Below are 56,868 nucleotides of genomic sequence, written 5' to 3' on the forward strand. Positions count from 1 at the left end.
CCGCCGGCCACGAACGGCCACAGGCGCCGCCACGACAGCCCGCGCCGCACCGATGCGGCGGCCAGCAACTGGCCGGTCAGCGCGCCGAACACCGTCATCGCCGCGGCCAGCCGCGGCTCGATCGCCCACGCCCAGAACGACATCGCCACCATGCCGAAGGCGAAGCCGGACAAGCCCTGGACGAAGCCGGCCACGGCGGCGCCGGCAATGACGATCAGCAAGGTGGAATCGAGTGGCACAGTGAGGGGGCGAACGGTATAGGGCGGATAACTATGCACTTTGCCAGCGGCGTTGTCAGCTTTCAGTCCTGTTGCAGCGCGCAAATCTGATACGGTGTTTTTCCGCGAAGTTGATGCTGTTTCGCGGGCCGATCCTCCGCTAGGATCTGCCGCATGAGCAAAGGCCTGCGCGGCGAAACACCGGTGGCGACGCCCCGCGGGTGCGGCGATATGTCGCCCGGCTGCCGTCGGGTGGGACGCTGCCCTTTGGGACCCGCGCGGCGTACACTACGCTTACCGCACGCGCCTACGCCCCCGCGCCCCCGGCGCGCCCTGTTACGTGTCGAACCTGCCCGGCCTCTGCCAGCGTAGTCCGCACGCGTCCAAGGCATGCGCCAGGCCAGCGCCACGGAGAACACGACATGTTTGGTTTGACCGCGCTAGACCTCGCCCGCATCCAGTTTGGCTTCACCATTTCCTTCCACATTGTCTTTCCCGCGATCACCATCGGCCTGGCCGCCTACCTGGCGGTGCTCGAAGGCTGCTGGCTGCGCACGCAACGCCCGCTGTACCGCGACCTGTACCACTTCTGGTCCAAGATCTTTGCCGTCAACTTCGGCATGGGCGTGGTCTCGGGCCTGGTCATGGCCTACCAGTTCGGCACCAACTGGAGCTTCTTCTCCGAGTTTGCGGGCAGCATCACAGGGCCGCTGCTGACCTATGAAGTACTGACCGCCTTCTTCCTGGAAGCCGGCTTCCTGGGCGTGATGCTGTTCGGCTGGAACCGCGTCGGCCCGGGGCTGCATTTCTTTGCCACGGTGATGGTGGCGCTGGGTACGCTGATCTCGGCGACGTGGATCCTGGCCTCCAATAGCTGGATGCAGACGCCGGCGGGCTTCGAGATCATCAACGGCCGCGTGGTGCCGACCGACTGGTTCAAGGTCATCTTCAATCCGTCGTTCCCCTACCGCCTGGTGCACATGAGCGTGGCGGCGTTCCTGGCCACGGCGCTGTTTGTCGGCGCGTCCGCTGCCTGGCACCTGCTGCGCGGACGCGACAATCCCGCCATCCGCAAGATGCTGTCGATGGCGATGTGGATGCTGCTGATCGTGGCGCCGATCCAGGCGGTGATCGGCGACCTGCACGGCCTCAATACGCTCAAGCACCAGCCCGCCAAGATCGCCGCGCTGGAGGGCCATTGGGAGAACAAGGGCAACGAGGCCCTGCCGCTGCTGCTGTTCGGCTGGCCCGACATGGCGCGGGAGGAAACCCGCTTCGCGGTCGAGGTGCCGCACCTGGGCAGCCTGATCCTGACCCACAGCTGGGACGGGCAGATCCAGGGGCTGAAGGAATTCCCGCCACAGGACCGGCCCAATTCCACCATCCTGTTCTGGTCGTTCCGCGTGATGGTGGGCCTGGGGCTGCTGATGATCCTGCTGGGGGTCTGGAGCTTGCTGTTGCGGCGCCGGGACCGGATGTACCGCGTCCGACCCTTCCTGCATATGGCATTGTGGATGGGGCCGGCCGGCTTGATCGCCATCCTGGCCGGCTGGTACACCACCGAGATCGGCCGCCAGCCGTGGGTGGTGTACGGGCTGCAGCGCACCGCGGATGCGGTGTCGCCGCACGGCGTGCCGGAGCTGGCGACGACGCTGGCGATCTTCGTGGTCGCGTACTTCTTCGTGTTCGGCGTAGGCATCGCCTACATGATGCGGCTGGTGCGCAAGGGCCCGGCCATGGAAGAGCCCAAGCCACACGGCGGCCCCGGCCGCGAGCACACGCCGGCGCGGCCATTGTCGGCGGTGGACGACGATGAAGTGCTCGCCCCCACCACCATTGCACGCACGCGGAGCTGACACCATGGGCATCGATCTCTCGCTTCTCTGGATCGTCATCATCTTCTTCGGCGTGATGATGTACGTGGTGATGGACGGCTTCGACCTGGGCATCGGCATGCTGTACCCCTTCGTGCCAGACCGGCATGACCGCGACGTGATGATGAACACGGTGGCGCCGGTCTGGGACGGCAACGAGACCTGGCTGGTGCTCGGCGGCGCCGGGCTGCTGGCCGCGTTCCCGCTGGCGTATTCGGTGGTGCTGAGCGCGCTCTACCTGCCGCTGATGCTGATGCTGCTGGGCCTGATCTTCCGCGGCGTGGCGTTCGAGTTCCGCTTCAAGGCCAACGACCGCGAGCGCCCGGTGTGGGATGCCGCCTTCATCCTGGGCTCGGCCACGGCCACGTTCTTCCAGGGCGTGGCGCTGGGCGCCTATATCGACGGCATCAAGCTGGAAGGCCACCGCTTTGCCGGCGGTCCGCTGGACTGGCTGGCGCCATTCCCGCTGTTCTGCGGCGTGGGCCTCATCGTCGCCTACACGGTGCTGGGCAGCACCTGGCTGATCATGAAGACCGAGGGCGACCTGCAGCGGCGCATGATCAAGCTGACCGGCACACTGGCATGGCTGCTGCTGGCGGTGATCGCGGTGATCAGCCTGTGGACGCCGCTGACGCACCCGGAGATTGCCGAGCGCTGGTTCAGCCTGCCCAACCTGTTCTGGTTCTCGCCGGTGCCGATCCTGGTGGCGCTGTGCATGTTCATGCTGATGCGCGCGCTGCGGCACGAGCCCGATCTCTCGCCCTTCATGTATGCGCTGGGGCTGGTGTTCCTGGGCTACAGCGGGCTGGCGATCAGCGTCTGGCCCAATATCATCCCGCCCGGGATCTCGATCTGGGAGGCTGCGGGGCCGCCGCAAAGCCAGGGCTTTGCGCTGGTGGGGGCGCTGTTCATCGTCCCCTTCATCCTGATGTACACGGTGTGGGCCTATTACGTGTTCCGCGGCAAGGTCCGCCACGGCGAGGGCTATCACTGATGAGCGCGCCGCACACGGAAACCGCCACCCGCTCCGGCACCAGGCTGCGCCGCGTCGGCTGGCTGGTGCTGATCTGGGCTGCCAGCGTGGCGGCGCTGGGCGTGGCTGCGTGGCTGCTGCGGCTGATCATGCGGGGCGTGGGCTTCCACAGCTGACGCCCCGCTGCGAGCCGCTTCAGAGCTGTACCGAAGCCTCGCCGATGCCATCGAACGCGACCCTCACCAGGTCGCCCGCGGATGCATCCAGGATGCCGACCCAGGTACCGGTGGTGACCACCGTGCCGGCCTCTACGCGTGCCCCATCGCGCGTGGCATGGCGCAGCCAGGCAACCAGTCCATAGGCGGGGTCACCCAGCGCATGGGTGCCCCGGCGCTCGATCGTCTGCGCGCCGATCTGCACGCGGCAAGCCTGGGCGGACCAGTCGCGCGGGGCATAATCCCGCCACGCTCCCAGCACCAGTGCCCCATGGGCCTGCAGGTCGGCCAGCTTCAGCAGCGCGGGCGCGGCCACATACTGCTGCCAGCGTGAGTCGACGACTTCGATCGACACCGCCATCGCCTCGACCAGCGCTGCCGCGCCGGCGTAGTCAAGGCTGGCGGCTTGCGCGGCGTCCACGCCCTGCCCCAGGCGCAGCGCAATCTCCGCCTCGATGCCGCGCCACGTGAAGGGCCAGTCGCCGGCCTGCGCGGGACTGGTCCAGACCCCGGCCGATGGCAACCGCGCATGGGTCAGCGTGGCCCCGCGCGAAGGGCCGCCGGATTTCCAGTACGCGGCGCCCGGCGCTTGCCAGCCCAGCGAATGCGCGACGATGGCTTGCACGGCATAAGCCTGTTCGGCGCTCTCGAGCGCGGTGGCAAACGGCTGCGCATCGGCGCAACGGCGCTCGCGCCTTGCGCTGAGCAGGGCCTGGGCGACCTGGTCGATCTGGTCGATCTGGGTGGATGTCATGCCTTGTGTCATTCCTTGTGAAGGGTTGGATCATGGCCTGGCAAGCCGCGCCCGGCAGGCACGCACCACGCTGCCGGGCGCCGCATGGCTCAGGACGCGCTGGCGTTGGCGGCCTGGCCACCGACCGCGCGCTGGCCGTCATCGTCCCCGTCCGCCTCGCCCATGGCGCGGCCGAAGGTTTCCGGGGCAAATTGCACCGCCAGCGCAAACACGCCATACATGGCCGCCAGCATGCTGAACATGCCGCCGACGCCGTAGGTTTCGAACACGCGGCCGCTGACCAGCGGCGTCAGCGCCCCGGCCAGCGTGCCAAGCGCCAGGATCAGCGAGGTGCCGAACGCGCGCACATGGGTAGGATACTGTTCCGGCGCGAAGATCCAGATCGAGGTATTCAGCAACACCACGCAGAAGGTAAAGGCCGCGCCGAACAGCAGCACCAGCGCGACGTTATACGTCAGGAAGCCGAAGCACAGCCCTGCCGCGCAGGCCAGGCCCGCACCGACGGTCAGCACCCGCTTGCGCGGAATGTGATAGCCGCAATACGAGGCCGCCAGCGCGCCGAACAGGCTGCCGCTCTGCATCACCATGGTGAAGAGAAAGCTCTTGGAGATGGTATAGCCCTGCGACATCAGGATGGTCGGCATCAGCGTGAGCACCGAGATCTGCGCGCCGTAGGTCATCGACACCGCAATGCCCAGCGCGATGGTGCGGCGTCCCAGCCGGCCCTTGAAGATATCGCTCAGCCGCACCTTGGCACGCGGCGCTTCGTCCTGCAGCGCCGCCTTGATATAAGGCGTCGGCTCGCCGTCGAGCTTGCCCAGCCGGCCCGATGCGAGCACCGACAGCACCCGGTTGGCCTCGTCCACGCGGCCCTTGGACAGCAGGAAGCGCGGCGTCTCGGGGATAAAGCGCCGGTAGAACACCACGAAGAACGCCGGCAGCACCAGGCAGCCAAACAGCCAGCGCCAGGCGTCCGGCCCCGGGAACATGGCGAAGACCGCGAGGCCGAAGGCCGGCGCCAGCATGTTGCCAAAGCCGCCGCTACCGACGCTGACGAGGCCTACCGCGGTGCCGCGGAAGCGGGTCGAGCACAGTTCGGCCAGCATGGTCACGGCGATCGAGATCTCCCCGCCCAGGCCGATGCCGACGATAAAGCGGCCCGCGGCCAGCACCCCATAGTTCGGGGCCAGCGCGCAGATGATGGCGCCGAGCGTGAACAGCAGCAGGTTGGCGCTCAGCATGGTGCGCCTGCCGTAGCGGTCCGCGATATAGCCGGAGCCGATGCGTCCTAGCGCGGCCGCACTGAACGTCAGCGTGTTGAGAAAGCCGATCTGCGCCACCGAAATGCCCCACTGCTCGCGCAACATCGGGCCGATCAGGCCGACGGCATTCTGCTCGAACACATCGAACATCACGCCCAGCATGATCATGAAAATGATCTTCTTGTGCGAGGCCGTCACGCCGATGCCATCCATGGCACGGTCCAGCTCATGCTGCTGCGGCGAATTCGGCGATTGAACCACGGTTTCTGCGCCCATCTTTGTCTCCTCCTCGGATCGAGGTTGTCGCGGTGCGGCCGCGACCTTGTCGCCGCCAGCGAGCGAGCGGGCGGCATTTGTAGAGCAGCGATAAAACGTCGGTCCGGTGCGCGCCTATTCCAGCGCAGGCGTCGAATGCGGCGGCCGGCGCGCGCGCAAGGCCTGCTCGGCCGCAAAGGCCAGGCGGATCAGCACGGGTTCCGTAAAGGGCAGGCCAAACAACTCCAGCCCGACCGGCACGCCCTGGGGTGCATTGCGCTCCGGCGCCGAGAATCCGGCCGGGATGACGATGGCCGGGAAGCCGCTGGCCGATGCGAGCACACCGTTGCGCTCGGCCTGGGTCTCGCCGATCGGCATCACCAGGCGCCGCTGGTGCGGAAACGCCAGCGCGTCGAGACCATGCCGTGCCATCAGGTCCTGCAGCCAATGGCGCAACGCCTGCTGGCGCTGCAGACGCTCGCGGTATTCGTCGTCTTTTCCGCTGAGCGTGGCCGCGGTGGCCAGCGTGCCGGCCACGCTGGGATGCACGGTGCCCGCGGCGATGATGTCCTGCAGGGATCGCACCCGCACGCCCGGTGCCAGCCGCGCCAGGTAGGCGTCGAGATCGCGCTCCATCTCGTAGTGGTGCACGAGCGTGGAGGCGAGCAGCTCGTCCGGGCTGATCGCGTCTTCGATGGCGACCAGTTCGGCGCCTTGCGCAGCGATGACCGCCAGCGCCTGCTCCATCACCGCGTTGACGGGACGGTGCACATCCTGGCGGCCGAAAAAGTGGTGCAGCACGCCGATGCGCGCGCCGCTGAGCCCGTCGCGGTCGAGGCTGGCGGCATAGCTGGCGGGAATGTGGGGCACCCCTTGGCTGGTGACCGGGTCCGCCGGGTCATGGCCGGCGATCACGTCGAGCAGCCGCGCCGTATCGGCGACCGTGCGCGTGATCGGACCGATGGTGTCCTGAGTCAGCCCGCAAGGGACCAGCCCCGCGCGGCTGACCAGCCCCATGGTGGGCCGCAGGCCGACCAGGCTGTTTGCCGAGGCCGGCGAGCGGATCGAATTGATGCCGTCGGTGCCAATGCCAAGCACGCCGAAGCTGGCCGCGATGCCTACCGCGGTGCCGCCGCTGGAACCGCCGGGCGTACGGGCCAGGTCATAGGGGTTCAGGGTCTGCCCGCCCAGGGTGCTGACGGTCTCGCCGCCAGAGGCTAGTTCGTGCAGGTTGGTCTTGGCCAGCACGATGGCGCCGGCCGCGCGCAGGCGGCGGATGACGAAGGCGTCGTCGGTGGACAGGTTGCCGCGCAGGCATTCGGCGCCCGCCGTGGTGGCCATGCCGGCGCATTCGATGTTGTCCTTGACCAGCACCGGGATGCCGTGCAGCGGCGCAAGCGATGGAGGGTGCGCCGCCATGGCGTCGATGCGGGCGGCCTGTTCCACGGCCTGCGGGGCGATCTGCAGGATGCTGCGCAGCGCGGGGCCACGCTGGTCATAGGCGGCGATGCGGTCCAGGCAGGCACCGGTCAGCTGGCGCGCCGTCAGCGTGCCGTCGCGCATCGCGGCATGTGCACCGGCAACCGTGGCTTCCACGACGCTGAACGGCGCGTGCTGGCCCGGCTTGTCCGGCGCCGGTTCATAAGGAGTTTTCATGAGAAGGTCCATGCGCCGGCAAGGGCGCGAAGGTTTGGCGAAGGAATGGGGAAGCGCGGCTGCGGCGCCGCGCCCCCTTTGTCCCGCTAGCGGTTGACCAGCCGCGCAGGGATGGTCCAGATGCAGAAGGCGCCCAGCATCAGCATCCCCGCGATCATGTAGTAAGCGCTGTTGCCGCTCTGGGTCATGTCGCGCAGGTAGCCGATCATGTAGCCGCTGGTAAAGCCGGCAAGATTGCCGATCGAGTTGCTCATGGCGATCGCCGTGGCCGCCGCCGCGCCGCTCAGGAATGCCGTCGGCAGGGACCAGAACAGCGGCGTGCAGGTCAGGATGCCGGCCGCGGCGAGCGACAGGAAGACCAGCGACAGCGCGGTGTTGTGCATGACCCAGGGCAGCGCCAGGAAGCCGATCGCGCCCATCATGCACGGGATGATCAGGTGCCAGCGCCGCTCGCGATGCTTGTCGGCACTACGCCCGAAACAGTACATCGCGACAATGGCGGCCATATACGGAATCGCGCTCAGCAGGCCGATATGGAACGGGTCGCTGACGCCGGTCGACTTGATGAACGTCGGCAGCCAGAGCGTGATGCCGTACTGGCCCGTGACATAGCAGAAGCAGATCAGGCTGATCAGCCACACGCGTGGATCGGTAAACACCTTGCCGACGCGCGCCTGCGGGTCCGCCGCCTTGACGTCCTCCGCCTTGGCCTGCTCGAGCACCTGCTTCTCGTCGCTGGTCAGCCACCTGGCCTTCGCAATCGAGTTGTCCAGGTAGTAGAAGCAGAAGCAACCAAGCAGCACCGCCGGCACCGCCTCGACGATGAACATCCACTGCCAGCCGCCCCAGCCCCCTACCCCGGCCATGCTGCCCATCAGGTAGCCAGACAGCGGGTTGCCGATGATGCCGGACAGCGGCGAGCCCATGCAGTAGATCGCCATGATCTTGGCGCGCCGGTGCGACGGATACCAGCACGACAGGTAGTACACGATGCCCGGCGTGAAGCCGGCCTCGGCCAGGCCCAGCAGGAACCGCAGCGTGTAGAACTGGGTTGGCGTCTGCACGAACGCAAAGCACGCGGAGAGTATCCCCCAGGTGATCATGATCCGGCCGATCCAGATCTTGGCGCCAAACTTGTGCAAGGCCAGGTTGCTCGGCACCTCGAACAGGAAGTAGCCGATGAAGAAAATCCCGGCGCCCAGCCCGTACACGGTTTCGCTGAAGCCCAGTTGCTGCGACATCTGCAGCTTGGCAAAACCTACGTTGACCCGATCGAGATAGGCAATCAGGAAGCAGACCATCAGGAATGGCACCAGCCTCCAGCTCACCTTGCGATAGGTCGCATCCTCGAACGTCCTGATCTTTGTTCCCGCCTGCAGGGTCGTATCCACAGCGTCTCCTCTCTTTTTTGTCAGGTACGGCAGTGCTGCGCTGATCGGTTGAGATCAGTCCGGCCGGGCGCGGCCATCAGCCAGCCCGGTTCCGGATCGGAATGGCCGTGTCAGGCGGCGGCCTTGAGCGACAACGGCACGGTATGCGCGGCCAGATAGTCCATGGCGGCAACGGTGCCGCTGGCGGCGACCGGTACCCCCGCGATCTTCAGGCCCATCTCGCAGCCGGCCAGCGTGGCCATCAGGGTCAGGTCATTGCAGTCGCCCAGATGGCCAATGCGGAACATGCGACCTTTGACCTTGCCCAGGCCGGCGCCCAGCGACATGTTGAAGCGCTCGTAGATATGCCGGCGGACCACGTCCGCATCGACGCCCTCGGGCATCATCACGCCGGTCAGCACCGGGCTATAGACCGCGGGATCGGCGCATTGGATTTCCAGGCCCCACGCTTTGACGGCGCGGCGGCACGCTTCGGCCAGGCGCTGGTGGCGGGCAAACACGTTGTCCAGTCCTTCCTCCAGGATCATGTCGAGGGCTTCGGACAGGCCATAGAGCAGGTTCGTGCTGGGGGTATAGGGCCAGTAGCCGGTCCGGTTCATCTCGATGATCTCGTGCCAGCCCCAGAAACTGCGCGGCAGCCGGGCCGAGCGGGAAGCCTCGATGGCCTTGGGCGAGACCGCGTTGAAGCTGATCCCCGGCGGCAGCATCAGCCCCTTCTGCGAGCCGGATACGGTCACGTCCACGCCCCACTCGTCATGGCGGTAGTCGGCAGAGGCCAGCCCGGAGATGGTGTCGACCAGCAGCAGCGCGGGGTGTCCGGCCGCGTCGATGGCGCGGCGCACCGCGGCGATATCCGAAGTCACGCCGGTCGAGGTTTCGTTGTGCACCACGCACACCGCCTTGATCGCATGCCCCGCATCGGCGCGCAGGCGGGCCTCGATCATGTCGGCCCGGACGCCGTGGCGCCAGCCCTCCACGCCCGGCAAGCCAAGGAATTCAGGTTGGACGCCCAGGCTCTCGGCCATCTTCTTCCACAGCGTGGCGAAGTGGCCGGTTTCGAACATCAGCACGGTGTCACCGGGGCTCAGCGTGTTGGACAACGCCGCTTCCCAGGCACCCGTGCCGGAAGCCGGATAGATCACCACCGGATGGGCGGTCTTGAAGATCTTCTTGATCCCGTCCAGAACCTTCAGCCCCAGCGCGCCGAATTCCGGGCCGCGATGGTCAATGGTCGGGTAGCTGATGGCGCGCAGGATGCGGTCAGGGACGGGACTCGGCCCGGGGATCTGCAGGAAGTGGCGGCCGGCGGGGTGGAAGTTGAGTTTCAGCATGGATCTCCCTCAATTGAGTTTTGAATTCAAAATACTCTATCAAAGGAATGCAGAAAAAACAGGTGGAATCTGACGAACTTCCCATAGTGTTTACCCGGTCGCACAAAGGTTCCAGCGCAGTCTTGCGCTCTATTAAGCGTCTGCTAAAATTGAATTCAATTTCGTAAGAGGCAGTTTTGAATGCAAACTGATGCCAATTCCACAGCGGCTGTCCCCGCCCGGGTTCTGCCCCAGGTCGAACGGCAACGCCTGCACGACACCGTGGTCGCCCACCTGCGCACCTTGATCGTCGAGGGCGCGCTGGCGTCGGGGCGCAAGCTCAACGAACGCGAGCTGTCCGAGACCCTGGGCATCTCGCGCACCCCGCTGCGCGAAGCCCTGAAGGTGCTGGCGGCGGAAGGCCTGATCGATATCTCGCCCAACCGCGGCGCGAGCGTCGCGCGCCTGTCCGCCACGGAAATCCGGGACACCTTCGAGCTGTTGAGCAACCTGGAAGCCTTTTCTGGCGAACTGGCCTGCGAGCGCATCACGGCCGTCGAACTGGCCGAGCTCAAGGCGCTGCACTATGCAATGCTGGCCTGCCGTGCCAACGAAGACCTGCCGGGCTACTACCGACTGAACCACCAGATCCACGACCGCATCAACCTGGCGGCCCGCAATGCGGCGCTGCGCCAGACTTACCTGTCGGTGAACCGGCGGCTGCAGGCGCTGCGCTTCCGCTCCAACTACCGGAAGCCGAAGTGGGACAGCGCCATCCATGACCATGAAGAGATGCTGACCGCACTCGAAGCCCGCGACGGCAAACGGCTTGCCGCGATCCTGCGCCAGCACCTGCTGGACAAGCGCGACGCGGTGCTGTTGATGCAGGCGGGCGCGAGCGCCGAGGCCATCGAGGCCGGAGAGGCCCACGACACGCCGCAGGCGTAGCATGCCATCGCGTTGGTCTTCTCAAGAATCCGAATAGCCCCATCAGCATTCTTTGCCCCGCTGTCACCACGGTGACAACCCCGCTTCTTACTCTGCGAGCGCATTGCGGCAAACGCAATCCGCCAGGCGGCCCTCGCCGGCGCACAACAACGCAGATGAACAGGGGAATGAAAGATGGCAGGGAACCTTGCACCCGGCGGGCTGGCGGGAATGGCACGCGCCCGCGTGCTGGCCGGCACCGCGGTCGTCATGCTGGCCGCGACGCTGGCGGCCTGCGGCGGCGATGACAGCGCGCCGGCCGCCGTACCCAATGACGCCAACACCAGCAAGCCAGGCCCCGAGCCCGACCGCGCCAGCGGCCCGCGCGTACTGCTGGTCGGCGTGGACGGCGCCACCTACGCGCAGGTGCAAGGCGCGGTGCTGCGGCGCGAGCTGCCCAACCTGGCCAGCCTGAACCTGGTGCCGACCGCCACCGGCGGCATGCCCGGCACCATCACCGCCCAGCCGCCGCTCGACGCCCCCAGCTGGGCCACGGTACTGACCGGCGCCTGGGCCAACCGCCATGGTATCGACGACGATACCGGCAGCACCGCGCTGCGGGCGCCCACCGTGTTCCAGTATCTGCGCGCGGCCGGCAAGCCAGGGCTGCAGCAAGGCGCGTCGACCAGTTCGCCAACGCTGCCAGGCCTGCTCAAGACCGGGCAGGAAACGGGCATGCTCGATACGCTGGTTGACTGCGCCGGCGTGGATAGCTGTGTCACGCAGAATGCCATCCAACAAGTGCGGTCAGGCTACGGCGTGGTGTTCGCGCAGTACAGCGCTCCGGCCCGGGCGGCGCAAGACAGCGGCTTCGGCAACGGCGCCTATGCCACGGCGCTCGGCGCGATGGACCAGGCGCTGGGCGAACTGCTTGCCGCCGTGGCGGCGCGCCGCCAGGCGCACCCAGGCGAAGACTGGCTGGTGATGGTCACCACCAGCCACGGACTCGATGCCACCGGCGCCACCACTACGGTGCCCACCGTGGAAAACCGCACCGCGTTCCTGGCCACCAACAAGACCCTGAACGGCGCCCTCGCCAAGCCCGGCGCCGCGGCGCCGGATACGCCGGCAGACCTGTCCGCACTGCCGACCGAGGCCGATATCGTCCCCACCGTGCTGGCCCACGCCGGCGTGGCGCTCGACCCCGCGGCCATGCGGCTGGACGGCTCCGCGCTGACCACCACCACCGCCGGCGTGCGCGCCATCGGCGCCACCATCGGCCAGTACAACGACGCCATCACGCTGGCGTGGCAGAACCCGAGCGCCGCCTTCGGCGTCACGCGCGTGCTGCGTGACGGCGTGCAGATCGCCGCGCTGGGGCCCGAGGTGCGGCAGTTCACCGACAAGGCCTTCGACATGCCCACCGGCCTGTACCAGTTCAACTACACGCTGGTGCGCAATGACGTGCCGGTGTCGTACCTGGCGCAGATCCACTATGTCAGGCCGGTCACGCTGGCGCCTTCGCTGCTCAATGGCCTGGCCACGTACTTCAGCCTCGACAGCAAGCCGTTCGCCGACGCGAAGCACACGGCCACGCTGGGCCCGTGGGCGGCAGGCGTCGACGGCGGCACGCTCGCTGCCGACAACTTCAGCGGCCAGTCGCTGCGGCTGGACTCGCGTATCGACAGCTACCAGCTGGCGCACAACGGTGCCGATATTGCGCACAGCCCGCAGTTCACCATCGGCCTGTGGTTCCGCACCGACTGCACCCAGGGCAATGGCACGGGCGAGCCCATCCTGTCGAACAAGAACTACATCTCGGGCGGAAACGCGGGCATCGCCATCGCCCTGTTCGGCAGCTGCGAGATCCGCTTCAACCTGGGCAGCGGCGGCGGCAAGCGCGACGACATCAACGGCATGAAGGTGTCGGCCAACCAGTGGGCCTACCTGGCGCTGTCGGTGGACGCGGCGGCGAAGCGCTTCAGCGCCTACGTCATCGATCCGGTGCTGGGCCTGCAGAAGACCGAGAACAAGGCGATCGCCAACACCGACGTCACCAAACTCGCCGGGCTCGGCACCGGCTGGGGCGTGAACGACGATGCCACCCACAACTACGTCGGCAACAACCCGGGCGCGCTCAAGGGCGTGATGGGCCTGAACGACCTGGCGATGTGGACCCGCGTGCTGACGCTGGACGAGCTGAAGGCCATCACCGGCGCACGCCAGCCGCTGTCGACCCTGAATCCCTGACTTCCTGAATCCGGCGGGGCACCCGTTTCACGAGGGAACGGGCTCCCCGCCGGCCTTACCCCTCCCCGCACCGATCCTCCTGCAGGAGATTGACACCATGACCTTCCGACCCTCCACCCTGGCGCGGCCGCACTGGCTGGCCGCCGTGCTGCTGAGCGCGGCGCTCGCTGGCTGCGGCGGCGATTCCGGCGAAAGCGCCAGCGGCGCCCCGACCGCGGCGCCGATCACGCCCGGCGCCCCCGGCACCGGCGGCAACCCCGGCCAGGGGAACGGCAGCGACCGGCCTGGCGAGACCCCCGCGGTCAAGCCGCAGCTGCGCTGCGCGCCCTGAACCCGGCCCGGCCTGTCACCCCTCCCCGCAACCATCCGGCACCCGAATCCAATGAACCCCCAAAGCAGACGCAACTTCCTCAAGCTCGCCGGCGGCAGTGCCGCCGCCACCGCTGCGCTGGCGGCCTTCCCGCCATCGATCCGCCGCGCGCTGGCGATCCCGGCCAACAACGCCACCGGCACCATCCGCGATGTCGAGCACGTGGTCATCCTGATGCAGGAGAACCGTTCGTTCGACAACTACTTCGGCACGCTGCGTGGCGTGCGCGGCTTTGGCGACCGCTTCCCGATCCCGCTGGCGGGCGGCCTGAACGTCTGGCAGCAGACCTATACCAACGGCAGCACCACCCGCACCGTGCTGCCCTACCACCTGGACAGCGGCGCCGGCAACGCGCAGCGCGTCAGCGGCACCCCGCACTCCTACCCGGATGCGCAGAATGCCTGGGACCTGGGCCGCATGAACAAGTGGCCCACCTACAAGCAGACCCAGTCGATGGGCTACTACACCGAGGCCGAGCTGGATTTCCAGATGGCGCTGGCCAATGCCTTCACCTTGTGCGACGCGTACCACTGCAGCTTCCATGGCGGCACCAACCCCAACCGACTGTTCCACTGGACCGGCACCAATGATCCCGGCGGCGACTTTGGCGGTCCGGTGATCGACAACAGCGGCGACTCCTTCACGGGCTCGAACACCCCCTATACCTGGAAGACCTACCCGGAGCGCCTGGAAAGCGCCGGCGTGAGCTGGAAGGTCTACCAGAACATGCCGGACAACTTCACCGACAACCCGCTCGCGGGTTTCAAGCAATATCGCGACGCCAATGCGGCACGCGGCAACCAGGCCAACGGCAGCCCCTATCCGCCGTACACCAGCGCCGACGACGCGTTCAGCCCGCTGCTCAAGGGCGTGGCCAACACCATGCCCGATGGTGGCTTCCTGCAGGCGTTGCGCGACGACATTGCCGCCGGCAAGCTGCCGCAGGTGTCGTGGATCGTGGCGCCGGCCACGTACTCGGAGCACCCCGGGCCGTCCAGCCCGGTGCAGGGCGCCTGGTACACGCAGGAAGTGCTCGATGCCCTGACCGCCAATCCCGCGGTCTGGAGCAAGACCGTGCTGCTGATCAACTTCGACGAGAACGACGGCTATTTCGACCACGTGCCGCCGCCATGCGCGCCCGCCTATGACGGCGACACGCTGGCTGGCGCCACCACGCTCGACCCGGAACAGGTCAGGCCGGAGTACCACGTCGACAAGCACCCCTACGGCCCCGGCCCGCGCGTGCCGATGTACGTGGTCTCGCCGTGGAGCCGCGGCGGCTGGGTCAACTCGCAGGTGTTCGACCACACCTCGGTGCTGCGTTTCCTGGAAGCCCGCTTCGGCGTGGCGGAAACCAATATCAGCGGCTTCCGCCGCGCGGTGGCGGGCGACCTGACCTCGGCCTTCAATTTCGTCAGCCCGAACACCAACCCGCTGCCGGCACTGCCCAGCCGCGACAAGGCCAGCGCCGATGCCATCCGCACCGCGCAAGGCGTGCTGCCCCAAGTGCCGCTGCCCCCGGCTGGCAGCCAGCAAATGCCGCAGCAAGACTCCGGCACGCGCCCGTCCCGCGCCCTGCCCTATGAACTGCACGTCAGCGCCCGCGAAGACGCGCGAGACCAGCGCGCGGTGTGGCTGCTGTTCAGCAACACCGGCACCGCGGCGGCCGTGTTCCACGTCTACGACCGGCTGCACCTGGACCGCGTGCCGCGCCGCTATATGGTCGAGCCGGGCAAGGAACTGCATGGCAGCTGGGACGTCTTTGCCACCGACAGCGGCAAGTACGACCTGTGGGTGCTGGGCCCCAACGGCTTCCACCGCGCCTTCCGCGGCGACGTGGCGGCGGTGGCGGCGGCGGGCGCCAGCGCGCCGGAGATCCGGGTCTGCTATGACATCGCCAACGCCGCGGTGTACGTGGACATGATCAATACCGGCAGCGCGCCCTGCACCTTCACCGTCCAGCCCAACGCCTACCGCACCGACGGCCCCTGGACCTACGAAGTGCCCGCCGGCATGCAGCTGCAGCAGCACTGGCCGGTGGCGCGCCAGGGCAACTGGTACGACTTCACCGTGACCACCGCGCAGGGCGGCTTTACGCGCCGCTTTGCCGGGCGCATAGAAACCGGCCAGGACGGCGTGTCCGATCCGGCGATGGGCGTGGCCGGCTGACGCGACCGCCGGCCTGGCGCAACCCCAGTCCCGCCCCGGCCGATCCAAGGCGGATCCGGCCCGGGCGGGCGTAGCCGTTTTGTCATATTGGGCCGCTAGACTGCGCGGTCGTCCGGGCCGGTCCGGACGTTCCCCCCCAACTCCGTGCGGATAACCATGCTAGGCGACCTGCTGATGACCTTTTTCGAAGTGGCGCGCCAGGGCAGCATCACCATGGCGGCCCGGCAGCTACGCGTGAGCCAGCCCACCGTCACCGGGCGCATCCGCCAGCTGGAGGAAAGCTACGGCGTGGAGCTGTTCCACCGCCGCGCCAGCCGCGTCGACCTGAGCGACGTGGGCGTGGCACTGATGCCGGTGGTCGAGCAGCTGATGCAGCAGGAAGGCAATGCCGACTACCTGCTGCGCAACGCGGGCAACCTGCGCTTTGGCAACCTGCGCATCGGCGCCACCGGGCCGTATTACATCCTGCGCGCAGTGGCGGCGTTCCGGCAGCGTTACCCCGCGATCGACGTGAGCCTGGATATCGGCAATTCGCAGCAAATGCTCGAAGCACTGTTCGAATACCGTATCGATGCCGCAGTGTCTTCACATCCGGTGGACGATGACCGTCTCGCCTGCATCCGGCTGGCGAGCGACCCGATGGTGCTGGTGGCGCATCCCGACCATGCGCTGGCGCGCCTTGCGCAGATCGACCTGCCGCAGTTGCGCGGCTGCCACCTGCTGGTGCGCGAGCATGGCTCGATGACGCGCAAGACCACCGAAACCGCGCTGGCGGCGTGCGGGCTGGAGTTGCCGCCGCATACCGTGATCGGCAGCCGCGAGGCCATCTACGAGGCGATCCGCCAGGGCCTGGGCGCCAGCGTGGTGCCGCTGGGCGAGGTGCCGCGCGACCCGCTGCTGCGCGTGGTACCGTTTGCGTCGGGCGCGCCGGTCTTGCACGAATACCTGTACTGCCTGCGCAGCCGGCGGCAAACGCGGCTGGTCGGCGCCTTCCTGGACTGCGTGGCGCGGGATGACCCGGCCACCACGGCCCATGCTGCCTGAAGCGCGCGCTGGTGAAAGAGCGCGCGGGCTTGCGGCCATGATGGCGCCGATGCCGGCATCGGAAAACTTCAGTCCTTCATCACTGCGCGGTCACCGCGCCGCGCCAAGCTTGGCGGTTTCGCCTTCGGAGCCCTCCTGCATGCCTGCCGCACCTCGCCTTGCCCTGTTCGACCTGGACCACACCCTGCTGCCGTTGGACAGCGAGTATGAATGGGCGCGATACCTCGTCGCCGTGGGCGGCGCCGATGCCGCGGAGATCGACGCGCACAACGCGCGCTGGCTGGCCGCCTACCAGGCCGGACGCCTGGACTTCGCCGCCCATGCGCGCTTTGCGCTGGGGCTGCTGGCGCGCCATCCGCGCCAGCGCCTCACGCAATGGCGCGCGGAGTTCATGCGCGACGTGATCGTGCCCGCCATCCCGACCGCCACGCGCGACCTGCTGGCCCGCCATCTCGGCGCCGGCGAGCTGTGCTGCATCGTGACCGCCACCTGCCGCTTCATCACCGAGCCAATTGCGCGGGAACTGGGCGTGCCGCACCTGCTGGCGGTAGAGGCAGAGCATGACGTGCACGGCGAGTTCACCGGGGCGCTGGCCGGGGTGCCCGCCTATGGACCGGGCAAGGTACTGCGCGTGCTGGCCTGGCTCGATACGCTTGGCCTGGCGCACACCGCGCTGGCCCACGCCACGTTCTACAGCGACTCGCGCAACGACCTGCCCCTGCTGGAAAGCGTCGGCCACCCCGTCGCCGTCAATCCGGACCCGACCTTGCGCGACGCGGCCGGGGCGCGCGGCTGGCCGGTCATGCAGCTGTTCGCTGCGCCCGGCATGCCGGCCGCCTGAACCCATGCACCCGCGCGCCGGCTTTCCTGAATATGACCAGTTGCTGACCTTGCTGGATGCCGGCAGCCACGTGCTCGATACGCGGGTGGTGTGCGAGACCACGGTGCAGGGCCGCCGCTTCGGCGTGCATGTCGCCACGCTCGGCTGCCGCGACCCGGGCGCGCCGGCCATCGGCATCTTCGGCGGCATTCACGGGCTGGAGCGCATCGGCACGCAACTGGTGCTGGATTACCTGCGCGCCGTGCTGTGCCGCCTCGCGTGGGATGAACTGCTGCACCGCGAACTGCAATCGGTGCGGCTGGTATTCATGCCCATCGTCAACCCCGGCGGCATGTGGGCCGGCACGCGTGCCAATCCCAACGGCGTCGACCTGATGCGCAACGGCCCGCAGGATGCCGACGCACCCGTGCCCTTCCTGGCCGGCGGGCAGCGCATCGGCGCCTGGCTGCCGTGGTACCGCGGCGCCGCCGGCGCGCCGATGGAGGCCGAAAGCAGCGCCTTGCTGCGCGTGGTCCAGCAGGAACTGCTGCCGCGCCCGCTCAGCTTTGCGGTGGACTGCCATTCCGGCTACGGCTGGCGCGACAGCATCTGGTTTCCGTACGCGCGCACGCGCCGCCCGATGGCCCACCTGCCCGAGATGTATCTGCTCAAGACCCTGTTCGAGCAGGCCCACCCGCACCATGGCTACACCTTTGAGCCGCAGAGCCACCAGTACCTGCTGCACGGCGACCTGTGGGACCATGCCTATGACCTGGCCCCGCGCGGCAACCTGTTCCTGCCGATGACGCTGGAGCTGGGCTCGTGGCTGTGGATCAAGAAAAACCCGCGCCAGCTGTTCTCGCGCGACGGCATCTTCAACCCGATCAAGGCGCACCGCACCGCGCGCGTGCTGCGGCGACACGTCAGCCTGTTCGACTTTCTCGGCCGCATCGCCTATGCGCCGGAACGGTGGCTGCCACGCGGCGTGCAGCGCGACGAACTGCTGCAACAGGCACGCGCGCACTGGCACACGGAGCCGCCATGAGCCGATGGGTGTTCTTGCGGGGACTGACGCGCGAATCGCGCCACTGGGGAACGTTGCCGGCGCAGTGGGAAGCAGCCGGGCTGGGACGCCCGCTGTTGCCTGACCTGCCTGGCAATGGCGCGCTGTCGGCGCAGCCCGCGCCGTGGAGCGTTCGGGAGATGGTGACGGCGGTGCGGCGCCAGCTGACCGCCGCCGGCGTGCCGGGACCGTACCGCGTGCTGGCCATGTCGCTGGGGGCGATGACCGCGGCCGAGTGGGCCAGCGCGTATCCGGAGGAAGTCGGCGGCCTGGTGCTGGTCAACACCAGCATGCGGCCCTTCTGCACGCCAACGCAGCGCCTGCGTCCGCGCAACTGGGGCAAGCTGCTGCGCGTGGCGCAGCACTGGGACGACCGCGCGTACTGCGAGCGGACCATCCATGCCATTACTTGCGCGCGCACCGACACGCTGGCCAGCGACCTTGCGCACTGGCAAGCCATCGCGGCCGACGCACCGGTCAGCCGGCAGGCCGCGCTGGCGCAATTGCTGGCCGCCGCGCGCTACTGCGCGCCCGCCAAGCCGCCGCGTTGTCCGGTATTGCTGCTGGCTTCCGCGGCAGACCGACTGGTCAACCCGGCGTGCTCGGCGCGCATCGCGCAGGCCTGGCACGTGCCCTTGCTGACGCACCACTGGGCCGGCCATGACCTGCCGCACGACGATCCGCAGTGGCTATGCGATGCGGTCGCGCGCGCCGGATCAGGCTTCGGCTAACGCCTCCTCTACCGGCATGGTGCTGGCCAGCAGCGCCGCCGCGGCATCGACTCGTTCCCACGTGCCGAACAGCCGCGCACTGGTCAGCCCATTCTGCAGCGCGCCGAATATCACCTGAGCCAACTGTTGCGGCGGCAGCGGAAACGGCGCCGCGCCTCGCGCGGCTGCCTGTTCGAGCAGGCGCGCCAGCCACTGCTCGTTAAGCCGGGTGAAGTCCTGCATCGCGGCGCGCACGGCCTCAGGCATGGCCAGCACGTCGGCCGACAGCATACCTACCACGCAGGCCTGGTCGGTGCAGGCGCCGGCGCGCAGCGGCTCAAGGTATCGCCGCGCCTGCTCGGCGCACGGCAGGGTGGTATCGATGGCCTGCAGCCGTGCCCGCTTGCGCGCGCTGTATTCGCGCACCGCTTCGAGCACCAGGTCGTCCTTGGACGGGAAGTAGTAATGGATGCTCGAGGTCTTGACGCCGACCAGTTCGGCCAGGTCGCGGTAGCTGAAGCCATTGAATCCCCTGCGGCGTATCAGCACCAGCGCGTGTTCGACCAGTCGCTCGCGTACGGTTGGGGTGTTCATGGCATCCACTCCTCGGCTTGCCGCCGCGCCATTCAGGCCGGCAGCGTTTGTGCGATCAGCGTGATGAGCGACCCGCTTACAAGGCAAAGGCCTACCCATCCGCCCAGGATCAGCGCAGTGTCACGCCAACGCATGATCAACTCCTGAAGCGGGGCCGCGCCGTGGCGGCCCTGTGGTTTTCGATGGCCGGCGCGTGGCCGGCCGGCTGTCAGGCGATGGCGCCGTCGGTATAGGGGTCGGCCTTGCCCACGCGCGCACCATCCGTGTACGGGTCGAAGCTGCGGGCCGGCGCAGCCGACACGCCGCTGCGATCCAGGCCGGCTAGCGTGCGGGCGCCATCGGTGTACGGGTCGAACTTGCCAACGCGGGCGCCGTCGGTGAACGGATCGGCCTGGCCGCTGCGGTAGTTATAGCCGTAGCTGTCGGCCGGCACCGTGGCCGCGACCGTGCGCGCGCCGTCGGTGTACGGGTCAGCCTTGCCGACACGTGCGCCTTCGGTGAAGGGGTCGAACTTGCCGCTGCGCGCGCCCTCGGTGAACGGATCGAACTTGCCAGTGCGGGCACCGTCGGTAAAGGCATCGGCCTTGCCGACGCGATAGCTGTAGCCGTACTTGTCGCCGGCGTTGTCCTGCACGCTGGCAGCCTGCGCCACGCCGCCGGCGAACGCGGCGACAAGGGTGGCGGCGGTGATCAGGGTCTTGGCGGTCTTGGTCATGATGGGCTCCTGGGGTGCGATGGTTCGGGATCGCGTCAATTCGGTTGTTCGAGCAGCCTTTTCTTTGATTCCGCATCTATCAGTAGATAGATGGACGGTCTCAAAAAAAAGACCTCTGCCGGTCGTGCAATGGGATCGCCGGTGCCGCCTGGTGTCGCTGGTTGCTAGCGGTGCTGCGCTTCCATGGACTGAATACTATCTACTACTAGGTAGACAGTCAAGGAAAAACTTTTCTATGGCCCCGATAGTGATCCACGATGACGCGTCAAGCCGTTGTTTTCAAACGGTTTTGGAAACCGCGCCCGCCAGCTGTGCGTACATAAAAAAACCGTCATGCGGCTTGCACCCCATGACGGCTTCCGACGCGCTACGGATAGCGCGCGCAAATTCAACCGGCTACGGCGGCCATCAGCGTATCGGCAGCGGCCTCGACACGGTCCGACGTCCCGAACAGCCGTGCCGCAATCAGCCCACTCTGCAGCGAGCCGAACACCACTTGCGCCAGCCGCGCCGGCGGCACCGGGAATGGCGTGCTGCGGTGTGGCTGTGCGCGCTCCAGCAGCCCGGCAAGCCATTGCTCGTTCAGCAGATAAAAGCCCTGCAGCATCTTGTGCACGGTCTCAGGCAGGCACAGCGTCTCGGTGGACAGCATGCCGCACAGGCAGATCTGGTCCGAGCCGCAGCTGGCGCGGAATGGCGCCAGGTAGATGGCGGCCTGCTCGGTGACCGGCAGCTTGGTGTCGATGGCATTGATGCGCTCGGCCAGGCGGGCGCTGTATTCCTTCACCGCTTCCTGGACCAGGTCTTCCTTGGTCGGAAAGTAATAGTGGATGCTGGAGGTCTTCACGCCCACCAGCTCCGCCAGGTCGCGGTAGCTGAAGCCGTTGAAGCCGCGCCGGCGGATCAGGATCAGGGTGTGCTCGAGCAACTGCTCGCGTACGGATTGAGTCTTCATGCGATCAGTTTATCTACGCGAAGATAGACGCTCAAGTTGAAATGCCCCGAGGCTGGGGTAATTCCCTAGCCTTGGGGCACTGTGCACTACATGGACTTTAGCCAGGCAGGACCTGCGCGGCGAAGGTGATCATCGAGCCACTCGTCACGCAGAGTACCAGCCATCCGCCAAGCAGCAAGAGGCTGTCACGCAAACTCATGATGGACTCCATCGGACAGCGGCCCCGGGCCGCCATCGTAAGTGGTGGGCCGCCGGCCAGTGCCGGCAGCAATCAGGCCAGGGCGCCGTCGGTATAGGGGTCAGCCTTGCCGACGCGCGCGCCGTCCGTGTACGGATCGAAGCTGCGAGCCGGCTCGGACGAGACGCCGCTGCGGTCCAGGCCAGCCACGGTGCGGAAGCTGTCCGTGTACGGGTCGGTCTTGCCAACACGCGCGCCCTCGCTGAACGGGTCGAACTTGCCACTGCGCGCGCCTTCCGTGAACGGGTCGAACTTGCCGGTGCGGGCACCGTCGGTAAAGGCGTCGGCGCTGCCGACGCGATAGCTGTAGCCGTACTTGTCGCCGGCGTTGTCCTGCACGCTGGCGGCTTGCGCCACACCGCTCACGAGCGCGGCGGCAAGGGTGGCGGCGGTGATCAGGGTCTTGGTGGTCTTGGTCATGATGGGCTCCTGGGGTGCGATGGTTCGGATCGCGTCAATTCGATATCAGTGGCTATTCGGGGGTCGCCTTTCAGGCTCGCATCTACTAGTAGATAGATTTCCGGGCCTGAAAAAATGACCGTCTAGGTCATGCCATGGAATCGCCACATCTTGGTGCCTTTCGCTGTCGCCGGACAGTGCAGCGGTGCCATGGACTCAATGCTATCTACTGGTAGGTAGATAGTCAAGGGAAAAGATATCTATCGGAGCGATAGGGGTGATATCCGGCAATCGGAAGCGCATTCAAATGAACCGTTCTTCACTCGCCGCCCACTGCCTGCTAGCCTGAAGAGAATCCTTTCGCGGCGCCATCCATGAGCCTTGACCCCAGCCACCCTCCTCGCCCCGTCCGTCACCGCTGGTTGGCCGCGGCCGCCGGCATGGCCGTGGCGGCCGGTGTGGCGCGGCATCTGCTGTTTCGTGCGCTGGAACGCAAAGCGTTTGTCACGCCGAAGGATGAGACAAGCAACGCCGGCATCCCTGACAATTCCACCCCGACGGTGCGCCACGCCACCTTCGCCAGCGGGGACCGCACCCTGCACGCGGCCTTCATGCCGGTGGCAAACGCCGAAGCACCGGCACTGATGGTGTGCCACGGCGACAACGAATGCGTGCCGGACTGGGCGCCGGTGCAGGCCATGCTGGCCGATGCGGGGATCGCTTCCTACGTGTTCGATTACAGCGGCTATGGGCGCAGCACCGGGCGGCCAAGCGTGCGCCGGCTGCGGCAGGATGCACTGGCTGCCTACGGGCAGTTCATCGCCGCCACCCCGCACTCGAAACGGCGCGTGGTGCTGGGACATTCGCTGGGCTCGGGCATCCTGCTTGACGTGGCGCGGCGTTTCGCTCCGCAGCCGGATGGCTATGTCATTGCCGCAGGATTCAGCTCGGCGCGGCTGGCCGCGGTGCAAACCGGCCGTATCCCCGCATGGGCCGCGTGGCTGCTGCCGGATCCGTGGAACAACGCGGCGCGCGCAAGCAAGCTGGAACGGCCGCTGCTGGTCGTGCACAGCCGTGACGACGTGGTCATCGTGCCGCCCCACGCTGAACGCGTTGCAAGCGCTGCCAGGCATCTTCATGCGCTGGTCATGCACGATGCCATGCCGCACGATGCGGCCATACTGCCCGAGCATATCGACACGTTCTGGCCGCCGATCCTGCGCTTCATGCACGCACAGGCGGCCAGCGCGGAAGCGCCGTCGCAGCAAGCGCGCGATGCCGGCAGCATCATGGCCGATTAATCTAACGTAGAGTCCGGCAAGCGGCAATCATCCTTGTGGGCGAGGCGCCACGGCCAAGTGCCCGAGGGACGCATTATCGATTTCTTGTCTATATTTGTCCTCATGGCGAAAGCACGCAAACTCGCTGTTGACAGCACTGGAGGTACTGCCATGCGTTGGCTTGCAAACTTGTTCAGTCCACCGACCCCGGAAAAAATCGCCGAAAGGGAACTGCAAGACATGAGGCTGACGCTATTCCAGGCCGAACGGCGCTTGCTCGAGGCACAGATGCAGGTGGCCTACTACCGCGACATGGTGGCGTTCCTCGAGGATGTCGCGGCCAAGGGCGTGGAAGACGTGGTCGACAAGCGCCGCGCCACGCCGCCGGCCATGCCCGAATTGCCGGCACGCACGCCCGGCCTGACCACGGTGCCAATCGTTCCGTCGGCGGCCTGACGCGGGCCCATGCCGGGGCAGCATGCGGCAAAGGCAGGCCCGGACCTGTGCGATACTCGCGCTGCCTGACGCCCACATGGCGCAGACAGACCCTCCACAGGAACCGGCCCCATGAGCGAACTGCTGCCCGCGATCGAAATTGAAACCGCGCCCAATCCCGTCTGCGCCGTCATCTGGATGCACGGACTGGGCGCCGATGGCAGTGACTTCGCCCCGGTGGTACCGGAATTGCGGCTGCCGGCCTCGCCCGGCATACGCTTTATCTTTCCGCATGCCCCGGCGATCCCGGTGACCTGCAATGGTGGCTATGTCATGCCGGCCTGGTATGACATCGTTTCCCTCGACCAGGCAGGCCGCCGCGCCGACGAGGCCGGCATCCGCGCTTCCTGCGATGCCATTCGCGCCCTGATCGCACGAGAGAATGCGCGCGGCATCCCGAGCGCGCGCATCGTGCTGGCAGGCTTTTCGCAAGGCGGTGCCATTGCCTACACGACGGGACTGACCCACGCCGAGCCGCTGGCCGGTATCGTCGCGCTATCCACGTACATGCCCGCACCGTCGACGCTCGCTGCCGAAGCCAGCGCGGCCAACGCGGCTACGCCGGTGTTCGCCGCCCATGGCACCCAGGACGAAGTGGTGCCGTTGGCCCTCGGCGTGGCCGCTCGTGATTTTGTGCAGGCGCGGCCGAATTCGGTGACGTGGCACACCTATCCGATGGGGCATTCGGTCTGCCTGGAAGAGATTGCCGACCTCGGCGCCTGGCTGGCTTCGCGCTTGGCGCAGGCCGGCACCGCGTCCGCCTGACCCCCTTCGTCAAGACCACGGCCGGCCAGCTGCGCCGGCCCGCACCAAGCCGCAAGCATGACCCTCGCCCCACCCCGCCGGATCGATTTCAATACCCGCAAGGCGCTGCTGTTCGCGCTGGCCGCGGAACGCCTGTCGGCCTACTACGAACACCGCAAGTGGATGACCGACGCCCAGGGCGCCACGCTGGCCGGCGAATGGCTGTCGCGCTCGAAACTGCAACTGCCGCTGTCAGAGCGGCGCCTGCTGTCTGAATTGAGCGACCAGTTTGCGCGGCAACTCGCCGAGACCCTGTCGCGCGAAGCCGGCCTCTACGCCGCGCACGAAATGATGGAAGCGCTAGACCCGAACTACCAGTCTGCGTTCGCCTACGACATGCTCGAGGAATGCGAGCGGCTGCTGCACGAGCACGGCGTAACGGAATAAGGGCGGCCGGCGGGCAGCTGCACGCCAGCTGCGTTTGCAAAGGTTGACAATCGCCCGGCGCACGCGCGCTTAAACTGCGCGCACTGATGACGCCCCACTGTCCGCCACCATGGAACGCAAGCACTGCCTGGCCTGGATTGCGCTGAGCATGATCACAGCAGCCTTGCTGACGCTGCTGTGCCTGATCCTGAACGACCACGCCGAAACGCAGGCCCAGAAGCGGGTCGAGCAAATGGCCGTCCGCGTCAAGCCGCAAGGCGCTGGCCTGCTCCAGGCAAATACCCCCGCGCCATCGTCGCAACGACTCCAGTCGGCCCAGCACGCCGAGCGGCTGCAGCAGGCCAGCGCCCGCTGAGCCAGGGCAGGCGCGCCCGCGCCCGCAACTTCAGAACGACGACCAGGTAGTTAAGAAGGATTGCGATGCGGGCCGGAGCGCGGGCTCGAGTGTAGACGCGCGCCCTTCCGGCAACTGCAAAGAATTGACAACGCATTGGTCCGCGCCGGCATGCCGCCCGGGCCGGATCATGCCGCCTGTGCGGGCCATGGCAGCCCTGCCAGCGCGGCCAGTGCCTGGTAAGACGTGGCCAGGTGATAGGGGGAGGTCGAGGGCATCTCCGCGCGCACCACGTCGCTGGTCGGCGCCAGGCACTCATGCCACCCCTGCGCAGACAAGAAACGGCTGCGGAACTGCGCGGCCCAGTCTGCCAGCACGGCCAGCGACTGTGCCGAGCCATCCAGCGCCAGCGCTCGCGCGAATTCGGTCTGTGCCCAGATGCGCTCGGTGCCGTCGATGCGTGCGCCGCCTGCATCCAGCGCCGCGCAGACACCCAGCGTGCCCGCTGCCACGCCATGCTGCTGCGCGAAGGCAAAGGCCCGGCGCAGGTCGTCCGACAGCGGCAGATCGCCAAACAACGCCGGGCGGCTCGCCACCAGCGAAAACCATTCGAACTGGTGCCCGGGCTCGATGCGGTTGTCCGCGCTGCCTTGCGGCAGCTCCGCCACGCAGCCGCTGGCGGGATCGACAAAGCGCTCATGCACCGCCATCGCGATCTCGCGCAGGCGTTCCGCGTACCACTCGTCACCAGTGGCATCCAGCGCGGCCAGGTAGGCCTCGGTGAGGTGCATGATGGGGTTCTGCAGCACGCCGGCGCCCTTGGCCCGGAACTGTTCGGTCAGCGCGGCGTGGTACAGGCCCTGTCCGTCAGCGAAGCGGTCCTCGACGATATCGACGGTTTCATCGAGCACCTCCAGGGCATCCGCGTTGCCGCCGCGCGCGTAGTAGACGGCGCAGGCAAAGATCACGAAGGCATGGGTGTAGAGGTCGCGCGTGCTGTCGAGCGGCGCGCCGGCAGGATCGACGCTGTAGAGCCATGCGCCCTCGCCACTGCCGAAGTAGGCCTGCAGCGAGCCGAACAGCGTATCGGCGTGCGCCTGGTGGCCGGCCAGCGAGAACACGTACAACTGGCGCGCACAGGCCATGGCGCGATAGCGCGACGGCGGCAGCGGCGCGGCGCTGCCGCCGTCGAGCGCCTCATAGGGCAGCAACAGGTCGGGATTCCAGCCGGAGGCGGTCCACAGCGGCAGCACCACGGCATCGTAGTGCGCCGTCAGGGCGGCGATCCGTTGGTTGAACTCGGGCGAAAGAGGCATGTTCAGGCGACAAGATCCAGCGCGGCGACTGCCGCAAAGGCCGTATCTTGCCACGGCGCGTCCGAAATCCCCCATGGCATTTGCGGCGCGCTGTTGCTAGCATCAATGCGCCTACCTGCGAACGGGAGACACCCATGTCGACTTTGCCTCTCACGCTGACCGATGACCACCGCACCCTGCTGCTCCATGTCCTGGAGGCCGCACCGGGCCAGTTCACCTGGCGCATCGTCATGGAGGAACGCTGCGGCGCCGCCGACGAGGACTGCACGGTGGCGGCACCGGACACCTACAGGTCTTATGCGGAGGCCGAAGCCGCATGCTGGGCCGCCGGCAACGGCATCCTGAACGGCCCGCGCGCCGCAGGCGAATTGCGCGTCACCTGAACCGGCAAAAAACAGCGCGATTCACTTGCACTACGCGCCGCGTAACCTAGTCTGAAAGCGTGGCAGTGGCAACGCGGGCGATGCATTGCCCGCGCTTCTTCATTCCGGCCACGTCCCGGGCAAGCGCTGCTGCCCGGTGCGCTTTTCTGCCACCTGCCTGCCATCTTCCTGGCCTCTACTGACCTGGTCGCCATGCCGCCCCAAGAAATGGGTACGGTGCCAAGGCCGCAGGAGCATGCAATGGACAAGCCGGTCGTCACGCCTCAGCGCTTCGTTGAACTGATGAACGAACGCCTCACCAAGCACCCCCTGTTCCGCGAGGGCATGCGGGTCTATGCCATTCCGCAGCACAGCGACCATCCGCGCAGCCTGGTCTGCGTGGGACCGCGCGGCACCGAATGCGTATGCGCCACCATCGAGAGCATCGTGCGCGGCGAATGCGAGGTGTTCCCCGACATCGGGCCGGACTGGCACCAGCCGCCCAGAATGGGAACGCCGCCCGAGGTGCGGGCGCGCTGAACGGACGCGGCGCCGGCATGGCGCCGCTTGCATCTCAGACGTCGATCGCCGATCCTGACTTCACCTTGCGGCGCAGTTCGAATTTCTGGATCTTGCCGGTGGAGGTCTTGGGCAAGGGGCCGAAGTAGACCGCCTTGGGCACCTTGAACCCCGCCAGCAGCGTGCGGCAATGCGCAATCAGTTCCTCCGCGCTGACGCTGGCCCCGTCCTTCAGTTCGACAAAGGCGCACGGCGTCTCGCCCCACTTGGCATCGGGCTGCGCCACCACCGCAGCGGCGAGCACGGCAGGATGCCGGTAGAGCGCGTCTTCCACTTCCACGCTCGAGATGTTCTCGCCGCCGGAAATGATGATGTCCTTGCTGCGGTCCTTGATCTTGATATAGCCGTCGGGCATGCACACGCCCAGGTCGCCGGTATGGAACCAGCCGCCGGCGAAGGCTTCGCGCGTGGCCTTCTCGTTCTTGAGGTAGCCCTTCATGCAGATGTTGCCGCGGAACATGATCTCGCCGATGGTCTCGCCATCGGCCGGCACCGGCTGCATGGAATCGGGATCGAGCACCGCGACCTGCGACTGCAGGTGATAGCGCACGCCCTGGCGCGCCTTCTTGACCGCACGGTCCTGCTCGGACAGGGTGCTCCAGTCGTCCTGCTCGGCGCAGACCGCGGCCGGGCCGTAGACCTCGGTCAGGCCGTAGACGTGGGTCAGCTCGAATCCCATCGCCTCCATCTGCGCCAGCACCGCGGCGGGCGGCGGCGCGCCGGCCACCATGCCGCGCACCGGTCCGCGCACGCCCTCGCGCCATGCAGGCGGTGCGTTGACCAGCGCGGTATGCACGATCGGCGCGGCGCAGTAGTGAGTCACGCCCTCTTCGCGCATCAGGTCGAACACCAGCTTGGGCTCGAACTTGCGCAGGCACACATTGACGCCCGCGCGCGCCGCCACCGTCCACGGGAAGCACCACCCGTTGCAGTGGAACATCGGCAGTGTCCACAGGTAGACCGGGTGCTTGGGCAGGTCCCATTCCAGGATATTGGACACGGCATTGATGGCTGCGCCGCGGTGATGGTAGACCACGCCCTTGGGATCGCCGGTGGTGCCTGAGGTGTAGTTCAGCGCGATCGCATCCCACTCGTCGGCGGGCATTTGCCAGACGTACGCCGGATCGCCGCCGGCGAGGAAGGCTTCGTAGTCGGTATCGCCGAACGGTGCTTCCTGCGGACCGAGCACGTCATGCACGGCAATGACCTTCAGGCCGGGGAGCTCCTGCGCCATCTGCTTCGCGACGTCGGCGAACTCGGTATCGGCCAGCAGCACGCGCGCTTCGCCATGGCGCAGCATGAAGAGCAGGTTGGCGGCGTCAAGGCGGATATTCAGCGCATTGAGCACGGCACCGGCCATCGGCACGCCGAAATGCGCTTCCACCATGGCCGGCGTATTGGGCAGCAGCGCGGCCACGGTATCGCCCTTGCCGATGCCGGCGCGTGCCAGCGCGCTGGCCAGGCGCCGCGCGCGCGCACAGGTGTCGCGCCAGTTCTGGCGCAGCGGTCCATGCACGATGGCCAGGCGGTCGCCGTACACCTCGGCGGCGCGGACCAGGAAATCAATGGGCGTAAGCGGCACGAAATTGGCCGCGTTGCGGGCCAGGCCGCTGTCGAAATCGGTGGGCATTGCTTGTGTCTCCGCCTTATCGGGGTCATCCCGGGTCATTCGGGGCGCTGTCATTGGGGCGCCTTGCGGCGCTGTCACTTTTTCTGGCACAAGGCTATCATCGCACACGCCGGCGCACTGTCGTCGAGACGACAAACCTGCCGCAAACCCGCGCCAGGCAAGGCTTACACGATTCTTACAGGATGCGGCGCGGCGCGCCCCGTCCATGTCATGAGCGCCCCCCCAGACCCCACTTCCGTCCCCACCCCGGCCCCGGTCGCGGTCCTTGCCGGCCATGCCTGGTTCAGCGCGCTCGCCCCTGCGCACCAGGCCCTTGCCGAGCGCGAAACCCTGCTGCAGTCCTTTGCCGCGGGCAGTTTCATCGCGCGGCGCGGGCAGCCTTCGCGCCACTGGATCGGCGTGGACCGCGGCCTGATCAAGCTCGCCGTGTACACGCCCGACGGCCGCGGCTGCACCTTCTCGGGCGTGCCCGCCGGCGGCTGGTGCGGCGAAGGCAGCGTGATCAAGCGCGAAGACCGCCGCTATGACGTGATCGCGATCCGCGACGCGCAGGTGCTGCTGGTGCCTGAGCCGGTGTTCAACACACTGCTGGCCCAGAGCCTGCCGTTCGCCAGCTTTGTCGTGCGTCAGCTCAACGAGCGCATGGGCCAGTTCATCGCCACCGTGCAGAACGACCGGCTGCTGGGGGCCGATGCGCGCGTGGCGCAAGCGATCGCCCAACTGTTCCATCCGGACCTGTATCCGCGCACCAGCCCGGTACTGGAACTGTCGCAGGAAGAGATCGGCCTGCTCACCGGGCTCTCGCGCCAGCGCGTCAACCAGGCGCTGCGCCGCCTGGCCGATGCGGGCATGGTGCACTTGTCGTACCAAAGCATCCGCGTGACCGACCTGCCACGGCTGCGCCACTTCGGGATGTCGGACCTGTAACGCCGCAGGCGCCGGCGGCTGCGCTGGCTTCGAACGCGAGGTCCGCGGCCTTGCGCTGGCCACCGAATCCTGCGACAGTTACCCGCCGCAACGCCGCCAGCTTCCGGGTCGTCCTCCGCATGCCGCTTGTCAGCCGTCACCACGTCCGCTTTGCCCGCCTGCGCTTTCCCTTTGCCGTCCATGTGCAAGCCCTGCACGGTACGGCCAGCCTGCGCGACGCCAACGCGCGACGCGAAGTGCGGCCCGGCGACCCGTTCGTGGTGCACGCCTTCGCCCACTTTGACTGCGACCTGCCGGGAACCTGGCAGCAACCCTGCGCCATCGTCCTGACCGCCGTACCCGACAGCGAATGCCCGCGCCTGGCGGGCAAGCCCGCCGACCGCCCCTGGTCGCGCCAGTTTGCCGGGCTGGTCTTTTCCCGCCCCGAGACCGATTGGAACGCCGAGCGCCTGGCAGCGCAATGGCAAGTGCCGGCACGCATGGTCCGCGCCCGGCTTTTTGCCGAAGGCGAGGCGTTGCATCCGCTGCTGCGCGAGCAACGTGCCGCCCTGGCGCTGCATGCGCTGGCCAGCGCCGGCGGCCCGGTGCCCGCGCTGGACCAGCTGGCCGCACAGGCGGGCCTGCGGTCCGCCAGCGCCCTGGCACGCGGGTGGCACGACTGGTTCGGGATCGATGCCGTACGGCTGCTCGAAGATTGCCGCGCCGGTGGCCGGGCACTTGCATCGCGGCCAACGTGGCCGGGGCTCGCCCAGGCGGCAGCCTGACCCCTTTCTTCCCTTGGCGGCAAGCCACCCGCCACGCCTCGTGCACTTTGTCAATCACCTCAACGCGGGTTGGGCAGGTTGAGGCATTTCACGCAGAATCGCGCCCGCAGGGTGGGTCAGCCGCCCTGTGGGCGGGGTCCGGCATGAGCCAGTGTTCCATGTCGCAGCGCCCTGCCATAACAAGAACCACAAAAAACAATACAGGGATGAAAACAAAACGTCTGTTTTTGACGGGTCTGGCGGCGGCCGTACTGACCGCCTGCGGAGGCGGTGGCGGAGACTCGACGCCCACCAAGGCGCCCGCCACCACGAAGATCAGCGGCACCGCGGCCGTGGGTGCCGCGTTGGGCGGTGCCACCGTCCAGGCCAAATGCGCGGCGGGCGGCGGCACGGCCACAACCGCCGCGGACGGTACCTTCACGCTCAGCATCGAAAGCGCCACGCGTCCGTGCGTGCTCAGCGTCAAGACGCCTGACGGCACCACGCTGCATTCGGTGGTCGAGGCCGGCACCGGCACCACGGCCGTGGCCAATATCACCCCGCTGACCGAACTGGTGACCGCCTCGCTGGCGCAGGGCACCACCACGGCCTTCTTCGATCAGTTCGACGCCAGCGCGCAGGCCAAGCTGACTTCCAACGGCCTGGCCAGCGCCACGGAGGCGGTGCGACTGGTGCTGACTGGCGTGGTCGACCTGACCAGCGTCGACCCGCTCAAGGATCCGCTGGTGGCCGCCAATGGCGCCAACGCCGGCAATGCGCAGGACAAGCTGCTGGACCAGCTGGGCGATCGCCTGGAGGCCAGCCAGACCACCCTGAACGAGTTGTCTTCGGCAGTTGCCTCCAATGCCGGCGCTACCGCGATCCAGACTGCGCTGCAACCGGCAGCGGCTAGCTGCGCGGGGCTCAAGGCCGGCAAATACCGTGTGATCGAATTGGGCACCGCGGCCGCCGAAGCAGGCGACTTCGATGCTGCCGCGCTGAAGCTACAGATCGGCACTGAGTCAATCCCCTTCACCGCCAGCACGGCCGAGGCGTGCCGCTTCACCGTGCCGGGAGCAGGCAACACCACGGATACCGCACTGGTTTCAAAGTCCGGGGTAACCTTGATCGTGCCGACCGCGGGCACCCTGCCCCAGCTGCCAACCCTGCTGATGCCGGCACAAGAAATCCCGCTGGCTGACCTGGCAGGCAACTGGAACGGCCTGGGCATGGAACGTGGCGACAGCGCTTCGGCATACATGCCGCGCCGGGTAACCTTCAGCATCGACGCGGCGGGCAAGGTAACCGCCGGCAAGGACTGCTTCGGCGTCGACACCTGCGAAGCCTGGCTACCCAATGAACTGCCGACGATCAGCACCAACGCCGACGGCAGCTTCAAGATCGCCGACAGCTTCGGCTCGCAATCCGCCTACGGGTTCAAGGGGACCGACGGGCAGGTGATGGTCGTCATCACGCACGCAGACGGCTTCATGATTGCCGCCAAGCAGATTGCTCGCGCGCTGCCGGTGGTGGGGACGACGGGCTCGTACTGGGATTCGGTGTTCTACTCCGGCGTGAAACTCTTCCTGAACGGTCCATCGGTGTGGACTACCACTACGCAGTCGATTGATGCTCAGGCCGGCACTTACACCCGCAAGCGCTTGGAAGACAGCCGCCTGGACACCTGGAAGCAGAACGTGCCGGCGAATGGCCTTCGCTATCGTGCCGGCGGCACTCCCAATATTCCGGAGATGATTTCGATGGTCCCCGGCAATACCGGACTGACCTTCGGCATCGCCGTAAACGGGTCCTATTACGATATTTCGGTCGGCCGCCCGTAATCTCATCGAGCTTTGTCCGGGCACCTTGTGCCCGGACCACAGCAAGCCGGCACCGTCCATGCGGTGCCGGCTTTTTTTTGCCATGCCAACCCCGCTCCAGTGTGCACGCAAAAAAATACCCACAGCCGGGTGGTAGTGGGTAACTGAAAGTGGTGCGGGCACGTCGCGGAACTGCCCGCAACTCACATCTTGGCATTGCCTTTGCCCGTGGCCAATAATCTTTCCGGACTAGTCACGCCCCAAAACGGTTGCATGGACAAGCGCCGGGGATTCTTGTCCAATGTTTTGCCCGTCCCACCACCCCTTGCCCCATGCCCGACGCCCGCCTGCTGCTGATCGACGACCATACCCTGTTCCGCACCGGACTGCGCCTGGTGCTGGCCGACAGTCCCAGCGTGGCGCATATCATCGAGGCAGGTTCGGTCATGCAGGCGGTGCAGGACCATCGCGGCGCGGCGGTCGACATCGTGCTGCTCGATATCCAGATGCCAGGCCTGAACGGCATCGAGGGCGTCAAGGTGTTGCGCCGGCATTTTCCGGCGGCGCGCATCGTGATCGTCTCGGGCACTTCGGGGCTGGAAGCCATCCCGGCCGAGGTCCGGCGCGAGATTGCGGGCTTTTTGCCGAAGTCCGCCGACGCGCGCGAGATCGAGGAAGCCATTGCGTGCTGCCTGGCCGGAGGCTCGCATTTTTCCGGCGAGGCGGATGCCGGGGCACCGGCCCAGGCGTCCTACGCGGCCAGCACGCTCACGCCGCGCCAGCTGGAGGTGCTGCATCAACTGACGTTGGGCCGCTCGAACAAGGTCATTGCCTACCATATGGGCCTGTCGGAAAACACCGTGCGCGTCCATGTCGCGGCCATCCTTGATCATCTGGGCGTGGTCAGCCGCGTGGAAGCCATCCTCGAAGCCCAGCGACGCGGCCTGGTGCAGGCGGCGCGATGACAGCGCAGACAACAGACCCGGCCGCTGCGGCACGCCCGCGGCTGCGCTGGCTCCCCCGCTACGATGCGCCGCGGCTGCTCGCCGCGCAGATGAGCCTGATCGACCAGAGCTTCGGCATCGCGATGGTGGGCTGCTCGCTGGCGGCGATTATCCTGGCCGCGGGCCTGATGCTGAGCGGCGATCGTCCCGGCGCCCTGCCCTGGGCTTGCGCGATGGTGGTGGCTTGCGCGATTGCGTACTTCGGGCGCCTGCGGCTGCCCGGCAGGCTGACCGAAGCGGGGGCGGCGCGCTATGCGCACGGCATGACCGCCACGCTCGCGCTGATCGGGGCCCTGTGGGGCCTGGTCGCGTGGCTATACCTGGATGTGCGCATGCCGGCGGTGGTGATCTGCATCCTGTCGCTGATCGCGGGCATGAGCGCGGCCGCGCTCGCGGTGTTCTCGGCATGCCTGCCGGTGGCGATCGCTTTCTTCCTGCCGGCGATCGTGCCGGTCTGGGTGGTGTTCCTCGCCACCGGCGATGTCGAATACCTGCCGATGTTCCTCGGCACGCCGCTGTACCTCTGCGTGCTGCTGGTCTTTGCGCGCAACTATGCGCGCGTAGCGCGGCAGTCGATTGCATTGCGCTTCGAGAACGTGGAACTGATCTCGCAGTTGCGCGAGCAGACCGCCCGCGCCGAGGCCGCGCAGCACGCGGCCGAAGACGCCAGCCGGGCCAAGTCGGTGTTTCTGGCGTCGGCCAGCCATGACCTGCGCCAGCCGCTGCATGCGATGGGACTGTTCCTGGTATCGCTCGGCCGCACCGGGCTGGATGAACGCCAGCGCCAGTTGCTGGCGCATATCGAAGCCTCTTCGGGCGCGGCGCGCGAGATGCTGAACTCGCTGCTCGACTTTTCCAAGCTGGAAGCCGGTGTGGTCACGCCCCGCGCGCGCCCGTTCCGCCTGCAGCCACTGCTGCGCAAGCTGGAAAACGAATTCGCGCCGCAGGCCGAGGCACGCGGGCTGGTGTACCGCACGCGCGATACCACCGTTACGCTCCATGGCGACCCAACGCTGGTCGAACTGGTGCTGCGCAACCTGATCGCCAACGCCATCCGCTATACGCAGCGGGGGGGCGTGCTGGTGGCCTGTCGCCAGCGCGGCGCGCGTGCGGCCATCGAAGTCTGGGACACCGGCATCGGCATCCCCGCGGCGCAGCACCGCGACATCTTTCGCGAGTTTCACCAACTGGGCAATCCGGAGCGCGACCAGCGCAAGGGGCTTGGACTGGGGCTGGCCATTGTCGACGGCCTTGCCCATACGATGCAGACGCGCGTGACGCTGGTCTCTCGCCCCGGGCGTGGCTCAGTGTTCCGCTTCCACATGCCGCAAGCCTGGGACGCGCCGGAAGACACCCCGCGCCCGCTGGCAGCGCACTCGCTCGATGGACTGCGGGTCCTGGTGATCGATGATGACGAGGCCATCCGCGGCGCCATGTCCGAACTGCTGTCGGCATGGCGCTGCGAGTGCCGCACGGCTGAATCCGAAGAGGAAGCCCTGGCGGCGCTGGCCGCGTTCACGCCGGGGCTGGTGCTGGCGGATTACCGCCTGCGCGGACACCGCACCGGCCAGCAGGCGCTGGATGCGATCCGGCAACAGTTGGGCCGACATGTGCCGGCCATCATCATCACTGGGGACACCGCCGCGGACCGCCTGCGCACCGCGCATGCGACCGGCACCGCACTGCTGCACAAGCCCGTGGTGCCGCAAGAGTTGCAGGCGGCCATCGACACCCTGCTGCGCGAGGCCGCGACGCAGGGCAAAGGCGCTCCGGACCGCCAGGCGGCGGTGGCGAAATGAACCGCGCCCGGTCACACCGGGCCGGGACTGTCAGCCGCCCGAATGCAGCGGCGACAGCGAATAGGCCAGCACCAGTCCCGCCACGATCGCCGGGGATCCCAGGCGGATCGCCGTGCTGCGGGAGAGCACGCCGAGATAGACATACAAACACACCAGCACCATCGCAGTCACATACAGCAGGCTGTCATAGACTTGCATGGACGTCTCCCTTGCCATTGTTCTTATTGCTTTACTTCGGTGGGCTGACGACGGGGCGAATGCGTGGGGTGTTGCGGAACTGCGTGGGGGCGCTCCGTCGCCAGCATGCTATGGCTGTCTCTTGAAAGGATAGTCACCACTTCGGCGGAGCGTGGCAATCATGGAAATCCCTTTGCGGCGCTGCACCAGTCGCGGTGCAGCCTCCATGGCCATGTCTTGATACATTGGCCGCGGCCCAAGCCGCGCGGCGCAGCGGACAGTCTCAATCCGCGGGCAGCATCTCGGGGTTCCAGGCGATTTCCCACAGATGCCCGTCGGGATCGTGGAAATAGCCGGCGTAGCCGCCCCAGAACGTGTCCTGCGCCGGCTTGACCACGCTGGCGCCCGCGGCCAGCGCCTGCGCCATCACCGCATCCACCTCCGCCTTGTCGCTGACGTTGTGGGCCAGCGAAAAATCGGTCTGCGCGCGCGGGGTCACTTGCAGCCCGGCGTCATGCGCCAGGCTGGCGCGCGGCCACACCGCCAGCTTCAGGCCGGCCTGCAGGTCGAAGAAAGCCACCGCGCCGTGCTCGAACTGCTCGCCCACAATGCCCGCGGTAGGCAGGCCTAAGCCGTCGCGATAAAAGCGCACCGCACGCGGCAGGTCATCGACACCCAGCGTGATCAACGTAATCCGTGGCTTCATGGCAGTACCTCCTTGTCGCTCACTTGTCGACCAGGCAGCCTAGCGCTGCCCGAAGGCCGCGCCGTCGAACAGGTCCTTCAGTTCGCGTGGCTGCGACCGCCAGTATTGCTTGGGCGCCTGCACGCTGGCACCCAGCCGCGCCGCCGCATGCCACGGCCAGCGCGGGTCGTACAGCATGGCCCGGGCCAGCGACACCGCGTCGGCCTCGTGGTTGGCGATGATGGCCTCGGCCTGCTCAGGCTCCGTAATCAGGCCTACCGCGATGGTTGGCAATCCCACTTCGGCCTTCACGCGCTGCGCGTAGGGTACCTGGTAGCCCGGTCCCAGCTTGATGGCCTGCTGCGGCGACACGCCGCCGGTCGTCACATGGATCGCCGCGCAGCCGCGCGCCTTCAGCGCCTTCGATAGCGCCACCGTTCCTTCGATATCCCATCCGCCCGGCACCCAGTCCGTTGCCGAGATGCGCATCCACACCGGCCGCTGCGCCGGGAACGCCTCGCGCACCGCATCGAACACCTCGATCGGGAAGCGCATGCGGTTCTCCAGGCTGCCGCCGTATTCGTCGTCGCGATGGTTGGCCAGCGGTGACAGGAACTGGTGCAGCAGGTAGCCGTGCGCGGCATGGATCTCGATCCCGTCGAGCCCCAGCCGCGCCGCGCGCTTTGCCGCGGCGACGAAGTCATCGCGCACCTTGTCCATGCCGGCACGATCGAGCGCGACGGGCGCGACTTCTGTCGCGCCATGCGGCACCGCCGAAGGCGCCACCGTATGCCAGCCACCGGGCGCATCCGGCGCAATCTGCTGCCCGCCATCCCAGGGCGCCTGGCTCGACGCCTTGCGGCCGGCGTGCCCGAGCTGGATCGCAATGGCGATCGGCGAATGCGCGCGCATCGCGCGGATCACGCGGCCCATTGCCGCCTCGTTATCGTCGGAATACAAGCCCAGGTCTTGCGGCGTGATGCGCCCCTCCGCGGAGACCGCCGTGGCCTCGACGATCAGCATGCCCGCGCCCGACAGCGCCAGCGAACCCAGGTGGATCATGTGCCAGTCGCCGGCATTGCCGTCCTGCGCGGAATACTGGCACATCGGCGCGATGGTGATGCGATTGGCGATTGTGAGATTGCCGATGGCTAGCGGCTCGAACAAATGGCTCATGCGTAATGCTCCTTGCAAGAAATCTTGCTGCCCATTGGGGCACGAACTCCGGATTCTAGGCCGATGCCGGATTTGCTGCCGGCCGCCGCTCAGCGCCTCGTGCGGCGCTCCGCAAGCGATCCCACAGCCAGGGCCAGCGCCACCGCCACCGCGCCACAGCCGAAGATCAGTGCGTAGTTCTCGTGCGAATGCGCAAACATCCATGCATAGCCATAGCCCGCCAGCGCCTGGAACAGTGCAAAGGCACTGGTGGCATGGCTCCACGCCGCACGCTGCGCCGCCGGATCATGCGGCAGCAGTTCCTGGATTCTGCCCAGTCCCAGCGGCGCAATGCCTGGCGTAAACGCGCCAAGCACCACCGCGGCCACGCCGAGCGCCACCGGATGGCCGGACAGCGCCAGCACCGCCGTGGCCAGTCCCTGCAACAGCAGCGCGCCCCGGTACGTGGCTCCAAAGCCGAGCCGGTCCCCGGCAAGGCCGCATGCCATCGGCCCCGCAATCGCGCCGATGCCATACAGCACCCAGTAAGACGCCCCCACACTGCTGCCACGGCCCAGGCCGCGCGCGACCAGATCGACCAACAGCATCATCGCCGGCACCAGCCCGATGGCATTGATGGCGTACTGGGCGTACAGCACGCGCAACCTGCGGCGCGTGGCGGGCGCGATCGACATTGACGGGTTCGGCGTCGTGCCCGTGCTGCCCGCGGACTGCGGCAACTGTCCTGGCCAGCCGAACCAGCTCAATGCCGTCAATACCAGCGCCAGCGCCCCCAATCCCAACCACGTTTCACGCAAGCCGAACTGCAGCAGGCGCGGCACCAGCGTGCCGGATGCGGCAATGCCCAGGCCAAGGCCCACAAAGATCGTGCCCATCGCCAAGCCGCGGCGCGGCGCGGGGATATGCGGCAGGATCGACGTCGCCACCAGCACCATGATCCCGCCGCCTGCCACGCCCGAAATAAAGCGCCACGCAAAGAACCACGCCACCGACAACGGCCACGCGCAAGCAAAGAACGCCACCGTGGCCGCCAGCATCAGCCCGCGCAGTACCGTCCGGTTCGACCAGACCGACACCAGCGGTCGCCCCAGCAAGGCACCGGCGAGATAGCCGGCGAAATTGGCTGCGCCCAGTGCCACCGTTTGCGCCGCGGGAAACCAGTGCGCCTGGATCAGCGGCGGCACCAGCGCGGTATAGGCAAAGCGCGCAAGACCGATCGCCACCAGGCTGGCGCAAAGACCGGAGAAAGCCGCGTAGAGGTCGCGCAGACTTAGCGGTGCCGCGGCAATGGCACATGGCCGCGGCGCAGAGAGAGGTCGGGACATCGTGTTCTCCAGTGTCCGCTTGTCTTGCAGCAGGCAAGACGGGGCCATCGGCCCCAGAGACATGGGGCCGAAAAAAGAATGCAGCTCACCCGCACGTGGCCCGGGCCGCGTGCATGGCGTCTACGGATGAAAAGTCAGGGAAAGGGGCTGGAAAAGATCAGCCGGAGTCAGAGGTCAATGGCGGCAATCCCAGCAACGCCAGCATCGGCCGCACCCCGCCCTCCAGCAGTTCGCGCTGCGGCGCGACGCGCGCCAGCACGCGCACGCCAAGCAGAACGGCAAGCAATTGCGCCGAAACGTCGTCTGCCGACAGGGCGTTATCCACTTCTCCCGCTTGCTGCGCAGCGGAGAACTGGCGCCGGAAGAAATCGCGGATCTCCGCGAAGGCGCTCGCCACGGTCTGTTGCAGGTCAGTGGCGTCGGGCGTGACCTCCAGCGCCGTGTTCACCAGCAGGCAACCACGGTGCAGCGGATCGGCCAGGGACCGCTCGATACTCTCGGAGAAATAAGCGGTGATGGACCCTGCGGGAGGTAACGTCGCCTCCAGCCGTGCCATGCGCTCCCGCACCGTACCGTCGAGATAGCCATCCAGCGCTGAAAGGAACAGCGATCGCTTGTCGCCGAACGCGTTGTACAGGCTCGGCTGGGTCATGCCCATTGCCGTGGTCAGGTCGCGGGTAGATGTGGCTTCATAGCCGCGCGCCCAAAAGGCGTCCAGGGCGGCGGTGAGGGCTGCCTGTTCGTTGAATTTGCGGGGGCGGGCCATGGTTGATGGTTTTGTATCGATCGGTATGGAATGGGATTATAGATCGATCGATACAAAACACAAGAACTTTGCCGGGTAGGCTTCTCGCTCCGCCCGCTATTGCACGCCCACCAATTCCGGCATCGGCGGCGTCGTCGGCCGCAACCGAATGCTCTTGAGCAAGGCATCCAGCCGTGGCCGGGCCTGCTCATAGGGTGGCGCATCCGTCGTCAGCCTGGGGTAGGCAGCACGCGCTGCAGACTCCATCGTCACCTCGATGGTCGGCAAGATCTGCGAGCCCGCCCATCCGGCATATCCCGTGTACACGTGATAGCCCTCCCGCAGCGGCTGGCCTGGACGCTTAGCTTCCACTACGATGCCGCCCTGCTCCGAGGTCAATGCACCGATCTTCGCAGGACGAGGACCCAAACGTTGCTTCACCGTAGTGTCCTCAGGCAGTTGGCTCAGGATGCCGGTCGCCGAGCGGCCTGTTGCATTCAAGATCGTGGTTTCCGATGCACCACCGCCGGGAATCGAGGCAACACTAAGCGTGTAGATCACGGCGGGCTGTCGGCAAAGCGGAAGGAGGTGGAGATCTTGTTGCCATAGGTGCCGTCGTCACGCAGGAAGGCATAGGGTAGGCAGAAGCCTGGGTCCTTGGGGATTTCGTAGAGGTCGCGGGGTTGGAGTTGGCTGATCAGTTTGCGCAGGGCGTTCTCTGCGACTTGCCATTGAGCTTCGGTCGGCTCTTCGAACTGCGGAATGTCTGCTCTGAGCATCGACTCAAAAGCGACCAAATGATTGCCCAAAATGATAGCGCCCCGTAGGTATGAAACGCCGCCGCGACGCTGATCATGGCGAAACGCCATGCTATGGGGACGGCCAAGATCCATCGCTTTTCGGTAATGGTCTGCCTTGAGATCGGCGATGCGCTTCTCAGACTTGGCAATATCCTCTTCGACACTTGCTATCGTATCAGGATCCACATGGTTCGCTCGAAAACGCTCATTCCGCTCTTTCTTTTCCTTTAGTAATCGCTGCAGATTGTCCAATAAAGCAGTATTCCGGCGACTTCTATAGGAAAACACCTCCTCGCGCAACTCAAGTGAAACTGGGCCATACACTGCGAACGTGGTGCGTAGTTCTTTGGTTTCGATCTCGATGTACCCCTTTTGCCGGTGCCGTCATTAAAATGCTGGGAAAGTCCCTCGAAGGCTCCCATATCACTGGTCTCAGCTGGAATAGCCCATTCCAATGACATCTTTTCCGGCACATCGATGCTTAGCCGCCCGAAGCACTCTATATGGGTACCCACCGGCGTGACATGACTTGTGGCCATGGCCTTCAATCGATCTTCACGACTTGGGGTCAGTACCTCGACACGATTGCCGAAACGATCAGTACCCATCGTGGTCTTGGGTTCGTGCGCCTGTCCACCTTGCCCGCACGCGGCCGTCGTTATGGCGGCCAGATACACGAGGCCGAAATGCCATGCGCGCTTGGGCCTCGATGCTGGATCCATTGCCATTTCTGGAATTCGCCACTTGGTCACCACACTATTGGATGCCCACCAATTCCGGCATCGGCGGCGTCGTCGGCCGCAGCCGAATGCTCTTGAGCAAGGCATCCAGCCGTGGGCGGGCCTGCTCATAGGGCGGTGCATCCATCGTCAGCTTGGGGTAGGCAGCACGCGCTGCAGACTCCATCGTCACCTCGATGGTCGGCAAGATCTGCGAGCCCGCCCAACCGGCATATCCCGTGTACACGTGATAGCCCTCCCGCGGCGGCTGGCCTGGACGCTTGGCTTCCACTACGATGCCGCCCTGCTCCGAGCTCAATGCACCGATCTTGGCAGGTCGGGGACCCAAACGCTGCTTCACCGTCGTGTTCTCAGGCAGTTGGCTCAGGATGCCGGTTGCCGAGCGGCCAGTTGCATTCAGGATCGTGGTTTCCGATGCACCACCGCCGGGAATCGAGGCAACACTGAGCGTGTAGATCACGGCCGGGCTGTCGGCAAAGCGGAAGGAGGTGGAGATCTTGTTGCCATAAGTGCCGTCGTCACGCAGGAAGGCATAGGGCAGGCAGAAGCCTCGGTCCTTGGGGATCTCGTAGAGGTCGCGGGGTTGGAGTTGGCTAATTAGCTGGCGTAGGGCATTCTCGGCGACTTGCCATTGATTCTCGGTTGGTTCAGCATAGTTCTCAATACCTCTGAGCATTGACTGGAATGCTACAATGTGTTCACGCAATACGACCGCACCGTGCATGTATGGCTCGGCGGCGTTAAGCTCGGCACGAAACGCCAAACTGTTGGCACGTCCAAGGTCAATCAATTTTCGGTATTGATCTGCTTTAAGATCCGCAATGCTTTTTTTTGTCGCTGCGATCTCAGCGCCGAGATTAGCCATCGTATTAGGGCCAGGAGGATTTGGCCGAAAGCGCTCCTCCCTTTCTTGCAATACCTTAAGAGAGCGCCCCAGGTTACGCAGCAGCGCTTCATTATTATCGGCCCTGTATGAAAAAAAACTCTGGCGCAACTCCTCTGTAATAGGGCCGTATACTGCGAACTGAGTTAGCAATTCCTTGGTCTCGACCTCAATATTTCCGCGACCTGTTCCATCATTGAAACGTTGAGACAAACTTTCGAACGTGCCATCGCTGGCCTTTGAGGGGATAGCCCAGTAAAAAGTCGACTTACTTGGTGTGTCAAAAATTTGTCGACCAAAACACTCTGTATGGCTACCGTCCGGCGTCGAATAGCCGGGTATAGTAGCCTGTAGGCGATCTTGTCGGCTGGGATTCGGTATCTCTACACGATTACCGAAACGATCAGTACCCATCGTGGTCTTGGGTTCGTGCACCTGTTCGCTTTGCCCGCACGCAGCCATGGTCATGGCCGCCAGGCCTACCAGGCCGAAATGCCATGCGCGCTTCGGCCTCGATGCTGGATCCCTTGCCAGGTCAGGAATTCGCAACTTGGTCACCACACTACTGGATGCCCACCAATTCCGGCATCGGCGGCGTCGTCGGCCGCAGCCGAATGCTCTTGAGCAATGCATCCAGTCGTGGACGTGCCTGCTCATAGGGTGGCGCATCCGTCGTCAGCTTGGGGTAGGCAGCACGCGCTGCAGACTCCATCGTCACCTCGATGGTCGGCAAGATCTGCGAGCCTGCCCAACCGGCATATCCCGTGTACACGTGATAGCCCTCGCGCGGCGGCTGGCCTGGACGCTTGGCTTCCACGACGATGCCGCCCTGCTCCGAGTTCAATGCACCGATCTTGGCAGGTCGGGGACCTAGACGCTGCTTCACCGTGGTGTTCTCAGGCAGTTGGCTCAGTATGCCGGTCGCCGAGCGGCCTGTTGCATTCAAGATCGTGGTTTCCGATGCACCACCGTCGGGAATCGAGGCAACACTAAGCGTGTAGATCACTGCCGGGCTGTCGGCAAAGCGGAAGGAGGTGGAGATCTTGTTGCCATAGGTGCCGTCGTCGCGCAGGAAGGCATAGGGCAAGCAGAAGCCTCGGTCCTTGGGGATTTCGTAGAGGTCGCGGGGTTGGAGTTGGCTGATCAGTTTGCGCAGGGCGTTCTCTGCGACTTGCCATTGAGCTTCGGTTGGCTCTTCGAACTGCGGGATGTCACCACGCAACATTGATTCAAACGCAACTAGATGTTGGTCCAATATAATGGCACCCCGAAGATATGACGCTCCGCCGCGACGCTGATCATGGCGAAATGCGATGCTGCCTGGACGCCCCAAATCAATAGCTTTCCGATACCGATCAGTTTTGAGATCAGAAATATCTCGCTCGGTTTTGGCAATATCTGCCGCAATATTAGCCATCGTATTTGGCCCTGGAGGATTAGGCCGAAAAATCTCTTCTTCCTTTTTTTGTTCCGCAAGAAATCTCTGAAGATTGGCTAGTAACGCGGAATTTCTACGACTTCTATATGAAAGAAATTCCTCACGCAATTCAGATGTGACCGGACCGAACACTGCAAATGATGTTGTTAACTCCAACGTCTCCAGTTCGATCCGACCACGGCCTGTACCATTATCGAAGTGCTGAAATAAACTTTCAAAACTTCCTTGGTAGCCGGTCTTTGAAGACACGGCCCACTCCACCGCGCTCTTTGCAGACACGTCGAACATCAAACGGCCAAAGCACTCTGCACGGCTACCGTCTTGGGTGACATATCCTGGAAAAGTCGCCTCAATCCGATTCTCGTGAGTTGGATTTTGTATTTCCACGCGATTACCAAATCGATCGACTCCCATTCTGGTCTTGGGTTCCCGTGCTTGGCCACTCTGCCCACAAGCAGCCAACATTATTGTAAGAAGCAATATCATTTTTTTCTGACGCTTCCCCAACCCTACCAGTTCGATATGCGTCCTTCCCTGTGCTTGACGTTCGCTCATGCGTTTTTCCGGTTCACCTCGGATGTATTTAGTACAGCTGTTCGCACAGCGCCATCCATTTCAGCATCTGAATTAATATTTGCCAATGTGATTAAACTCATCCCCGAGTTATTGTTTTCCCCCAGCGTCCAGCTTACCGGAAAAGATACGATGAAGCCCCGAATCCCTGTTGGTACGTGCTCAGATAGCAACTGCCTGGCATCCCAGGTGAAACACTCGTCGCGAGCCTGGGGAGCGCGCCAGAATCGCTCGTTAAATGGCATATAGCCGCCAAGCCTGTTAAGGTCCTTGCGCCACGTCGGCCAGATAGAAGTTTGTGCATTTATCTTAGGGAGAAATGGAAATGCAGCTTGATAAAGTGTAGCATTGTCACGTGCTACGGCTTGTATCGCCATCCATGTCTTTTGGCACGCTGGTTGATCCAAATAGGGCATCAGATTACTGGCCTGATTCGCCCCGGCCTTCAGCCCGAAGTGCTTTTTCCACAACTCCTTACGTAGATTGTGGGCGAACTTCCCGACTGACTGCACATGTTGACCGTCCAAGCTTACGGAAACTGCTTCATCATCGTGAATAACAACAGCAAGTTCGGAGTCGCGGTCACCAATCTGACTTCTGTCATTGATATTTGCGCTACCCAAAACAACGACCCGGTCATCCGCGATAAGAAGCTTACTGTGAACGTAAATTTGCTCGGTCACCGGACGGCTCTTTAGAACGTCCCAATTTCGCAAATTGAGCAATGTGAGGTACTGCCTCCAGTCTTGCAGACCAATCTGGTCTTCAAGCTCAGAAGCACTCACAATGTTCGCGATATCCCTCGCCTTCTTCACCTCCATCTTCCGCTCACGCGCATACTTCATCGCCAACAGCGCGCGCCGGATCCGATTCACCAGACTGTGGCTGCCAAACACCAGCGACTGCATCGTCAAATGCTGCTGCGTCATGATGTTGATCGTATCCAGTGTCCCTTCTGGATGTACGGGCAGCACCATGTAGACATGGAACGGCTTGCCATCGTAAATGGCACGCGTAATACGATCACCCAATGCCTTGCAAATCGGATTCTTCAGGGACTTCTGAGACGGCCCCAGAGCGCCAAAGCCGGCAATTTGCGCCTGCGTGGCCATGACCCGCTTCAGGTCATTGACAAAATCGGCACCGCCGCCCTTGATGTCGCGCTGGACATCATCGATCTGGCTCCATTTGAGGGTCTTGTAGATCTGGCCCGGCGGCACGTCAAGAATACCGAGCTGCGCGGCGTACTTTTGATATCCCGGTGAGCCCTTGACGTCCATCAACGCGCGCATCGGCCCTGACATGGGCGCACCGCCGCCTGCCTCCTCTTGCCCGATCATCGTGCTCCCATGATCGGACTGAAAGAACTGGCCCTCAATATAAATAAAATGCGATGCGCCCTCGATGTTCTTCAGCATTGCGCTCAGGCAGCCGCTTTCCGCTACGCTCGGCGTAGTCTTTTCCGCCTCGCCGGCGGCTTCGGCTGCCCTCATCTTTTTCGGGGCGCTTCGGAGCACCTGGACCCAGCATGACCCCGGCAAAGTCTTGGATCGGACGGGCCGGTGCGCAGGCCCAATGCGGGGTGCCTTGAGACGGGCCGTGATGCCGAGTTGCCGCAGCAGTGCGTCGACCGTCCTGCCATCGCTGCGCTCATACTGCAGGGCCACGCCATTCCAGCGCCGTACGAAATTGCGGCTCAGGTCATAAACCGATGGCCCTTCGATTCGGCAATGCACGTCATGCCAGGGCATCCGGGGCTGTACGTTGCTGTCATGGCACTTTCCGCCGGCTGGCAACAGCTTGCCGAGCTTCTCCAGGTTCGCGTAGCACTGCTTGCGCTGGCTGCCTTCGGCCTGCAGGGCGAGCACCAGGCGCATGACAAAGGCCTGGATCGTATCGGCTGTATCTTGCAGCAGGCTGGGCGGCAAGCTGTCAAGGGTGGCGCCATTCAGCCAGGCCATCAGTGCGGTAGTTGCATCGGCCAATTGTGCGCCGCCGTATTCGCGCAATTTTTCCACCTTGGTCTGCAGGGCTGCGCCCAGCTGCTGATAGGCCCACTTGCTTGCTTCGGCTGCGGTTTCCTGGGCCACGTCGATGACCTTGTCCTGGGCCTTTCGCACGAACTCCGGCACGACGTCGCTGGTGACCCACCAATCAGAGATCTGCTTGTTGACGTCCTTGACCTTGTCGCTCGCCGCGGAATACACGTCCATCGCGCCAGCCAGCGGCTTCATTGGAGCGGATAGCAGGAACTGCGCCGCGCGGCCGCCCTTGTTGTCGAAGCAGGCCGCCACCAGTTCGGCGCGTGTCAGGTATGCCGTTTGTTCTACGCTGCTGAGGCTATGGATCGGTGGCACGCAAGTGTTATAGAACTCGCTGCCCTGCCGTCCCTCTGCCTTGAGCGAATACTTGCCATCGTCCCGCCTGCCGTAAGCGAGGTCGATGCCGCCCACGAACGCAAACTTGTTGTCGATAACCACCAGCTTCTGGTGGTGCGAGAAGGCAATGCCCAAGGCGCCAGGCTGATCGCACTGCGACACCGCCGGCAGCACGAAGGCGCGCGGCGCCGGCAGACCGGCGTTGAGCTGGATCACCGTCAGCGCGGTTTCCAGGTCGCCCGTGTCGACGCCAACCTTGGGAGACATCCAAGGCATGACATAGACACTGGCCCCGTTCTTGACGGCAGTACGCAGGCAGGTCCAGAGCGACTTCTTGCCGGTCAGCACGACATCGAAATTCACCTGCCAGCCGGTGATGAAAACGCTGGACCGCGCCCCCTCGATCGCCGCCGCAACGTTGTCGAAGTACTCGGTTCCCGTGACAAAGAACTGCACCGCGTTGCCCTTCAGGGGCTCGGAGAAAACATCCTTGTCGTGCACGAAGCAGCCGGGCGCGGAAGTCGCCGTCTTTGCGGCCTTCTGGTCTTCACCAAGGATCTGATACACCTGCTTGTCTGGCGCACCCATAGCTTCTTATTTACTGAGTTTCTTGTAGATCTGATTGGACGACCCGGCGGCGAGCGCATCGCGCGCATAGCGTAGCCGTTGCTGCGTATTGTCGTCCGACATGGATTGCGGCAGTCCACCACTGAAGTCACCGGCATTGAGTGCGTGGCGTGCTGCCTCCGCATCCGTCCACGCCGGATCCTGCTCGGCAACGTGCACGCGTACGGTCTGGCCGGGATATACCAGCCAGGTATTGGCTGGACTGGCACAATAGGCGCGCGCAAGGGCTTCCTGCTGAGCCTGGCTGAGTGTCACGTTACCGTCAGCATCGGTGACTCCATGTGCCACCAATTCGTCGTCACCCACCATGCCGAGTCCCAGCGGCGCCTCCCCGACAGCGATCTTCCAGGGCGCGTGTGCCAGCGCGTGCCCCCCTTCACCCGGGGTATTTGCCAGGCGCATGCGGAACTCCATGGGCTTGTACGGCATCGGGGCTTGGGGAAACTCGGGAAGCGGGTAGGCAGTATTCACCGCCCCTTCAAACTTCCTCTGCGCCGCCTTATAAGTAATCGCCCCCGGACACTCCACAGTAATATTCCCGCCTTCGATCAAGATCGAAGCCCCGCCCGCGGTGGCAATACGGATTCGCTTCGCCGCGGCGAAATCCACGTTCATATTGGCCGACACCACGGTCAAATCATCCCGCGCCGCCAGCTTCAGCAGATCATGCTGCGCCTGGATATCAATATCATCCTGGCCCGCCGTCAGCTGCAGGCCAATGTTGTTATCCCCCGCCCCCGACAACCCCGCGGCCACGCCGATCGCCTGCCCCGCATGGACTCGGGCCCGGCCGGCAACCGCGATGTTGCTGTCCAGGCCGCTGGCCAGCGCCACGCTCTCGCCGTTGGCGATCTGCAGGTCCTGGCCGGCGACCATGGCCAGCCCGGCTCGGCCGTTCAGGTGCACCATGGCCGCGGCCTGGTGCGGGACCTTGCCTGGGGTCGTGGTGTTTCCACCGGAGGCATCGTCCTTGGCCGCTTCCAGCGATTGGCCGTCGACCATGCCGGAGGCGGCCTGGGTCTGCTTCGGCAAGGGGGATTCGTCATCCTTGCCGGTCGACAGCGCCTGGGCCTGATGCGTGGTCGCGCCCTGGCTCAGGGTCTTGACGAGGTCGCTCGCCTGGCGCAGCAGCGCGATGCCCGCGGCGTTGTCGCCGGTGGGCAGGGCCTTGCCAGTGGCGGCGTCGCGGTAAGTGGTCAGCAGCAACCCGCCCTGGCCGCGCACGGCGGCGTGGCCGTCGGTGCGCAGCTCGAAGCCCTGGCCGCGGAAGCTGCCGCGGCGGTTGTCCTGCTGGTGAATCAGGTGGCCGAGGTTGAGCTGGGTTGATTGCAGCGTGGTCGCCAGTTGCGTGCGCAGTTGGTTGTCGCTGTCGTCCAGCACCAGCTGGTTATAGCCCTTGCCACCGTGTTCCTGGCTCTTGAAGCCAGTCAGCGCCGCGGCATTGCGATGACCGTCGGGCTGGGCGCCCAGACCGTGCCAGGCGGGGCTGTTGCCACCGGCGAGGTTGCCTTGCGCGCTGGCTGCGCTGTCCGTGCCCTGCGCGTACAGAGACTGGCTGTCGCCGCCCGCCGGGGCGTTTTTGCCGCCGGGCGTGGGCGCGTGACCGGCTTCACCCTGGCCGTTGTACAGCGCGCCGATGACGAAAGGCTGGTCGATATCGTCGTCGGCGAACTTGACCAGCACTTCCTGGCCGATGCGCGGCAGCCACTGCCAGCCCATGCCGGGGCCGGCCTGGCGCTGTGCGACGCGGATCCAGCGGCTGCTGCGGTCGTCGGCGCGCTCGCCGCGCTGCCAGTGGAAGCGCACGCGGATCTCGCCGGCGGGGCTGGCGTGGTGTTCGGCGTTGCCTTCGGCCTGGGACTGGCCATCGGGACCGACGACGATCGCGCTATGTACCCCCAGCGGGCTGGAGCGGCTGTAAAGGCGTGGGCAATTGACGTCGAGCACGCAGGCGCGCCATGGGCGGCGGGCGTCGATGGCGCGGAAAATGGCGGCGTAGCCCTGCTCCCGGGCAACTGTCTGCAGCGCTTGCGTTGGCGCCAGGCGCACTGGCTCGGGAGCCGACGGCAGCACGCCCAGCAGGCCGGGCGTTGCCACCGCGGCGTCCGGTGCCACCGGCGGTGCTTCGAAACACAACGCTGCCTCGAGCGGCCCCATGCGATCGGCCAGCGCGGCGCTTGTGTCGGCAGCCAGGTTGTTGATGCCGCAGTGCTCCACCGCGTCAAGCAGCAGCGGATAGCCTGCCGCGTCGTCGTCCTGCAGCGGCAGGTGCGGGCAGCCGGTGACGGTCAGGCGCATGCCGCTGCGCAACGTGCGCACGGACGCACGGCCGGTGAACAGCAGCGCGCGGGCCTCGACGGCTTCGATCACCTGCTCGGCGACACGCTGCGCGCTCGCCGCGTCCGGCGCCAATGACAGGCTGACGGACAGGTACGGATCCGGGCTCACCGCTCGGCCCGCATTGCCAACGTAACGTGCCGGCGCATGGCCGCGGATGGCGCGCTTGGCCTCCGGGTCCCATGCCGTCACCGCCACGCAGCCAACGGTCGCGCGGGTCTCGCACGCCAGCTGCTGGATGGCGTCGGCCGATTCCTGGCTGTGCGCACGATGGAAACGAATGCCGACGCCCGCGGCGGATTCTTCGTCTTCCGGCAACTGAGCGCTGTCGGCAAAGATCACCACGGCATGCCCGCTGGGCGATTCTTCGTCTTCGACGACGGTATAGCCCAGGCCGGCCTCGGCCAGCAGGCGCGACAGGAAGTGGTAGTCAGTCTCGCGGAACTGCGCGACATGGGCGCGCTCGCCGATGGTGGCGATGCGCGCTTCAGCACCTGCCGCGTAGCGCCATTGCGCGTGCGGCGCATAGGGCTGCAAGATGGTCTCGATGATGCTGTCGAGCTTGCGGTTCTGGAACACCTGGCTATTGCGCTGCTGCGTGGTCAGCCACAGCCACGGCACCACCGTCAGGCGATAACGTGCCAGGCTGCCGTCGGCGCCGAGTTTCTCGGCCTGCCGGATCAGGCCGGTGCGGCGCGACTGGCCGCCGCCGGCGAGCGTGGTCAGCAGCGTGACCCGCTGGCCGAGCAGGCTGTCCAGCGCGATATCGGCATTGGCGCTGACCGCGACGATGCGCGACTCGCTCAGCGCGGAGACGCCTTCGCGGCCGATCCAGGCTTCGACGGCGAGCTCGCCCAGCGCGCCTTCACCTTCCAGGGCATACAGGCGGTGAGCCGCGCTGAAAAGATGTTGATAAAGAGTGGTGACATCCATTCGCTGTCCGTTTGTGCAGCCGCAACTGCTTCAGGGGCCGACATGCCCGCGGAACTACCGTTGCTGGCGCCCGCCTTGGATTGCAAGCACGGTGTGGCGCATGCCGGCCCGCCACCCCGCTTCTCTGTACTTCAATGGAACCGTCGCCGGGTTCAGTTGCGCGCCTTGGCGGTAGACCGCGTACTGGCCGTCGCCGTGCTGATCGGCTTGCCCTCGGGTTGCGACAGCAGTGCGGCCAGGACTTCGGCATCGGGGTCGCCCGCCGTGGCAGGTGACTTGCGACGTGTTGTTTTTGGCTTTGCCGAAGTGCTGGCCTTGGCGACGGCCTTCTTGTCTTTGGTGTTCGCAGCCGTGCTCGTGGCGCTTTTTTCCAAGGATGTCGTCGTCTTGGACTCAGATGTCTTTTTGGTACTTTTGCTGACTTCGGCAGTCTTTGGCCGGGTCACGGCTGACGGGGTACCGAGAGACGTCAGCGCGGCCAGCGTGGTGGCCCCCGCGACCGCTCCTGCGGCTGCTGCGCCATCCACTTTGCCGAGCCGATCCAGGGCGGGGTCACTGCTATCGGCATTGACGATCGTTGCGGGCTGCGGCTGTGCGTTCTCTGCAACCGATTGGGCGGATTCCGCTGACGCTGCCGAAGCGATCGGGGCCGATGCCTGGGCATTGGCCAGCGCCTCGCCGCCAGGCGCTGCTGTGTCAGCAGCCGGGTGTGCAGGAACCGCCGGACTGCCCGCCTGCATCGATACGGGTGCGTCGGCGGCCGGATCCAGCCACAGCCAGCCAGCCACAGCCGCAGCGGCAACAGCGACCAGCCCCGCTCCAAGGTAGCGCCCAGTCGGCTTCCTGGCCGGCGCCTTGGCCGCCATCGGCACGCGGCCTTCCAGGCTGGCCAGTATGCGGGTCTGCCCGGCTGCGCCGGCATCAGGCTCGCTGCCGAACAGCGTTGGTGGCCCGGACGGCTTCACATCGTCGCTATTGCTCATCTGTCATCAAGAAATTTGAAATAAAATGCGCGGCGGACGCTACCGGCCGGATTTACAATTACCGACCCGTTGTGTCATATATGTCAGATTCGATCATTTTGGCCTTAGACTCCCGGATTCTACGGCTGGCCTCGTCGAAAGACAAACCCGATACGAGGTAACGTCACCCCGGATTGAGATCGCATCGAATACAGATGTAAGAAATACTGAATATGCTGAGTGTCCTTGTGCGGCCTTCGCCGCGCGGGTCGCAGTCAGCCGGTCAAGCAGGAAAGCATGGTCTTTGTCGCACTGGTCCTCTATTTCGTGTTGATGGTCGCCGCTGCTGCCGTGCTGCTTCTTCCCGCAGTACGGCAGCGCTGCTTTGCGGTAGCGCGCTCGCAGTGGCGCCGCTTGAGCACCAGTGCGGCGTCAGCGGGCTCACAGTCGGCCAGTTCGATCCGCCACTCGGTTGGCAGCGCCACCACGACGCTGGCTTCAGCCCGGGACTTCCTGGCCAAGCGCCGCGCGCTGGTGCTGGCAGCAGCGGGCGTGGTGACCCTGCCGCCGGTGCTGGCGTTGGCGTTGCGTCACCGGCAGGTCTTCCAGTTCGAGGACGATGACGGCGTGCGCGAGCCGGATCCGCAGATCGCCGCGTTGCTCAATGGGGAGCGCCTGGTGCCGCCGCCCCCGTTGCCGCCGGAAGTCTTCACCACGCGCGAAGTGGAGTTGATCCGCCCGGCGATCCGCGAAGCCAGCCGGGATTGGGACCAGCTGGATGCCGAATTCAGGCAGCGGCTGCTGCTGGTCTACAAGATCATGCGTGACGAGCACGGCTATGAAATGGCGCTGCTGGAGGGCTACCGCAGCCCGGAACGGCAGGCCAGGCTGGCCGCGATGGGCAGCCATGTGACGCAGGCCGGTGCCTACCACAGCTACCACCAGTTCGGGCTGGCCGCGGACAGTGCCTTCTACCGCGACGGCAAGCTGGTGATCAGCGAGAAAGACCCGTGGGCCATGCGCGGCTACGAGCTGTATGGCCGTGCCGCGGAGTCGGCCGGACTGGTCTGGGGCGGCCGCTGGAAGATGATGGATCTGGGACACGTCGAGCTGCGGCGTCCGGGTGTGCTGGGCAAGCGGCCGGCACAGCAATAACGGCACGATCACCCCGCACGGCGGGGCTGCCAGAAACATGAATACCGGACCGGCAGCGGTTGGCCGGTGCAATTTGGGGAGAGCGTAGTGGCACGTCCTTTCATTCTGCTGGGCGACAAGACTGACCACGGCGGCGTGGTGATCACAGCCTCGGGCAACACCAGCACCAACGGCAAGGGCATTGCGTGCGTGGGAGATCGTGTCACTTGCCCTCGATCGGGCCATGGCGGCACCACGGTCATCGTTACCGGTGATCCCAACGTGATCATCGACGGCCGCGCCGCGGCGCGGCATGGCGACAAGACCGCTTGTGGCGCAACCTTGCTGTCAAGCCAGGGCGTGACCGGCAGCCAATGAAGTCCCGGCAGCGAACGGCCGTTTCAAACGCCCTCCCGCCGCTACTCGACACGAAACCATGTTTCCAAGACTGATCAAGTCCACGCTGATTCTGTTCGCGGTATTCGCCGTGGTGTGGGTCGCGACCATTGCCTGGTGGCAATCGATCAACCGGATGCCGACCACCACGGACATCGTCACGCACCTGGTGCTGATGCCGGCCGGCATGGTGGCCGCTTACCTGGTCATCAAGCGCGCGCTGGACGGCATCCGCACCAATGTTGCGGCCGCCAGCCAGCCGCCTTCCACCATGGCGGCCGGGGCCGCCGACAATGTCGCGGATGGCGCCCAGCCGGAGTCCAACGACCCCACCCGTAACTGGCGCGCGGCGCTGCTTGCCAGCGCGGTGCGCACGCCCGCCGGCAATGCCCCCGAGGCCCTGGCGGAGGCCGCCAAGGCGGGCAACCGACCGGGCCTGGTTGCGCTGGATGGCTTGCCCGGACCTGTCTTTGCTGCCCAGGTCGAGTCGCTCGATATCGACAGACTGCGCACCGAGTTCGCGGCCCGCACGCCCGATCTTGCCTGGGATGACGAGGCCTTGCGCGCGCTGGCGCTGGCCACCGAGGTAACCGAAGAGCTCGCCATGCAGGCAGCGGTCTACGCACCGGCCGGCCACGACATGGCCGTGCCGGATAGCAGCGCGCCGCTGGTGGCAACCATGCTGCTGCCGCGCGGCTGGCCGGAAGCGCGCCAGGCCGCGGCCGGTGACTGGCTGCGCGAGCGCTTGTCCCAGTACTGGCCAGCTGCGCGGCTCACGCTCGAAGCCACGGCCGCGCGCGGTGACGGCGACGCGCTGCTGTTGCTGGATCGCGCCACCCAGGCCGTGAACCGCCCGGTCGACGGCCAGCCGGCGCTGCGCATGCTGGTCGCCGCCGATTCGCTGATCGGCGCCAATGCCGTTGAGGCGCTGGAACAGGAAGACCAGCTCTTCAGTGCGCGCTGCCCGCATGGCCGAACCCCGGGCGAGGCTGCCGCTGGCGTGCTGCTGGGCGCGCACCAGCCTGCCGCGAGCGCCACCGAGACAGGTTCTGACGGCGATGCCGACGCAGCTGCCCAAAGCGCGCCGATCCTGATTACACGCACGGCGATGGCCCGCCTGGACGCGCCTACGGCAGACCGCGGCCAGCCACAACTCGAGGCGCTTGCGCAGGCTGTCACGCAGGCGATCGAAACCATAGCCGGCAAGGCCGAAGTCGCGCCTCAGGATGCACCCGACACCGCGGCGCAGCCCGGCAACGCCCCCGCGACCGTGGCAACGATCGTCACGGACACCGGCGTCCACCCGGTCCGCACCGTCGAGATCGCCCAAGTGGTCAGCACCCGTTTCCCGACTCTGGACCCCGTTGCCGACCTGTTGGCGCTGGGCCTGCCTTGCGGCCACGCCGGCGCTGCCGGCGCGCTGCTGCCCGTGGCGGTGGCCCACCAACTGGCGCTCGATGGCGGGCGGCCCGTGCTGGCACTGAGCGCCGGAGACGCGCACCAGCGCGGCGCCGTCGCGATCCTGCCGGCGTGATCCAGCGCCAGATCAGCCGTGACCTGCCCCTGACCCGTACCGCGCCCCCAAACCCCGTATTGCTCCCGAGCCAAAGGCAACATGCATCGCATCCTTAACTTTCTGACCCACACACGCACGCTGTCGGTGTTCGGCGTGGTCGTGCTGACCGTCTTCCTGTTGCTGATGGCGCAGACTTTCGAGATCGGCCTGGCCTGGGTCGCCATCGTCCTGGGGGTACTGCTGCTGGCGTGGCTGGCCACCTACCTGTGGAAACGCTGGCGCGCGCGCCGGGCCAGCGGCAAGCTCGAGGGCATCCTCGAGCAGCAGGCAGACATGGCCGCCAAGGCCGCGCCGCCCGACAAGCGCGACGAGGTCGAGGCGCTGCGCACGCGCCTGGCCAGCGCCGTGAAAACGATCAAGACCTCCAAGCTGGGCCAGATGTCAGGCAGCGAGGCGCTCTACGAGCTGCCCTGGTACATCGTCATCGGCAACCCCGCGGCCGGCAAGAGCACGGCCGTACTGAACTCGGGCCTACAATTTCCGTTCGCCGACAAGAACAGCGCCGTGATCCACGGCATCGGCGGCACGCGCAACTGCGACTGGTTCTTCACCACCGAAGGCATCCTGCTCGACACCGCCGGCCGCTATGCCGTGCATGAGGAAGACCGGCGCGAATGGCTGGGCTTCCTGGACCTGCTCAAGCGCTATCGGCCCAAGGCCCCGATCAACGGCATCGTGGTCACGGTCAGCATTTCGGAGCTGACCCAGAACCGGCCGGAATTCGCCATCAACCTGGCAAAGAACCTGCGCCAGCGCGTGCAGGAACTGACCGAGCGGCTGGAAGTGTTCGCGCCGGTCTACGTGATGTTTACCAAGGCCGACCTGATCACCGGCTTTACCGAGTTCTTCGGCGACAACGAGAAGCAGGAGCGCGACCGGGTCTGGGGCGCCACCTTGCCCTTCGCCCCCGAAGAACGCCGCGATGTCGCGGCTGTGTTCGACCAGCGCTTCGACGAACTGTGCGACGGCCTGAAGGAAATCAGCGTGGCGCAGATTGCGCAGCACCGCAACGGCAAGCTGTCGCCGGGGCTGCTGAGCTTTCCGCTGGAGTTTGCCTCGGTCAAGCCGACGCTGCGCGCCTTTCTGGTCACGCTGTTTGACGAGAACCCATTCCAGTACAAGCCCGTGTTCCGCGGCTTCTACTTCACCAGCGCGGTACAGGAGGCCAGCACCACCAGCGTGTCGGCCGAGCGCATCGCGCGCCGTTTCGGGCTGAAGCTGGAAGGCGTGGCCGGCAACCGCGAGGTGTTCTCGAAGAACGGCTTCTTCCTGCGCGACCTGTTCTCCAAGGTGATCTTTGCCGACCGCCGCACCGTGCGCCAGTTTGCCAGTCCCGCCAAAACGCGGCTGCGCTTCGCCACGTTCTTCGGTCTGGTGCTGGTGCTGGGCCTGCTGCTGGGCGGCTGGACCTGGTCGTTCCTCGGCAACCGGCAGCTCACTGCCAACGTGCAGGCGGACCTGGACAAGATCGTCAAGATGCAGCAGAACCGCGTCGACCTGCAGGCGCGGCTGGAAGCGCTGGACATCCTGCAGGACCGCATCGAACAGCTGGAACGCTTCCGCGCCGATCATCCGCTGGCGCTGTCGCTGGGCCTGTACCAGGGCGATACGCTGCAGCACAAGCTGCTGGACGAGTACTACAACGGCTTGCGCCAGGTCATGCTGAAACCGGTCGGTGGCGCCATCGAGACCTTCCTGGCGGAAGTCAACGCGCATCCGGACCAACTCGCGCCGATGGTGCGACCGCCTGAAACCGGCGCCGTAACGGCGACGGCGCTGCCATCGTCAGCGCCGGCCTCGGCCCCCGCTGCCACGGCAGCCACGGCCACCACCACCACGCCTGCTGCCGGCAAGCGCTACACCGACGCCTCGCCCACCAACGTGGAAGACGCGTACAACGCGCTCAAGACCTACCTGATGCTGGCAGACAAGCGCCACGTCGAGGTCGCGCACCTGACTGACCAGATGACCCGCTTCTGGCGCGGCTGGCTCGAAGACAACCGCGGCAACATGCCGCGCGAGCAGCTGATCCGTTCGGCGGAACGCAACCTGTCGTTCTTCCTGGCCCGCGTCAATGACGACAACTGGCCGCTGCTGGAAGGCAACCTGTCCCTGATCGACCAGTCGCGCGAAAACCTGCGCCGCGTGGTGCGCGGCATGCCGGCGCGCGAACGCGCCTACGCCGAGATCAAGGCGCGCGCTTCCACCCGCTTTGCGCCGATGACGGTGGCCCGCATCGTCGGCGACACCGGTGCTTCCGTGGTCGCCGGCAGCTACGCCGTGCCCGGCACCTTTACGCGCGAGGCCTGGCTTGGCTATGTGCAGCCCGCCATTCGCGAAG

51 protein-coding genes (2 of these 51 only partly in view) are annotated in these 56,868 nt (G+C 65.9%); 27 read left to right on the forward strand and 24 right to left on the reverse strand.

The window, feature by feature from the left end; all coding sequences use genetic code 11:
- Window positions 1–239, reverse strand: partial view of a sulfite exporter TauE/SafE family protein gene (locus ACOCMH_RS09625; protein WP_427306761.1) — the beginning only. Its footprint begins 526 nt before the window's first position; 239 of the gene's 765 nt are visible here — the first part of the coding sequence; the start codon lies at window positions 237–239; the stop codon falls past the left edge of the window.
- Between the two features lie 401 nt (window positions 240–640).
- Between ACOCMH_RS09625 and ACOCMH_RS09630 the strand changes: the two genes are divergently transcribed.
- From ACOCMH_RS09630 to ACOCMH_RS09640, 3 genes are read left to right on the forward strand one after another with little or no spacing between them, the layout of a single operon-like run.
- A complete protein-coding gene (locus ACOCMH_RS09630; RefSeq protein WP_427306762.1) occupies window positions 641–2,074 on the forward strand; it encodes a cytochrome ubiquinol oxidase subunit I in 1,434 nt (477 codons plus the stop codon).
- Between the two features lie 4 nt (window positions 2,075–2,078).
- Window positions 2,079–3,086 (forward strand): cytochrome d ubiquinol oxidase subunit II, encoded by a 1,008-nt coding sequence (gene cydB / locus ACOCMH_RS09635; RefSeq protein ID WP_427306763.1) that lies wholly within the window; start codon window positions 2,079–2,081, stop codon window positions 3,084–3,086.
- Window positions 3,086–3,241, forward strand: a complete 156-nt coding sequence (locus ACOCMH_RS09640; protein ID WP_427306764.1) for a DUF2474 domain-containing protein — start codon at window positions 3,086–3,088, stop codon at window positions 3,239–3,241. The genes cydB and ACOCMH_RS09640 overlap by 1 nt, the downstream gene beginning before the upstream one ends.
- Window positions 3,242–3,260: 19 nt before the next feature.
- On the opposite strand, the gene ACOCMH_RS09645 is transcribed toward ACOCMH_RS09640, so the two are convergent.
- The 5 genes from ACOCMH_RS09645 to ACOCMH_RS09665 all read right to left on the reverse strand — a co-directional run bounded on the left by ACOCMH_RS09645 (window position 3,261) and on the right by ACOCMH_RS09665 (window position 9,929).
- Complete coding sequence (locus ACOCMH_RS09645; RefSeq protein ID WP_427306765.1) at window positions 3,261–4,034, reverse strand: fumarylacetoacetate hydrolase family protein; 774 nt, start codon at window positions 4,032–4,034, stop codon at window positions 3,261–3,263.
- A gap of 89 nt (window positions 4,035–4,123) precedes the next feature.
- Window positions 4,124–5,572: an MFS transporter gene (locus ACOCMH_RS09650; protein WP_427306766.1), complete on the reverse strand. Its 1,449-nt coding sequence runs from the start codon at window positions 5,570–5,572 to the stop codon at window positions 4,124–4,126.
- Window positions 5,573–5,686: 114 nt separating this feature from the next.
- Window positions 5,687–7,207, reverse strand: a complete 1,521-nt coding sequence (locus tag ACOCMH_RS09655) for an amidase family protein (RefSeq protein ID WP_427306767.1) — start codon at window positions 7,205–7,207, stop codon at window positions 5,687–5,689.
- 86 nt (window positions 7,208–7,293) lie between these two features.
- Entirely contained in the window at window positions 7,294–8,598 is a 1,305-nt protein-coding gene (locus ACOCMH_RS09660; protein WP_427306768.1) for an MFS transporter, read from the reverse strand.
- A 110-nt stretch (window positions 8,599–8,708) separates the two neighbouring features.
- Window positions 8,709–9,929 carry a pyridoxal-phosphate-dependent aminotransferase family protein gene (locus ACOCMH_RS09665; RefSeq protein WP_427306769.1) on the reverse strand — a complete coding sequence of 407 codons (1,221 nt, stop codon included), beginning with the start codon at window positions 9,927–9,929 and terminating at the stop codon, window positions 8,709–8,711.
- A 180-nt stretch (window positions 9,930–10,109) separates the two neighbouring features.
- Between ACOCMH_RS09665 and ACOCMH_RS09670 the strand changes: the two genes are divergently transcribed.
- The 8 genes from ACOCMH_RS09670 (at window position 10,110) to ACOCMH_RS09705 (ending at window position 19,282) form a co-directional block, all read left to right on the forward strand.
- Window positions 10,110–10,856, forward strand: a complete 747-nt coding sequence (locus ACOCMH_RS09670) for a GntR family transcriptional regulator (RefSeq protein ID WP_427306770.1) — start codon at window positions 10,110–10,112, stop codon at window positions 10,854–10,856.
- A gap of 174 nt (window positions 10,857–11,030) precedes the next feature.
- Entirely contained in the window at window positions 11,031–13,085 is a 2,055-nt protein-coding gene (locus ACOCMH_RS09675) for a LamG-like jellyroll fold domain-containing protein (protein WP_427306771.1), read from the forward strand.
- A 97-nt stretch (window positions 13,086–13,182) separates the two neighbouring features.
- On the forward strand, window positions 13,183–13,416 hold the full coding sequence (locus tag ACOCMH_RS09680) for a hypothetical protein (protein WP_427306772.1): 234 nt from the start codon (window positions 13,183–13,185) through the stop codon (window positions 13,414–13,416).
- A gap of 51 nt (window positions 13,417–13,467) precedes the next feature.
- On the forward strand, window positions 13,468–15,624 hold the full coding sequence (locus ACOCMH_RS09685) for a phosphocholine-specific phospholipase C (protein WP_427306773.1): 2,157 nt from the start codon (window positions 13,468–13,470) through the stop codon (window positions 15,622–15,624).
- 156 nt (window positions 15,625–15,780) lie between these two features.
- Window positions 15,781–16,668: a LysR substrate-binding domain-containing protein gene (locus ACOCMH_RS09690; protein ID WP_427306774.1), complete on the forward strand. Its 888-nt coding sequence runs from the start codon at window positions 15,781–15,783 to the stop codon at window positions 16,666–16,668.
- 139 nt (window positions 16,669–16,807) lie between these two features.
- Entirely contained in the window at window positions 16,808–17,509 is a 702-nt protein-coding gene (locus tag ACOCMH_RS09695; protein ID WP_427306775.1) for an HAD family hydrolase, read from the forward strand.
- Between the two features lie 4 nt (window positions 17,510–17,513).
- On the forward strand, window positions 17,514–18,533 hold the full coding sequence (locus ACOCMH_RS09700) for a M14 family zinc carboxypeptidase (protein WP_427306776.1): 1,020 nt from the start codon (window positions 17,514–17,516) through the stop codon (window positions 18,531–18,533).
- Window positions 18,530–19,282: an alpha/beta fold hydrolase gene (locus tag ACOCMH_RS09705; RefSeq protein ID WP_427306777.1), complete on the forward strand. Its 753-nt coding sequence runs from the start codon at window positions 18,530–18,532 to the stop codon at window positions 19,280–19,282. The genes ACOCMH_RS09700 and ACOCMH_RS09705 overlap by 4 nt, the downstream gene beginning before the upstream one ends.
- On the opposite strand, the gene ACOCMH_RS09710 is transcribed toward ACOCMH_RS09705, so the two are convergent.
- The 4 genes from ACOCMH_RS09710 to ACOCMH_RS09725 all read right to left on the reverse strand — a co-directional run bounded on the left by ACOCMH_RS09710 (window position 19,268) and on the right by ACOCMH_RS09725 (window position 22,183).
- Window positions 19,268–19,855, reverse strand: coding sequence for a TetR/AcrR family transcriptional regulator (locus tag ACOCMH_RS09710; RefSeq protein WP_427306778.1), 588 nt, complete (start codon window positions 19,853–19,855; stop codon window positions 19,268–19,270). The genes ACOCMH_RS09705 and ACOCMH_RS09710 overlap by 15 nt on opposite strands.
- Window positions 19,856–20,063: 208 nt before the next feature.
- Window positions 20,064–20,570 (reverse strand): copper resistance protein CopQ, encoded by a 507-nt coding sequence (locus ACOCMH_RS09715; protein ID WP_427306779.1) that lies wholly within the window; start codon window positions 20,568–20,570, stop codon window positions 20,064–20,066.
- 388 nt (window positions 20,571–20,958) lie between these two features.
- Window positions 20,959–21,525 (reverse strand): TetR/AcrR family transcriptional regulator, encoded by a 567-nt coding sequence (locus tag ACOCMH_RS09720; RefSeq protein ID WP_427306780.1) that lies wholly within the window; start codon window positions 21,523–21,525, stop codon window positions 20,959–20,961.
- Window positions 21,526–21,796: 271 nt separating this feature from the next.
- Window positions 21,797–22,183, reverse strand: coding sequence for a hypothetical protein (locus tag ACOCMH_RS09725; RefSeq protein WP_427306781.1), 387 nt, complete (start codon window positions 22,181–22,183; stop codon window positions 21,797–21,799).
- Window positions 22,184–22,536: 353 nt separating this feature from the next.
- Between ACOCMH_RS09725 and ACOCMH_RS09730 the strand changes: the two genes are divergently transcribed.
- The 5 genes from ACOCMH_RS09730 (at window position 22,537) to ACOCMH_RS09750 (ending at window position 25,483) form a co-directional block, all read left to right on the forward strand.
- The gene (locus ACOCMH_RS09730; RefSeq protein WP_427306782.1) at window positions 22,537–23,463 is read left to right on the forward strand and encodes an alpha/beta hydrolase; all 927 of its coding nucleotides are present in this window, start codon (window positions 22,537–22,539) and stop codon (window positions 23,461–23,463) included.
- A 150-nt stretch (window positions 23,464–23,613) separates the two neighbouring features.
- On the forward strand, window positions 23,614–23,898 hold the full coding sequence (locus ACOCMH_RS09735; RefSeq protein ID WP_010812500.1) for a hypothetical protein: 285 nt from the start codon (window positions 23,614–23,616) through the stop codon (window positions 23,896–23,898).
- A 111-nt stretch (window positions 23,899–24,009) separates the two neighbouring features.
- A complete protein-coding gene (locus ACOCMH_RS09740; protein WP_427306783.1) occupies window positions 24,010–24,702 on the forward strand; it encodes an alpha/beta hydrolase in 693 nt (230 codons plus the stop codon).
- Window positions 24,703–24,759: 57 nt separating this feature from the next.
- Window positions 24,760–25,128, forward strand: coding sequence for a hypothetical protein (locus tag ACOCMH_RS09745; RefSeq protein WP_062803234.1), 369 nt, complete (start codon window positions 24,760–24,762; stop codon window positions 25,126–25,128).
- Between the two features lie 109 nt (window positions 25,129–25,237).
- Complete coding sequence (locus tag ACOCMH_RS09750) at window positions 25,238–25,483, forward strand: hypothetical protein (RefSeq protein WP_427306784.1); 246 nt, start codon at window positions 25,238–25,240, stop codon at window positions 25,481–25,483.
- Between the two features lie 167 nt (window positions 25,484–25,650).
- Here ACOCMH_RS09750 and ACOCMH_RS09755 read toward each other — a convergent pair whose 3' ends face one another.
- Window positions 25,651–26,778 carry an AGE family epimerase/isomerase gene (locus ACOCMH_RS09755; protein WP_427306785.1) on the reverse strand — a complete coding sequence of 376 codons (1,128 nt, stop codon included), beginning with the start codon at window positions 26,776–26,778 and terminating at the stop codon, window positions 25,651–25,653.
- A gap of 134 nt (window positions 26,779–26,912) precedes the next feature.
- On the opposite strand from ACOCMH_RS09755, the gene ACOCMH_RS09760 reads away from it, so the two are divergent.
- Entirely contained in the window at window positions 26,913–27,161 is a 249-nt protein-coding gene (locus tag ACOCMH_RS09760; RefSeq protein WP_427306786.1) for a hypothetical protein, read from the forward strand.
- Between the two features lie 240 nt (window positions 27,162–27,401).
- Window positions 27,402–27,680: a hypothetical protein gene (locus tag ACOCMH_RS09765; protein WP_427306787.1), complete on the forward strand. Its 279-nt coding sequence runs from the start codon at window positions 27,402–27,404 to the stop codon at window positions 27,678–27,680.
- Window positions 27,681–27,714: 34 nt separating this feature from the next.
- On the opposite strand, the gene ACOCMH_RS09770 is transcribed toward ACOCMH_RS09765, so the two are convergent.
- Window positions 27,715–29,349, reverse strand: a complete 1,635-nt coding sequence (locus tag ACOCMH_RS09770) for an acyl-CoA synthetase (protein ID WP_427306788.1) — start codon at window positions 29,347–29,349, stop codon at window positions 27,715–27,717.
- Between the two features lie 210 nt (window positions 29,350–29,559).
- Here ACOCMH_RS09770 and ACOCMH_RS09775 point away from each other — a divergent pair, with 210 nt between their 5' ends.
- The 5 genes from ACOCMH_RS09775 (at window position 29,560) to ACOCMH_RS09795 (ending at window position 35,642) form a co-directional block, all read left to right on the forward strand.
- Window positions 29,560–30,276 (forward strand): Crp/Fnr family transcriptional regulator, encoded by a 717-nt coding sequence (locus ACOCMH_RS09775; RefSeq protein WP_427306789.1) that lies wholly within the window; start codon window positions 29,560–29,562, stop codon window positions 30,274–30,276.
- A gap of 119 nt (window positions 30,277–30,395) precedes the next feature.
- The gene (locus ACOCMH_RS09780; RefSeq protein ID WP_427306790.1) at window positions 30,396–31,040 is read left to right on the forward strand and encodes an AraC family transcriptional regulator; all 645 of its coding nucleotides are present in this window, start codon (window positions 30,396–30,398) and stop codon (window positions 31,038–31,040) included.
- Window positions 31,041–31,246: 206 nt separating this feature from the next.
- Complete coding sequence (locus ACOCMH_RS09785) at window positions 31,247–32,860, forward strand: hypothetical protein (protein WP_427308417.1); 1,614 nt, start codon at window positions 31,247–31,249, stop codon at window positions 32,858–32,860.
- A 311-nt stretch (window positions 32,861–33,171) separates the two neighbouring features.
- Window positions 33,172–33,804, forward strand: a complete 633-nt coding sequence (locus tag ACOCMH_RS09790) for a response regulator (protein ID WP_427306791.1) — start codon at window positions 33,172–33,174, stop codon at window positions 33,802–33,804.
- A complete protein-coding gene (locus tag ACOCMH_RS09795; RefSeq protein WP_427306792.1) occupies window positions 33,801–35,642 on the forward strand; it encodes an ATP-binding response regulator in 1,842 nt (613 codons plus the stop codon). The genes ACOCMH_RS09790 and ACOCMH_RS09795 overlap by 4 nt, the downstream gene beginning before the upstream one ends.
- A gap of 30 nt (window positions 35,643–35,672) precedes the next feature.
- Here the strand turns inward: ACOCMH_RS09795 and ACOCMH_RS09800 are convergent, their stop codons facing one another.
- From ACOCMH_RS09800 to ACOCMH_RS09855, 12 genes are all read right to left on the reverse strand, one after another.
- Window positions 35,673–35,840, reverse strand: coding sequence for a hypothetical protein (locus ACOCMH_RS09800; protein ID WP_010812488.1), 168 nt, complete (start codon window positions 35,838–35,840; stop codon window positions 35,673–35,675).
- Window positions 35,841–36,102: 262 nt separating this feature from the next.
- Window positions 36,103–36,525, reverse strand: a complete 423-nt coding sequence (locus ACOCMH_RS09805; RefSeq protein ID WP_427306793.1) for a VOC family protein — start codon at window positions 36,523–36,525, stop codon at window positions 36,103–36,105.
- 39 nt (window positions 36,526–36,564) lie between these two features.
- On the reverse strand, window positions 36,565–37,680 hold the full coding sequence (locus tag ACOCMH_RS09810) for an NADH:flavin oxidoreductase/NADH oxidase (RefSeq protein ID WP_427306794.1): 1,116 nt from the start codon (window positions 37,678–37,680) through the stop codon (window positions 36,565–36,567).
- An 89-nt stretch (window positions 37,681–37,769) separates the two neighbouring features.
- Window positions 37,770–39,005, reverse strand: coding sequence for a YbfB/YjiJ family MFS transporter (locus ACOCMH_RS09815; protein WP_427306795.1), 1,236 nt, complete (start codon window positions 39,003–39,005; stop codon window positions 37,770–37,772).
- A gap of 157 nt (window positions 39,006–39,162) precedes the next feature.
- Complete coding sequence (locus tag ACOCMH_RS09820) at window positions 39,163–39,771, reverse strand: TetR/AcrR family transcriptional regulator (RefSeq protein WP_427306796.1); 609 nt, start codon at window positions 39,769–39,771, stop codon at window positions 39,163–39,165.
- Between the two features lie 96 nt (window positions 39,772–39,867).
- Complete coding sequence (locus tag ACOCMH_RS09825; RefSeq protein WP_427306797.1) at window positions 39,868–40,311, reverse strand: hypothetical protein; 444 nt, start codon at window positions 40,309–40,311, stop codon at window positions 39,868–39,870.
- Window positions 40,308–40,802: a hypothetical protein gene (locus ACOCMH_RS09830; RefSeq protein ID WP_427306798.1), complete on the reverse strand. Its 495-nt coding sequence runs from the start codon at window positions 40,800–40,802 to the stop codon at window positions 40,308–40,310. The genes ACOCMH_RS09825 and ACOCMH_RS09830 overlap by 4 nt, the downstream gene beginning before the upstream one ends.
- Window positions 40,803–41,306: 504 nt before the next feature.
- Complete coding sequence (locus tag ACOCMH_RS09835) at window positions 41,307–42,731, reverse strand: T6SS immunity protein Tli4 family protein (protein ID WP_427306799.1); 1,425 nt, start codon at window positions 42,729–42,731, stop codon at window positions 41,307–41,309.
- 4 nt (window positions 42,732–42,735) lie between these two features.
- Window positions 42,736–44,166, reverse strand: a complete 1,431-nt coding sequence (locus ACOCMH_RS09840) for a T6SS immunity protein Tli4 family protein (protein ID WP_427306800.1) — start codon at window positions 44,164–44,166, stop codon at window positions 42,736–42,738.
- Window positions 44,163–47,150 carry a phospholipase D-like domain-containing protein gene (locus ACOCMH_RS09845; protein ID WP_427306801.1) on the reverse strand — a complete coding sequence of 996 codons (2,988 nt, stop codon included), beginning with the start codon at window positions 47,148–47,150 and terminating at the stop codon, window positions 44,163–44,165. Before ACOCMH_RS09845 ends, ACOCMH_RS09840 begins: the two co-directional genes overlap by 4 nt.
- Before the next feature lie 6 nt (window positions 47,151–47,156).
- Window positions 47,157–50,459 carry a type VI secretion system Vgr family protein gene (locus ACOCMH_RS09850; protein WP_427306802.1) on the reverse strand — a complete coding sequence of 1,101 codons (3,303 nt, stop codon included), beginning with the start codon at window positions 50,457–50,459 and terminating at the stop codon, window positions 47,157–47,159.
- Window positions 50,460–50,611: 152 nt separating this feature from the next.
- Window positions 50,612–51,442: a hypothetical protein gene (locus ACOCMH_RS09855; RefSeq protein ID WP_427306803.1), complete on the reverse strand. Its 831-nt coding sequence runs from the start codon at window positions 51,440–51,442 to the stop codon at window positions 50,612–50,614.
- Between the two features lie 276 nt (window positions 51,443–51,718).
- On the opposite strand from ACOCMH_RS09855, the gene ACOCMH_RS09860 reads away from it, so the two are divergent.
- The 4 genes from ACOCMH_RS09860 to tssM form a co-directional block, all read left to right on the forward strand.
- Window positions 51,719–52,576 (forward strand): M15 family metallopeptidase, encoded by an 858-nt coding sequence (locus ACOCMH_RS09860; RefSeq protein ID WP_427306804.1) that lies wholly within the window; start codon window positions 51,719–51,721, stop codon window positions 52,574–52,576.
- An 87-nt stretch (window positions 52,577–52,663) separates the two neighbouring features.
- A complete protein-coding gene (locus ACOCMH_RS09865; protein WP_115664769.1) occupies window positions 52,664–52,933 on the forward strand; it encodes a PAAR domain-containing protein in 270 nt (89 codons plus the stop codon).
- 58 nt (window positions 52,934–52,991) lie between these two features.
- The gene (locus ACOCMH_RS09870) at window positions 52,992–54,485 is read left to right on the forward strand and encodes a hypothetical protein (RefSeq protein ID WP_427306805.1); all 1,494 of its coding nucleotides are present in this window, start codon (window positions 52,992–52,994) and stop codon (window positions 54,483–54,485) included.
- Between the two features lie 81 nt (window positions 54,486–54,566).
- A protein-coding gene (tssM, locus tag ACOCMH_RS09875; RefSeq protein WP_427306806.1) for a type VI secretion system membrane subunit TssM crosses the window boundary here: on the forward strand, window positions 54,567–56,868 show its 5' portion. It continues 1,646 nt past the right edge of the window; only the first 2,302 of its 3,948 coding nucleotides appear in the window; the start codon lies at window positions 54,567–54,569; its stop codon lies off the right edge, out of view.

Origin of the sequence: Cupriavidus sp. H39 (assembly GCF_050271075.1) — a bacterium.
Classification (GTDB): Bacteria; Pseudomonadota; Gammaproteobacteria; order Burkholderiales; family Burkholderiaceae; genus Cupriavidus; species Cupriavidus necator_B.

Excerpts from the sequence above, each read along its gene's own strand:
- ACOCMH_RS09855 (WP_427306803.1), bottom strand. The coding sequence starts at position 51,442 with ATGAGCAATAGCGACGATGTGAAGCCGTCCGGGCCACCAACGCTGTTC.
- cydB (WP_427306763.1), top strand. The coding sequence starts at position 2,079 with ATGGGCATCGATCTCTCGCTTCTCTGGATCGTCATCATCTTCTTCGGC.
- ACOCMH_RS09780 (WP_427306790.1), top strand. The coding sequence starts at position 30,396 with ATGCCGCTTGTCAGCCGTCACCACGTCCGCTTTGCCCGCCTGCGCTTT.
- ACOCMH_RS09790 (WP_427306791.1), top strand. The coding sequence starts at position 33,172 with ATGCCCGACGCCCGCCTGCTGCTGATCGACGACCATACCCTGTTCCGC.
- ACOCMH_RS09650 (WP_427306766.1), bottom strand. The coding sequence starts at position 5,572 with ATGGGCGCAGAAACCGTGGTTCAATCGCCGAATTCGCCGCAGCAGCAT.
- ACOCMH_RS09695 (WP_427306775.1), top strand. The coding sequence starts at position 16,808 with ATGCCTGCCGCACCTCGCCTTGCCCTGTTCGACCTGGACCACACCCTG.
- ACOCMH_RS09755 (WP_427306785.1), bottom strand. The coding sequence starts at position 26,778 with ATGCCTCTTTCGCCCGAGTTCAACCAACGGATCGCCGCCCTGACGGCG.
- ACOCMH_RS09720 (WP_427306780.1), bottom strand. The coding sequence starts at position 21,525 with ATGAAGACTCAATCCGTACGCGAGCAGTTGCTCGAGCACACCCTGATC.
- ACOCMH_RS09785 (WP_427308417.1), top strand. The coding sequence starts at position 31,247 with ATGAAAACAAAACGTCTGTTTTTGACGGGTCTGGCGGCGGCCGTACTG.
- ACOCMH_RS09805 (WP_427306793.1), bottom strand. The coding sequence starts at position 36,525 with ATGAAGCCACGGATTACGTTGATCACGCTGGGTGTCGATGACCTGCCG.
- ACOCMH_RS09705 (WP_427306777.1), top strand. The coding sequence starts at position 18,530 with ATGAGCCGATGGGTGTTCTTGCGGGGACTGACGCGCGAATCGCGCCAC.
- ACOCMH_RS09815 (WP_427306795.1), bottom strand. The coding sequence starts at position 39,005 with ATGTCCCGACCTCTCTCTGCGCCGCGGCCATGTGCCATTGCCGCGGCA.
- ACOCMH_RS09645 (WP_427306765.1), bottom strand. The coding sequence starts at position 4,034 with ATGACATCCACCCAGATCGACCAGATCGACCAGGTCGCCCAGGCCCTG.
- ACOCMH_RS09685 (WP_427306773.1), top strand. The coding sequence starts at position 13,468 with ATGAACCCCCAAAGCAGACGCAACTTCCTCAAGCTCGCCGGCGGCAGT.
- ACOCMH_RS09860 (WP_427306804.1), top strand. The coding sequence starts at position 51,719 with ATGGTCTTTGTCGCACTGGTCCTCTATTTCGTGTTGATGGTCGCCGCT.
- ACOCMH_RS09745 (WP_062803234.1), top strand. The coding sequence starts at position 24,760 with ATGACCCTCGCCCCACCCCGCCGGATCGATTTCAATACCCGCAAGGCG.
- ACOCMH_RS09765 (WP_427306787.1), top strand. The coding sequence starts at position 27,402 with ATGGACAAGCCGGTCGTCACGCCTCAGCGCTTCGTTGAACTGATGAAC.
- ACOCMH_RS09675 (WP_427306771.1), top strand. The coding sequence starts at position 11,031 with ATGGCAGGGAACCTTGCACCCGGCGGGCTGGCGGGAATGGCACGCGCC.
- ACOCMH_RS09665 (WP_427306769.1), bottom strand. The coding sequence starts at position 9,929 with ATGCTGAAACTCAACTTCCACCCCGCCGGCCGCCACTTCCTGCAGATC.
- ACOCMH_RS09680 (WP_427306772.1), top strand. The coding sequence starts at position 13,183 with ATGACCTTCCGACCCTCCACCCTGGCGCGGCCGCACTGGCTGGCCGCC.
- ACOCMH_RS09820 (WP_427306796.1), bottom strand. The coding sequence starts at position 39,771 with ATGGCCCGCCCCCGCAAATTCAACGAACAGGCAGCCCTCACCGCCGCC.
- ACOCMH_RS09735 (WP_010812500.1), top strand. The coding sequence starts at position 23,614 with ATGCGTTGGCTTGCAAACTTGTTCAGTCCACCGACCCCGGAAAAAATC.
- ACOCMH_RS09775 (WP_427306789.1), top strand. The coding sequence starts at position 29,560 with ATGAGCGCCCCCCCAGACCCCACTTCCGTCCCCACCCCGGCCCCGGTC.
- ACOCMH_RS09730 (WP_427306782.1), top strand. The coding sequence starts at position 22,537 with ATGAGCCTTGACCCCAGCCACCCTCCTCGCCCCGTCCGTCACCGCTGG.
- ACOCMH_RS09870 (WP_427306805.1), top strand. The coding sequence starts at position 52,992 with ATGTTTCCAAGACTGATCAAGTCCACGCTGATTCTGTTCGCGGTATTC.
- ACOCMH_RS09740 (WP_427306783.1), top strand. The coding sequence starts at position 24,010 with ATGAGCGAACTGCTGCCCGCGATCGAAATTGAAACCGCGCCCAATCCC.
- ACOCMH_RS09700 (WP_427306776.1), top strand. The coding sequence starts at position 17,514 with ATGCACCCGCGCGCCGGCTTTCCTGAATATGACCAGTTGCTGACCTTG.
- ACOCMH_RS09750 (WP_427306784.1), top strand. The coding sequence starts at position 25,238 with ATGGAACGCAAGCACTGCCTGGCCTGGATTGCGCTGAGCATGATCACA.
- ACOCMH_RS09850 (WP_427306802.1), bottom strand. The coding sequence starts at position 50,459 with ATGGATGTCACCACTCTTTATCAACATCTTTTCAGCGCGGCTCACCGC.
- ACOCMH_RS09800 (WP_010812488.1), bottom strand. The coding sequence starts at position 35,840 with ATGCAAGTCTATGACAGCCTGCTGTATGTGACTGCGATGGTGCTGGTG.
- ACOCMH_RS09770 (WP_427306788.1), bottom strand. The coding sequence starts at position 29,349 with ATGCCCACCGATTTCGACAGCGGCCTGGCCCGCAACGCGGCCAATTTC.
- ACOCMH_RS09845 (WP_427306801.1), bottom strand. The coding sequence starts at position 47,150 with ATGGGTGCGCCAGACAAGCAGGTGTATCAGATCCTTGGTGAAGACCAG.
- ACOCMH_RS09840 (WP_427306800.1), bottom strand. The coding sequence starts at position 44,166 with ATGAGCGAACGTCAAGCACAGGGAAGGACGCATATCGAACTGGTAGGG.
- ACOCMH_RS09670 (WP_427306770.1), top strand. The coding sequence starts at position 10,110 with ATGCAAACTGATGCCAATTCCACAGCGGCTGTCCCCGCCCGGGTTCTG.
- ACOCMH_RS09810 (WP_427306794.1), bottom strand. The coding sequence starts at position 37,680 with ATGAGCCATTTGTTCGAGCCGCTAGCCATCGGCAATCTCACAATCGCC.
- ACOCMH_RS09795 (WP_427306792.1), top strand. The coding sequence starts at position 33,801 with ATGACAGCGCAGACAACAGACCCGGCCGCTGCGGCACGCCCGCGGCTG.
- ACOCMH_RS09640 (WP_427306764.1), top strand. The coding sequence starts at position 3,086 with ATGAGCGCGCCGCACACGGAAACCGCCACCCGCTCCGGCACCAGGCTG.
- ACOCMH_RS09690 (WP_427306774.1), top strand. The coding sequence starts at position 15,781 with ATGCTAGGCGACCTGCTGATGACCTTTTTCGAAGTGGCGCGCCAGGGC.
- ACOCMH_RS09715 (WP_427306779.1), bottom strand. The coding sequence starts at position 20,570 with ATGACCAAGACCGCCAAGACCCTGATCACCGCCGCCACCCTTGTCGCC.
- ACOCMH_RS09760 (WP_427306786.1), top strand. The coding sequence starts at position 26,913 with ATGTCGACTTTGCCTCTCACGCTGACCGATGACCACCGCACCCTGCTG.
- ACOCMH_RS09630 (WP_427306762.1), top strand. The coding sequence starts at position 641 with ATGTTTGGTTTGACCGCGCTAGACCTCGCCCGCATCCAGTTTGGCTTC.
- ACOCMH_RS09725 (WP_427306781.1), bottom strand. The coding sequence starts at position 22,183 with ATGACCAAGACCACCAAGACCCTGATCACCGCCGCCACCCTTGCCGCC.
- ACOCMH_RS09655 (WP_427306767.1), bottom strand. The coding sequence starts at position 7,207 with ATGAAAACTCCTTATGAACCGGCGCCGGACAAGCCGGGCCAGCACGCG.
- ACOCMH_RS09710 (WP_427306778.1), bottom strand. The coding sequence starts at position 19,855 with ATGAACACCCCAACCGTACGCGAGCGACTGGTCGAACACGCGCTGGTG.